Source organism: Streptococcus sp. HMSC064H09, from assembly GCF_001812625.1.
GTDB lineage: Bacteria > Bacillota > Bacilli > Lactobacillales > Streptococcaceae > Streptococcus.
In genome coordinates this window covers 57141-114811 of sequence record NZ_KV809593.1, presented here as the reverse complement: position 1 = coordinate 114811, position 57671 = coordinate 57141, and the positions used below count along the sequence as shown (strand labels likewise).

At 41.7% G+C, this 57671-nt stretch carries 49 protein-coding genes and 2 tRNA genes (1 of these 51 only partly in view); 10 read left to right on the top strand and 41 right to left on the bottom strand.

The window, feature by feature from the left end; translation table 11 throughout:
- Positions 1–140: 140 nt before the first annotated feature.
- Positions 141–2405: a bifunctional glutamate--cysteine ligase GshA/glutathione synthetase GshB gene (gshAB, locus tag HMPREF2867_RS07710; protein WP_070576900.1), complete on the top strand. Its 2265-nt coding sequence runs from the start codon at positions 141–143 to the stop codon at positions 2403–2405.
- Positions 2406–2466: 61 nt separating this feature from the next.
- On the opposite strand, the gene HMPREF2867_RS07705 is transcribed toward gshAB, so the two are convergent.
- From HMPREF2867_RS07705 to HMPREF2867_RS07565, 29 genes are all read right to left on the bottom strand, one after another.
- Positions 2467–3105: a hypothetical protein gene (locus HMPREF2867_RS07705; protein WP_002884472.1), complete on the bottom strand. Its 639-nt coding sequence runs from the start codon at positions 3103–3105 to the stop codon at positions 2467–2469.
- Positions 3059–4573, bottom strand: coding sequence for a DUF1310 family protein (locus HMPREF2867_RS07700; protein WP_038676475.1), 1515 nt, complete (start codon positions 4571–4573; stop codon positions 3059–3061). The genes HMPREF2867_RS07705 and HMPREF2867_RS07700 overlap by 47 nt, the downstream gene beginning before the upstream one ends.
- A 107-nt stretch (positions 4574–4680) precedes the next feature.
- Positions 4681–5241, bottom strand: coding sequence for a GNAT family N-acetyltransferase (locus HMPREF2867_RS07695; RefSeq protein WP_070576898.1), 561 nt, complete (start codon positions 5239–5241; stop codon positions 4681–4683).
- A 211-nt stretch (positions 5242–5452) separates the two neighbouring features.
- Positions 5453–7858: a glycogen/starch/alpha-glucan phosphorylase gene (locus HMPREF2867_RS07690; RefSeq protein WP_070576888.1), complete on the bottom strand. Its 2406-nt coding sequence runs from the start codon at positions 7856–7858 to the stop codon at positions 5453–5455.
- Between the two features lie 339 nt (positions 7859–8197).
- Complete coding sequence (glgA, locus tag HMPREF2867_RS07685) at positions 8198–9628, bottom strand: glycogen synthase GlgA (protein ID WP_070576885.1); 1431 nt, start codon at positions 9626–9628, stop codon at positions 8198–8200.
- Positions 9625–10761 carry a glucose-1-phosphate adenylyltransferase subunit GlgD gene (gene glgD / locus HMPREF2867_RS07680; RefSeq protein WP_070576883.1) on the bottom strand — a complete coding sequence of 379 codons (1137 nt, stop codon included), beginning with the start codon at positions 10759–10761 and terminating at the stop codon, positions 9625–9627. The genes glgA and glgD overlap by 4 nt, the downstream gene beginning before the upstream one ends.
- A complete protein-coding gene (locus tag HMPREF2867_RS07675; RefSeq protein WP_060971508.1) occupies positions 10751–11893 on the bottom strand; it encodes a glucose-1-phosphate adenylyltransferase in 1143 nt (380 codons plus the stop codon). The genes glgD and HMPREF2867_RS07675 overlap by 11 nt, the downstream gene beginning before the upstream one ends.
- 190 nt (positions 11894–12083) lie before the next feature.
- On the bottom strand, positions 12084–13964 hold the full coding sequence (glgB, locus tag HMPREF2867_RS07670) for a 1,4-alpha-glucan branching protein GlgB (protein WP_070576879.1): 1881 nt from the start codon (positions 13962–13964) through the stop codon (positions 12084–12086).
- Between the two features lie 169 nt (positions 13965–14133).
- Positions 14134–16329, bottom strand: coding sequence for a type I pullulanase (gene pulA / locus HMPREF2867_RS07665; RefSeq protein ID WP_070576877.1), 2196 nt, complete (start codon positions 16327–16329; stop codon positions 14134–14136).
- Positions 16330–16542: 213 nt separating this feature from the next.
- Entirely contained in the window at positions 16543–18957 is a 2415-nt protein-coding gene (locus tag HMPREF2867_RS07660; protein WP_070576875.1) for a DNA translocase FtsK, read from the bottom strand.
- 82 nt (positions 18958–19039) lie between these two features.
- A complete protein-coding gene (locus tag HMPREF2867_RS07655; RefSeq protein WP_060971505.1) occupies positions 19040–20038 on the bottom strand; it encodes an NAD(P)/FAD-dependent oxidoreductase in 999 nt (332 codons plus the stop codon).
- 1 nt (position 20039) lies between these two features.
- Positions 20040–20759, bottom strand: a complete 720-nt coding sequence (gene trmD, locus HMPREF2867_RS07650; protein ID WP_002886864.1) for a tRNA (guanosine(37)-N1)-methyltransferase TrmD — start codon at positions 20757–20759, stop codon at positions 20040–20042.
- Positions 20749–21267: a ribosome maturation factor RimM gene (rimM, locus tag HMPREF2867_RS07645; RefSeq protein WP_060971504.1), complete on the bottom strand. Its 519-nt coding sequence runs from the start codon at positions 21265–21267 to the stop codon at positions 20749–20751. The genes trmD and rimM overlap by 11 nt, the downstream gene beginning before the upstream one ends.
- A gap of 220 nt (positions 21268–21487) precedes the next feature.
- Positions 21488–21559 (bottom strand) — tRNA-Glu (locus tag HMPREF2867_RS07640).
- 29 nt (positions 21560–21588) lie between these two features.
- Positions 21589–21660: transfer RNA gene (locus tag HMPREF2867_RS07635), tRNA-Gln, on the bottom strand.
- A 301-nt stretch (positions 21661–21961) separates the two neighbouring features.
- The gene (locus HMPREF2867_RS07630) at positions 21962–22606 is read right to left on the bottom strand and encodes a response regulator transcription factor (RefSeq protein ID WP_002891417.1); all 645 of its coding nucleotides are present in this window, start codon (positions 22604–22606) and stop codon (positions 21962–21964) included.
- Positions 22596–23606, bottom strand: coding sequence for an envelope stress sensor histidine kinase LiaS (locus HMPREF2867_RS07625; RefSeq protein WP_070576872.1), 1011 nt, complete (start codon positions 23604–23606; stop codon positions 22596–22598). Before HMPREF2867_RS07625 ends, HMPREF2867_RS07630 begins: the two co-directional genes overlap by 11 nt.
- A complete protein-coding gene (gene liaF, locus HMPREF2867_RS07620; protein ID WP_070576869.1) occupies positions 23603–24301 on the bottom strand; it encodes a cell wall-active antibiotics response protein LiaF in 699 nt (232 codons plus the stop codon). The genes HMPREF2867_RS07625 and liaF overlap by 4 nt, the downstream gene beginning before the upstream one ends.
- 162 nt (positions 24302–24463) lie before the next feature.
- Positions 24464–24982, bottom strand: a complete 519-nt coding sequence (locus HMPREF2867_RS07615) for a potassium channel family protein (protein WP_256263072.1) — start codon at positions 24980–24982, stop codon at positions 24464–24466.
- A gap of 246 nt (positions 24983–25228) precedes the next feature.
- The gene (gene pknB / locus HMPREF2867_RS07610; RefSeq protein WP_070576866.1) at positions 25229–27103 is read right to left on the bottom strand and encodes a Stk1 family PASTA domain-containing Ser/Thr kinase; all 1875 of its coding nucleotides are present in this window, start codon (positions 27101–27103) and stop codon (positions 25229–25231) included.
- Positions 27103–27840 carry a Stp1/IreP family PP2C-type Ser/Thr phosphatase gene (locus HMPREF2867_RS07605; RefSeq protein WP_070576910.1) on the bottom strand — a complete coding sequence of 246 codons (738 nt, stop codon included), beginning with the start codon at positions 27838–27840 and terminating at the stop codon, positions 27103–27105. The genes pknB and HMPREF2867_RS07605 overlap by 1 nt, the downstream gene beginning before the upstream one ends.
- Before the next feature lie 43 nt (positions 27841–27883).
- Complete coding sequence (gene rsmB / locus HMPREF2867_RS07600) at positions 27884–29206, bottom strand: 16S rRNA (cytosine(967)-C(5))-methyltransferase RsmB (protein ID WP_070576913.1); 1323 nt, start codon at positions 29204–29206, stop codon at positions 27884–27886.
- A complete protein-coding gene (gene fmt / locus HMPREF2867_RS07595) occupies positions 29196–30131 on the bottom strand; it encodes a methionyl-tRNA formyltransferase (protein WP_070576864.1) in 936 nt (311 codons plus the stop codon). The genes rsmB and fmt overlap by 11 nt, the downstream gene beginning before the upstream one ends.
- Before the next feature lie 17 nt (positions 30132–30148).
- Positions 30149–32545 (bottom strand): primosomal protein N', encoded by a 2397-nt coding sequence (locus HMPREF2867_RS07590; protein WP_070576862.1) that lies wholly within the window; start codon positions 32543–32545, stop codon positions 30149–30151.
- A gap of 142 nt (positions 32546–32687) precedes the next feature.
- The gene (gene rpoZ / locus HMPREF2867_RS07585; protein WP_002886855.1) at positions 32688–33002 is read right to left on the bottom strand and encodes a DNA-directed RNA polymerase subunit omega; all 315 of its coding nucleotides are present in this window, start codon (positions 33000–33002) and stop codon (positions 32688–32690) included.
- Positions 33003–33023: 21 nt separating this feature from the next.
- Positions 33024–33653, bottom strand: coding sequence for a guanylate kinase (gene gmk / locus HMPREF2867_RS07580; protein ID WP_070576859.1), 630 nt, complete (start codon positions 33651–33653; stop codon positions 33024–33026).
- Between the two features lie 234 nt (positions 33654–33887).
- Positions 33888–35285, bottom strand: a complete 1398-nt coding sequence (gene ftsY / locus HMPREF2867_RS07575; protein WP_021143818.1) for a signal recognition particle-docking protein FtsY — start codon at positions 35283–35285, stop codon at positions 33888–33890.
- A gap of 10 nt (positions 35286–35295) precedes the next feature.
- A complete protein-coding gene (locus HMPREF2867_RS07570) occupies positions 35296–36114 on the bottom strand; it encodes a Cof-type HAD-IIB family hydrolase (RefSeq protein ID WP_014634817.1) in 819 nt (272 codons plus the stop codon).
- On the bottom strand, positions 36107–36901 hold the full coding sequence (locus HMPREF2867_RS07565) for an HAD-IIB family hydrolase (protein ID WP_021143816.1): 795 nt from the start codon (positions 36899–36901) through the stop codon (positions 36107–36109). The genes HMPREF2867_RS07570 and HMPREF2867_RS07565 overlap by 8 nt, the downstream gene beginning before the upstream one ends.
- A gap of 181 nt (positions 36902–37082) precedes the next feature.
- Here HMPREF2867_RS07565 and HMPREF2867_RS07560 point away from each other — a divergent pair, with 181 nt between their 5' ends.
- Genes HMPREF2867_RS07560 through HMPREF2867_RS07550 form a run of 3 tightly spaced genes read left to right on the top strand, consistent with a single transcriptional unit; the run spans position 37083 to position 38960 of the window.
- Entirely contained in the window at positions 37083–37460 is a 378-nt protein-coding gene (locus tag HMPREF2867_RS07560; protein WP_021143815.1) for a GntR family transcriptional regulator, read from the top strand.
- 4 nt (positions 37461–37464) lie between these two features.
- On the top strand, positions 37465–38163 hold the full coding sequence (locus HMPREF2867_RS07555) for an ABC transporter ATP-binding protein (RefSeq protein ID WP_002886849.1): 699 nt from the start codon (positions 37465–37467) through the stop codon (positions 38161–38163).
- Positions 38164–38174: 11 nt separating this feature from the next.
- Complete coding sequence (locus HMPREF2867_RS07550) at positions 38175–38960, top strand: ABC transporter permease (protein ID WP_070576856.1); 786 nt, start codon at positions 38175–38177, stop codon at positions 38958–38960.
- Positions 38961–39010: 50 nt separating this feature from the next.
- Here the strand turns inward: HMPREF2867_RS07550 and HMPREF2867_RS07545 are convergent, their stop codons facing one another.
- From HMPREF2867_RS07545 to HMPREF2867_RS07500, 10 genes are all read right to left on the bottom strand, one after another.
- Positions 39011–39940 (bottom strand): ATP-binding cassette domain-containing protein, encoded by a 930-nt coding sequence (locus HMPREF2867_RS07545; RefSeq protein ID WP_021143812.1) that lies wholly within the window; start codon positions 39938–39940, stop codon positions 39011–39013.
- The gene (locus HMPREF2867_RS07540) at positions 39933–41018 is read right to left on the bottom strand and encodes an ABC transporter ATP-binding protein (protein ID WP_021143811.1); all 1086 of its coding nucleotides are present in this window, start codon (positions 41016–41018) and stop codon (positions 39933–39935) included. The genes HMPREF2867_RS07545 and HMPREF2867_RS07540 overlap by 8 nt, the downstream gene beginning before the upstream one ends.
- 9 nt (positions 41019–41027) lie before the next feature.
- Positions 41028–41954: an oligopeptide ABC transporter permease OppC gene (gene oppC, locus HMPREF2867_RS07535; RefSeq protein WP_002886846.1), complete on the bottom strand. Its 927-nt coding sequence runs from the start codon at positions 41952–41954 to the stop codon at positions 41028–41030.
- Positions 41954–43447: an ABC transporter permease gene (locus HMPREF2867_RS07530; protein WP_070576846.1), complete on the bottom strand. Its 1494-nt coding sequence runs from the start codon at positions 43445–43447 to the stop codon at positions 41954–41956. Before HMPREF2867_RS07530 ends, oppC begins: the two co-directional genes overlap by 1 nt.
- 60 nt (positions 43448–43507) lie before the next feature.
- Positions 43508–45478, bottom strand: coding sequence for a peptide ABC transporter substrate-binding protein (locus HMPREF2867_RS07525; protein ID WP_070576843.1), 1971 nt, complete (start codon positions 45476–45478; stop codon positions 43508–43510).
- A 181-nt stretch (positions 45479–45659) separates the two neighbouring features.
- The gene (locus tag HMPREF2867_RS07520) at positions 45660–47630 is read right to left on the bottom strand and encodes a peptide ABC transporter substrate-binding protein (protein ID WP_070576840.1); all 1971 of its coding nucleotides are present in this window, start codon (positions 47628–47630) and stop codon (positions 45660–45662) included.
- Between the two features lie 235 nt (positions 47631–47865).
- A complete protein-coding gene (gene pta, locus HMPREF2867_RS07515) occupies positions 47866–48849 on the bottom strand; it encodes a phosphate acetyltransferase (protein WP_070576836.1) in 984 nt (327 codons plus the stop codon).
- Positions 48850–48862: 13 nt separating this feature from the next.
- Complete coding sequence (locus tag HMPREF2867_RS07510) at positions 48863–49759, bottom strand: RluA family pseudouridine synthase (protein WP_070576833.1); 897 nt, start codon at positions 49757–49759, stop codon at positions 48863–48865.
- A complete protein-coding gene (locus tag HMPREF2867_RS07505) occupies positions 49756–50592 on the bottom strand; it encodes an NAD kinase (protein WP_064521038.1) in 837 nt (278 codons plus the stop codon). Before HMPREF2867_RS07505 ends, HMPREF2867_RS07510 begins: the two co-directional genes overlap by 4 nt.
- A complete protein-coding gene (locus HMPREF2867_RS07500; RefSeq protein ID WP_070576830.1) occupies positions 50564–51238 on the bottom strand; it encodes a GTP diphosphokinase in 675 nt (224 codons plus the stop codon). Before HMPREF2867_RS07500 ends, HMPREF2867_RS07505 begins: the two co-directional genes overlap by 29 nt.
- Before the next feature lie 95 nt (positions 51239–51333).
- Here HMPREF2867_RS07500 and HMPREF2867_RS07495 point away from each other — a divergent pair, with 95 nt between their 5' ends.
- The 6 genes from HMPREF2867_RS07495 (at position 51334) to HMPREF2867_RS07470 (ending at position 56108) form a co-directional block, all read left to right on the top strand.
- The gene (locus HMPREF2867_RS07495) at positions 51334–51909 is read left to right on the top strand and encodes a CYTH domain-containing protein (RefSeq protein WP_002886838.1); all 576 of its coding nucleotides are present in this window, start codon (positions 51334–51336) and stop codon (positions 51907–51909) included.
- A 273-nt stretch (positions 51910–52182) separates the two neighbouring features.
- On the top strand, positions 52183–53154 hold the full coding sequence (locus tag HMPREF2867_RS07490; RefSeq protein WP_002884482.1) for a ribose-phosphate diphosphokinase: 972 nt from the start codon (positions 52183–52185) through the stop codon (positions 53152–53154).
- Between the two features lie 3 nt (positions 53155–53157).
- On the top strand, positions 53158–54270 hold the full coding sequence (locus tag HMPREF2867_RS07485; protein ID WP_070576827.1) for a cysteine desulfurase family protein: 1113 nt from the start codon (positions 53158–53160) through the stop codon (positions 54268–54270).
- Between the two features lies 1 nt (position 54271).
- Positions 54272–54619, top strand: coding sequence for a DUF1831 domain-containing protein (locus tag HMPREF2867_RS07480; RefSeq protein WP_070576824.1), 348 nt, complete (start codon positions 54272–54274; stop codon positions 54617–54619).
- A 141-nt stretch (positions 54620–54760) separates the two neighbouring features.
- Complete coding sequence (locus tag HMPREF2867_RS07475; protein ID WP_037611833.1) at positions 54761–55420, top strand: redox-sensing transcriptional repressor Rex; 660 nt, start codon at positions 54761–54763, stop codon at positions 55418–55420.
- Positions 55413–56108: a gamma-glutamyl-gamma-aminobutyrate hydrolase family protein gene (locus HMPREF2867_RS07470; protein WP_014634832.1), complete on the top strand. Its 696-nt coding sequence runs from the start codon at positions 55413–55415 to the stop codon at positions 56106–56108. Before HMPREF2867_RS07475 ends, HMPREF2867_RS07470 begins: the two co-directional genes overlap by 8 nt.
- A 57-nt stretch (positions 56109–56165) precedes the next feature.
- Here the strand turns inward: HMPREF2867_RS07470 and radC are convergent, their stop codons facing one another.
- Both radC and HMPREF2867_RS07460 read right to left on the bottom strand, forming a co-directional pair.
- Positions 56166–56852: a RadC family protein gene (gene radC / locus HMPREF2867_RS07465; protein ID WP_070576821.1), complete on the bottom strand. Its 687-nt coding sequence runs from the start codon at positions 56850–56852 to the stop codon at positions 56166–56168.
- Between the two features lie 46 nt (positions 56853–56898).
- Positions 56899–57671 carry the 3' portion of a DUF7657 domain-containing protein gene (locus HMPREF2867_RS07460; protein WP_070576819.1) on the bottom strand. 1222 nt of this gene lie beyond the right edge of the window, so only the last 773 of its 1995 coding nucleotides appear in the window; the start codon falls outside the window, past its right edge; the stop codon is at positions 56899–56901.

Here is a 57671-nt window from a genome sequence, read left to right as displayed (position 1 = left end):
ATATAATAGAGCTAAAAAGCAACTGGTTTTAAGAATTCTTATCTAAAACATTCGGAAATTCCCCTTAACCGTAGCGGAAAGTTGTTTTCTTCTCCTATTTATAATAGACTATCACTAACATTAGATGAAAAGGTGACTCTATGACTATAAATCAACTGCTTCAAAAGCTGGATCCTACTAGCCCTATCCTTCAAGCTAACTTTGGAATTGAACGCGAAAGTCTTCGTGTCGATAGACAGGGAAAATTAGCACATACGCCTCACCCTTCCTGCCTAGGAGCTCGAAGTTTCCACCCTTATATTCAAACAGATTTTTGTGAGTTTCAGATGGAACTCATCACACCAGTTGCTAAATCTACGACTGAGGCTCGTCGATTTCTTGGAGCCATTACCGATGTAGCTGGACGTTCCATCAGTAAAGATGAACTTCTCTGGCCCTTGTCCATGCCTCCTCGTATCAAGGCCCAAGAAATCCAAGTTGCCCAACTGGAAAATGAATTTGAACGCCATTATCGTAACTACTTGGCCGAAAAATACGGAACTAAACTACAAGCCATCTCAGGTATCCACTATAATATGGAACTAGGGAAAGATTTGGTTGAGGCCCTATTCCAAGAAAGTGACCAGATTGATATAATTACTTTCAAAAACGCCCTCTATCTCAAGCTGGCTCAGAACTATTTGCGCTACCGTTGGGTGATTACCTATCTCTTTGGTGCTGCACCTATTGCTGAGCAAGGTTTCTTCGACCAAGAAGTGCCAGAACCCGTTCGTTCCTTCCGTAACAGTGACCATGGTTATGTCAATAAGGAAGAAATCCAAGTATCTTTTGCAAGCCTAGAAGATTATGTCTCTGCCATCGAAAACTATATCGAACAAGGAGATTTGATTGCGGAGAAGGAATTTTACTCAGCTGTTCGTTTCCGTGGACAAAAAGTTAATCGCTCCTTCCTTGACAAGGGAATCACCTATCTGGAATTCCGTAACTTCGACCTCAACCCCTTTGAGCGTATCGGTATTAGCCAAACTACCATGGATACCGTACACCTGCTTCTCCTAGCCTTCCTCTGGATGGATGCCCCTGAAAATGTCGATCAGGCTCTGGCTCAAGGTCACGCGTTGAATGAAAAAATCGCCCTCTCTCATCCTTTAGAGCCTCTACCTTCTGAAGCTGAAACTCAGAACATTACGACGGCTCTGGACCAACTGGTGCAACATTTTGGACTAGGTGACTATCATCAAGGTTTGGTCAAACAAGTTAAAGATGCCTTTGCTGATCCTAGTCATACACTAGCAGCCCAACTCTTATCTTATATCAAAGACAAGTCTCTTGCTGACTTTGCCCTTGACAAGGCTCTTGCCTATCATGATTATGACTGGACTGCCCACTATGCTCTTAAGGGTTATGAGGAGATGGAACTTTCTACTCAGATGCTACTCTTTGATGCCATTCAAAAAGGAATCCATTTTGAAATCCTAGATGAGCAGGATCAATTCCTTAAACTCTGGCATAAAGATCATGTTGAGTACGTCAAAAATGGTAACATGACCTCAAAAGACAACTATGTAGTACCTCTTGCCATGGCTAATAAAACCGTGACCAAAAAAATCCTGGCTGACGCTGGTTTCCCTGTTCCTGCTGGCGACGAATTTACCAGTCTGGAGCAAGGTCTAGCCTACTATCCTCTTATCAAGGACAAGCAAATTGTAGTTAAACCAAAATCAACCAACTTTGGTCTGGGCATTTCCATTTTCCAAGAGCCTGCCAGCCTTGATAACTATAAGAAAGCCCTCGAGATTGCCTTTGCAGAAGATACAGCTGTTCTTGTTGAAGAATTTATCCCAGGAACCGAATACCGTTTCTTTATCTTGGATGGACGTTGTGAGGCTGTACTCCTTCGTGTCGCTGCCAATGTTGTCGGTGATGGCAAACACACCATTCGTGAATTGGTCGCTCAGAAAAATGCCAATCCATTGCGAGGACGTGATCACCGCTCACCACTTGAAATCATTGCGCTTGGAGACATTGAACAACTGATGTTAACGCAACAGGGTTATACCCCTGATGATATTCTCCCAGAAGGGAAAAAGGTCAATCTACGTCGTAACTCAAACATTTCTACGGGTGGTGACTCTATTGATGTCACTGAGACCATGGATTCCTCTTACCAAGAACTAGCTGCAGCTATGGCAACTAGTATGGGAGCTTGGGCTTGTGGGGTTGACCTCATTATTCCAGATGAAACCCAACCTGCTAGCAAAGAAAACCCTCATTGCACCTGCATCGAGCTCAACTTTAACCCTTCTATGTATATGCACACCTACTGTGCTGAAGGACCTGGACAGGCTATCACTTCAAAAATCTTAGACAAGCTTTTTCCAGAAGTTGCCACAAATCAAAACTAAAACTTAAATCTTAGGCGCAAACAAATCACCTTTATCTCGAGATAAAGGTGATTTTGCTTTATTAACCAAACTCTCCTGCTTCTTCCTCAGGATGAGTTTCCATGTACTGGATGTGTTGTATATAGGCATCTTGAGCCTGATTGAAGGCTTCCTGATCACTGTAAGGATAATCTATGTAAAAGAGGTCCCGCCAGCCATTCAAGGTTTGGCTATTGTAGAAACCTTGAATCTTTGTGGGAAGAAACTCTTTGTTGTAGCTGATCCGCAGCTTGAGTAGGGTCTTATCCTGAAACTGAGTGATGATACTGTTGGAGGTTTCTTGGCCTTCCAGACTAGTCCAAACTTTATTCAGAACAATGTCCTGACTATAGTGATTAGCCTTGATGCGATTTTTGTCCACTGGGAGCTTCTGGGTAGCCTCTAAAAGGTAGGACACCTCTCCTTGAAAATAAGCCTCAATGGTTAAATCCCCAAGACTGGAGCCATATAATAGGCCATCCTTAATAGCAATGTTTGATCCAAAAAGTCTTTGGCCAGCTACATCAAAGGACATCCCCTCATCCTGCCCGTAGAGCTTGATGGCATAGGCATCCCTTACACGATAGAAATTTTTAGCGACAAGAACACTATCAAGGGTTTCAGTCTTTTTTATCTCAACCTTGGGGCTTGTAGGTTTCTTGGTAAAAGCTGTCAAACCCATTAAGCACAAGATGAGAGCGAATATAATCAAGGTAAGCATTGTAGACCTGGAGCCGGTCTTCAGCTTTAACTTGTCTCCATGTTTCAAGGTCTTTCAAGCCTCCTTTTTTAACAATATCAGCATAGCGCCCACCGTTTAAGACATTCTTGGCATTTTTCCACTTCTTGACCATCTTGCGTCTAATCGCATTGTCAGCAGGATGACGAACGTCAAGATAGGTATGGCTATTATTGAGATAGGCTGGTAGGTCAGCATTCAAGCCCTTAGACAGCCCATAGTTAGCAGAATCAGTATCGGCAATGTCAGCACCGTCTTCAATCTTATAATGCTTAGGATTAGAGTCGATGCTACCGTCTTTCCTTTTCTTGTAGACATTCCACTCAGAGACAAATCTCCCCGTATCCATATTGACAATAAACTCAATAAAACGGGAATTGCTAACTCCGTATGGGCCCATGACACTGGTCTGAGGTAGCTGAATTTTCATGTTCTGCGGATAGGTAAAGTCTCCCAAGCTTCGATTATGGTAGGAAGCACCCGTAGTGTAATCCAAATGAATCTTCTTGTCCTTGCTGTAGGCCAGAAGTTTGTCTAAATCTGTCTTGCCCTTGTAGTTGGTCCTAATATAGTCCATGGACTGCTTATCAATCCAAGACCTAAAAAGATGGAGCTTGATACCTAAGTCATCCACCCCAAGCCCTAGATCCGTCTGATAGGTCTCCATAATAGCCTCACGGAAGTAACTATAAAAAGGACTGGTTGGCTCTAGCTTCTTGGAAAATTTATAACCTGACTTCCCTAACTGGAGGAACTGGTACTTGTCCACATAAACCTGCATGTGCTCCATAACCAAATTGAGCTTGTCATGATTAGGTAGTTGAGAAGCTTGGAAAAAGGCCGTATAGGTATCTGAGCCCACTTCCTTACTTTCTTGGTCAATATCCCGTAGAACCTTGTCTAGCTGGGTCAGAGAAGTCTTCTTCATCTTACTTCTCACCTGAGCCACATAAGCCGGCTTAATGCCCTGATCCCAGTGGTCACGAGCCATAATAGCATCTGCCTTTTGTGAAATCAAGGTCAAGCGTTTCTGATAAGACGCGTCCTCCAAGGCCAGCTTTAAAGCCTTTGATGGCGTCGCTTGAACCACAGATAAATCACCGTAGATATCAGACTTTATGACAAGATTTACCTGCATATCATAGGAATGATTGATATGGAGAACGAGGTAAATCTTCCCGTCTTCCTTCCTAACAGACAAAGCATCGAGTTGATAAGATTGGATAACCCCAGCCTGACTAAGTGCCAGTCTATCTATATTTTCCAAAGAATCCTGATAAATATAGGAAATCTCAGGGTCTTTGACCTTCTTTACCAAAGAGTGATTGCGCTGTCGATTGAAAACCACAAGACCAAGTATGAGGATTACAGCCAGGGCACTTGCCAGATACTGTAAAATTACTTTCTTCATAGTACTTCCATTATAGCATAGGAGGACAAAATATTCTGAAAAGGATTGGCAAACGTTGAAAACAAATGAAAAAAACAGGCCGACTAAGACCTGTTTGAATGAATTGTTTATAAATCGCTCAAGCGACGATGTTTGATACTAAAATCAAAATAAGCATTTTCCTGAAGTTTGTGGAATATTTCTCTGTAGGCTTTTTCGTCAAAGTGATCGCCACGATAGAGAATCTCAAAGCTCAAACCTTCGTATTCCAAGAAGGCATTAGAAGTCTTAAAACCATTACGCTTGTAGAAATCCCAACGCGCCACACGTTGCTCAGGATTGTCATTGGGTTCATCCAAGCGCTCTACTTCCAAGACCATAGAACGAGATGGTCCATAAAAGTCCACCAGTTTATCAATAATCTCACTTCCGTAGCCATGACTCCGCATTTGAGGTACGATGGCGAAGAAGCTCACATAAAAAACTTTGGCATTGTAGAGAACTGAGGCAAATCCAACAAAATCATCCTCGTCATAAAAGGCAAAGAAATGATAATCATCACGACCATCCAATTTTAAGAAGTCACTTAATGGAATACGTTCTTCTTCTGGAAAGGCCTCGTTGTTTAAGCGCTCTACCCTATCTAATTCTGGAAACTCTTTGGTAATCAATTGGCTGCGTAAAGCCATAAATTTCCCCCCTTTTTGATGCTTATACCTATAGGTCATTATAACATCTTGATAAGCAAGTGCAAGTTTCAAGGGCTAAGATAAGTCTACTGGTAAACTCCTACTGCCGTGTATAAATGCTGCTTGGCTGTCTACGACTCCTCTCTTCTTAAAAATAAAAGACAACGACCTTTTCTAGTCGTTATCTTTTTTGTGATTCATAAGCTATTGCCTATTTTTTCAATTCCCAAATTTCTTTAGCATACTCTGTGATCGTATCATCTGAAGTGAATTTGTGAGATTTAGCAATATTAGCTAAGCTCATACGTGCCCACTTGTCATGATCACGATAAAGCGCATCGATTTTCTCTTGAGCTTCTACATAAGCAGCGAAGTCTTCCAAGAGGAAGTACTCATCGTTGTGGGTGATGAGGGCTTCGTAAATTTCAGTACCTTCAGATTGAGCATTTGGAATCGTACCATTAACAAAGGTATCAACGACACGACGAATGACTGGGTTATTTTCATAAACTGCACGAGAGTAGTAATCGTGACGTGCATAGTGTTCATAAACTTCGTCCTTGTCCATACCGAAGATGACAACATTCTCATCGCCAACTTCATCCTTGATTTCAATGTTGGCACCATCAAGTGTTGCCAAGGTAATAGCACCAGTCATCATGAATTTCATGTTTGATGTACCAGATGCTTCTTTAGAAGCCAATGAGATTTGCTCAGAGACATCTGCTGCTGGGATGATAAGTTCCGCAAGGCTGACACGATAGTTTTCAAGGAAGACCACTTTAAGTTTTCCTTGAAGGCTTTCGTCATTGTTAACAAGATTGGCAACTTCGTTGATGAGTTTGATAACAGATTTAGCGAAGTGATAACCAGGGGCAGCTTTGGCACCAAAGATGAATACACGAGGTACCATGTCTTTATCTGGATTATCTTTCAGATCCCAATAAAGTTTGATGATGTGAAGAAGGTTAAGCAATTGACGTTTGTAAGCGTGAAGACGTTTCACTTGAACATCAAAGATAGCATCTATTGACACTTCTACGCCTGTTGTTTCTTTGATGTAGTCTGCCAAACGTTGTTTAGCAGTCTTCTTAACTTGATAGAACTGGTTCAAGACTTCCTTGTCATCCAAGTAAGTTGTAAGATTTTCAAGCTCATGGATATCGTTACGCCAACCGTCACCAATCACGTCATCAATTGCTGCTGAAAGTTCAGGAGCTGCAATTTGTGTCCAACGACGTTGAACGATACCATTTGTCTTGTTATTGAATTTTTCAGGATAAATTGTATAGAAATCGTGGAGGGTATCTTCTTTAAGAAGTTCTGTATGAAGCTTGGCAACCCCGTTGACTGAGTGACCACCAATGATAGCTAAGTTAGCCATGTGGACTTGGTTATCCTTAACAATACGTGTGCGTTCGATAACATCTGCAGCAATACCACGTCCAGCCATTTCAGCGATGTAACGGTTGTCGATTTCCAAGATGATTTGGTAAACACGTGGAAGGACACGTTTGAAGAGCTGTTGATCCCATTTTTCAAGGGCTTCTTGAAGAATAGTGTGGTTAGTGTAGCTCATAGTTTTAACAGTCGCATTCCAAGCATCTTCCCATGAAAGACCATATTCATCAAGGAGGAGACGCATGAATTCAGCTGGTGCAACCGCAGGGTGAGTATCATTGATGTGAACTGATATTTTTTCGTGGATATCTTTCAATGGCAAGCCCATCTTGAGGTAAGATTTAATGATGGTTTGGAGACCGGCACTTGTCATGAAGTACTCTTGAACCAAACGCAATTCTTTACCTTCAATTGTTGAATCATCTGGATAAAGAATAGCAGTAATATCTTTCACACGACGACGTGCATCAAGCGTAGGATAATCCAATTCGTATTCTTCAGGAATTTCTACATCCCAAAGACGAAGGTTGTTAATCACACCATTCTTATAACCAATTTGCGGCACATCATAAGGTACGGCACGAAGGACTTGAGCATTCTTATAAGTTGGGACAAAGCGACCATCTTCGTCACTTTCAAGGACAACATCACCAAAGAGTTTTACATAGACAATATCATGGTCTTTACGCGTTTCCCAAACATTTCCTGTTGAACCAAACCAACCATCTGGTAGTTCTACTTGGTAACCATCAACAATACGTTGTTTGAAAAGTCCGTAACGGTAACGAAGACCATTACCAAAACCTGGATAACCAGTAGTTGCAAGCGAATCCATGAAGGCAGCAGCCAAACGACCAAGACCACCGTTACCAAGTGCCATATCATGCTCAGCTTCTACCACTTCGCGGAAATCGATATCAAGTTCTGCGAAACCTTCTTTAACAAGGTCAAGAATACCAAGGTTGAGGAGGTTAGTTTCCAACATACGACCTGGGAGGAATTCGATTGAGAAGTAGTAAGCAATCTTTTCTTGATTGTCTGAAAGTGCATGGTTACGTGTAATCCATGTGTCAGTGTAATATTTACGGACCAAACCAGCCAGGGCTGCAAAAATTTCCGTTGGTGTGGCCTTAGCAACTTTAATCAACTGCTCTTGATGGAGCGTGTCTTTAAAGTCACGGATGAATTGTTCTTTTGTTAAATTTTCGAGTTGCATAGAAATCCTTTCTTACTACTTCCTTATCTTCAATACACTTCTTACAGAGGGATCTATTCAGATAAGAGGGAATTGTTTCCTCAAACTTCCAAACCTTGCCAATCAAGATTCGAAACAGATATTTCAAAATCTTTATTTACAAAACTATCAAAACAGTCAGGTTTATTAAACACGATTAGAGTTAGTCTTCTATTCAGATTTTTAGATATCTTCTCTTTCATTGCTTTATCAGCAAGATTGGGAGATGCTATCCTGACTTTTGTCAAGATTATATAGAAGCGTTTTCAAACGCTTTACACGAAGATAACTTTTCCCTTGCGAGAAAAGTTATCTTTGCAATTATACTAATTGTTTGTACAAATCAACATATGCCAAACTTGCTGTATCCCATGAGAAGTCACGTGTCATAGCATTGTGCTGGAGTTGTTTCCAAGCATCAGCATTGTTTTCGTAAACATCGAGAGCTTTTTCAAGGGTTTGAACCATCCAGTAACCTGAGAAGTTACCAAATGAGAATCCTGTACCTGAGCCTGTCACAGGGTTGTATGGTTCAACAGTATCACGAAGACCACCAACCTCGCTAACCACTGGCAAGGTACCGTAGCGCATAGACATCATTTGAGAGAGGCCACATGGTTCAAAGGCTGAAGGCATAAGGAAAATGTCACAACCAGCATAAATTTGTTGAGCTAACTCTAGGTTGAAAGTAATGTTGGCAGACATTTTTTCTGGGTAAGCGTGACCGAACCAAGAGAAAGAATTCTCATAGTCGCTGTAACCAGTACCCAAAAGAACAATCTGAACATCATGTTGCAAGATGTTGTGAAGTTCGTTGACAACCAAATCGAAACCTTTTTGGTCAGTCAAACGTGACACAATACCAATCAATGGGACATCTTCACGAACTGGGAGACCAACACGTTCTTGAAGAGCTGCCTTGTCTTTGGCCTTACCTGACAAATCATCCACTGAGAAATGATAAGGAATGTGAGCATCTGTTTCTGGATCAAGGAGGTCCGTATCGATACCATTAACAATACCAGACAACTTACCAGATTCCATGCGCATAATTTGATCTAGGCCTTTACCAAATTCAGGTGTTTGAATTTCACCAGCGTATGATGGAGAAACTGTTGTTACACGATCTGCGTAAAGAACAGCTGCTTTCATCCAGTTGAGGCAGTCATTCCAACGGAGAGTACCATCAGCATAACGCTCGTAACCAACACCAAAGATTTCCCAAAGCATACCACTGTCAAATTGACCTTGGAACTCAATATTATGGATAGTGAAGACTGTCTTAATACCTTGGTAAGCTTGAATCCAATGGTATTTTTCCTTAAGAAGGAATGGAATCATGGCTGTGTGGTAGTCATGAACATGGAGAATATCTGGAATAAAGTCCACTTTTTCCATCAACTCAAGGGCAGCCATTTGGAAGAAGCCAAAACGCTCACCATCATCCCACTCACCGTATACCGTACCACGGTTGAAATACTGTTCATTATCAATGAAGAAGAAGGTCACACCATCACGGACAATTTTCTTGATGCCGACATATTGACGACGCCAACCAACATTTGTATAGAAGAAGCCAAGGTCTTCAACCTGATCGCCAAATTTAGCCGAAACCACATCATAATATGGGAGAATTACGGCAACCTCGTGACCATTTTTGACTAGAGATTTAGGAAGAGCACCGATAACGTCACCCAAACCACCAGTTTTAGCGAAAGGTGCACCCTCTGCTGCTACAAATAAAATTTTCATCGTACAATATCCTCTGTTACAACGCTACCTTTTTTGATGATAACTGGGTTGTTTTCTGTACCGCGAACCGTAACACCTTCAGCGATTTCAACACCTTTATCCACAATAGCATATTCAACTGTTGCGCCTTTAGCAACTTTAACACGTGGGAAGATAATTGAATGGCTAACACTAGAACCTTCAGAAAAGTCAACATTACGTGAAATCATTGAGTTCTCAACTTTACCTCGAACAATCGAACCAGATGCAAATTGTGAAAGCTTAACTTCAGAAGAGTCTGCATAGTATGTTGGCTCTTCATTTTTAACTTTTGTATAAACTTTTTGGTTTGGTGCAAAAAGTTTATAGAATTTTTGTGATTCCAGCATATCCAAGTTAGCATCAAAGTACGCTTTTACTGAGTGGATATTTGAAAGGTAACCAGTGTACTCGTAAGCAAAAGCATTTTCAGCAACTGCCAAATCACGAAGTACATAACGAAGCTTACGAGGTTCTTCTTTAGCTGCTTCTTCTTCCAATTTTTCAATCAAGAATGGTGTATCCACAACAAAGATGTCTGTAGACATATTGTAAACTTCTTTATCGCCACCCTGGAAGAGCTCATGGCCAAGCACTTTGTCAGAGTCATCAATTTCTAAAACGCTGTTTACATCTGAAATGAGTTCTTTAGGAAGTTTTTTGTAGACCACAGTAACTTTTGGTTTTGTTGTACTGTGAAGGTGGAAAACTTGGTTAAGATCAATGTTGACCAAAACATCACTGTTAAGAGCTACAGTCTGATCTGAGCCTGAACGTTTAAGGTAAGTCAAAATTTGACGATAGTATTCCTCATCAACAGTTGAGCTTTCAACAGGAGTATTGTAAATACCAAGGTAGTAGTGACTGAGAAGAGTAGACAAGCCCCACTCACGACCTGAACGAATATGGTCGAAGACAGAACTGATGTTTTCGTTTTGGAAGATTCCGAAGACGCTACGGATACCAGCATTAGCCAAGTTAGACAACGGGAAGTCGATGAGGCGATATTTTCCGCCAAATGGTAGGCTGGCAATAGGACGGTGCTCAGTCAAACCACCCATGTCATGGAATCCTACGGTATTTCCTAGAATTGCAGAATATTTATCAATCTTCATCTTTTGGTACCCCCACTACTTCATTGTATCCTACGACTTGCACTTCTTCTGTACCGTCAATTTCCACACCATCGGAAATGTGTGCACCTTCACCGATAATAGCTCGTTTAATTTTTGCACCTTTACCAATAATTGCACCACTCATAATCACTGAATCTTCAACGACTGCCCCTTCACGAATTTGTGCACTTGTTGAAAGCACAGAATGTTTAACAGTTCCATCAACCAAACATCCATCAACAACGAGTGAATCTTCAACATGAGCATTCTCACCAAAGAAGTTTGGTGGAGCAATCACGTTACGTGAGTAAATTTTCCATTGACGGTTACGACTATCCAAGGCATTTTCAGGAGAAATGTACTCCATATTTGCTTCCCAAAGGGATTCGATAGTACCTACGTCTTTCCAATAGCCTTCAAATTCATAAGCAAAGACGCTTTCACCTGTTTCAAGATAAGCTGGGATAACGTTCTTACCAAAGTCTGACATATCAACTGAACTCTTTTCAGCTGATACTAACATATTGCGAAGACGTTTCCAATCAAAGATGTAAATACCCATTGATGCTTTCGTAGATTTAGGGTTTTCAGGTTTTTCTTCGAACTCAACAATACGGTTATTAGCATCAGTGTTCATGATACCGAAACGGCTAGCTTCTTTAAGTGGCACATCAAGAACGGCGACAGTAAGACTTGCGTTGTTATCTTTGTGAGATTGGAGCATATCATCATAGTCCATCTTGTAAATATGGTCACCAGACAAAATCAAAACATATTCAGGATTGATGCTATCGATATACTCAATGTTTTGATAAATAGCGTGGCTGGTACCTTCAAACCAACGATTACCTTCGCTAGCTGAGTAAGGTTGAAGAATTGATACACCAGAGTTAACACCATCCAATCCCCAACTTGAACCATTACCGATATGATTGTTCAAAGCAAGTGGTTGATACTGTGTAATGACACCTACATTGTTAATTCCTGAATTGGCACAGTTTGACAAACCAAAGTCAATGATACGGTAGCGTCCACCAAACTGAACAGCTGGTTTGGCAATACTTTGGGTCAATTTTCCAAGACGAGTTCCTTGCCCACCAGCAAGGATCAAAGCCAACATTTCATTTTTCATGAATAGTCCCCCTCATGATTTTTAGTTCCATCCTCAAAAGGATGTGAGACAATCAGTCGAAACTGATTATGACAATTAAAGTAAGTTCCTCAGTGTGGCAATAGTTTGGGCATCAAACAGCTTCTTTCAACCGTAACTTCCTTGCTATCACCTCTGAAAAACAAATCGTGTACACGTTTAAGTCTACCCTTTATTTCAAGCGACGTTTAACACGCCAGATACTTGCTCCAAGAGCTGGCAATGTGAAGCTAAGGGTATTTTCATAATCCTTCCACTTCGCTTTTTGGGTACGGGTTTCAGGATTCCCTTCTTTCCAGACACCACCAAATTCTTCCATCTCAGTGTTAAGCACTTCTTGATAAATACCAGCGACTGGCAATCCAATAGTGAAGTCTTGACGTTCCACTGGAGCTAGGTTGAAGACACAGACGAGAAAGTCACCCTTATCGCCTTTGTCATCCTTACGAATGAAGGAAAGCACACTTTCAGCACGGTTATCCGCATCGATAATTTCAATACCATCGTAAGAATCATCAATCTGCCAGAGAGATTTATGGTCCTTGTAGAAACCATTCATATGGCTAGTGAAGGCCTGCATCTTCTGGTTCATCTCATCTTCAAGATTTCCCCATTCCAGTTGGTAATCATATTTCCACTCTAAGAACTGACCAAATTCAGATCCCATGAAGAGCAATTTCTTACCTGGGTGACAGAGTTGATAAGCATAGAGGTTACGTAGGCCAGCAAACTGATTGTAGCGGTCCCCCCACATCTTATGCATCATACTCTTCTTACCATGAACTACTTCATCATGTGAGAAAGGTAGAACATAGTTTTCATTGAAGCAATACATGAAACTAAAGGTCATCAGATTGAAATCGTACTGACGGTAAACTGGATCTTCTTCGTAGAATTTGAGGATATCGTTCATCCAACCCATATTCCATTTGAAGTCGAAACCTAGACCACCCTCTTCAATCGGTTGTGTAATTGGTGTTGCTGCAGTTGATTCTTCCGCAACCATCATGACATCTGGATAGCGTTTTTTAATCTCACGATTGAGTTTTTGAAGGAAGCCATAGCCTTCCAAGTTACGGTTACCACCGTCCTTGTTTGGCATCCATGGACCCTCATCATAGTCCAAATAGAGCATGTTTGAAACTGCATCCACTCGGATACCATCGATATGATAATTTTCAATCCAGTAAAGAGCACTTGAAATAAGGAAAGACTGTACTTGATTTTTTCCTAAGTCAAAGTTCAACGCTCCCCAACGATAGTTATGAGCTCGATCGTGATCCTGATATTCGAAAGTTGGTGTACCATCAAAGTAGGCTAAAGCATCGTCATTCTGTGTATAGTGACCTGGGACCCAGTCTACCAAGACACCGATATTATTCTGGTGACATGCTTCAACAAAATCTTGAAAATCTTCTGGTGTACCATAGGTATGCTCAAAAGCAAAGTAACCCATGAGCTGGTAACCCCAACTCATCCCAAGAGGGTGAGCCATGAGTGGCATGAATTCCACGTGGGTATAGTTCATCTCAACCAAATATGGAATCAACTCTTCTTTCAATTCTTTGAAAGTATAAGGTTGACCATCCTCTTTTAGTTTCCAAGATGATGCATGAGCTTCATAGATATTAACCGGACGTTTTTGGAAACCAAAGCGTTTACGACGACCCATCCAAAGGCCATCCTTCCACTTCTTAGTTTTCTTCTTACGAATCACAGCTCCTGTTCCTGGACGTGGTTCCAAATAAGTAGCGAAAGGATCCATCTTTTCGACTACTTGACCTCCCTTACGTTTCACCAAGAACTTATAGAGTTGTCCTTCTTGAGGGAGGGCTGAACTTACCTCCCAAACACCGATATGGTTTTTGGTCATATCCAGAGGTTCATCAAACCAACCTGTGAAATCTCCAATTACCTGAATCTGCTCAGCATGAGGGGCCCACACACGGAAGACAAATCCTTCTTCTCCCTCCAATTCATGCACACCCAGATAATTCTGAAGGTGGAAGTTCTCACCTGTCCCAAACGTGTACATGGCTTCATCGAGATTCATACCATCACTCCTTTCTAAAACTAGCCTTGATAGTTCTAACTATCAAGAAATTAAAACATTGAAATATATGTAAATACACTAGAAAACCCTTCAGACCGATAGGGCTTACAAGTAAACAAAACCACTTATGTAAGCGTTTACTGTATTATAACATTTTTTGACATTCTTGTCAGTAAATCTCCAAATCTTTTTTCATATTATCGAACACAAAAGTCTTACGTAATTTTCCAGAAATATGTAATTCAACAATACCTGAATCGTACTCAGCTTTTGCGACATAGAGATTATCGTAAATATCTGCATATGAACGATATGAAAATTCTTGTACGGTTTGCTTACGCTCAATTAATTTGGCAACTTTAGCAACCAAGTCTTTCTTAAGAGTCACTTGATTCCAATCCACCTGATTAACAGCATCAGGGGCATTGTAGCTATTCATGGCACGCTTAACATCCGCTTCCGTGTAATTTCCATCTTCACCTGTTGCAACCATCTTACTACGCTGGAATTCTTGTCCCAACTGCATGAAACACATCCCTTGCATACTTAGATTAAGAGCATTTGCCAAGTAAATACGTTTTTCAATATCTTCTGGCGAATCATGTGGATGCAAATGATGCATAAGGTCATTCAAATTGTAGTTGTCGTGCGCTTCGATATAGTTGAGGACCTGACCTGGCATGAGGTAGTTTACAAAACCACGGCTACCAAGCAGACTCTTGGCAATCTGGTCTTCCAATGGGGCTCCAGACACATAGCCGTTATTGATGTACCCATAGACCTCTGCCCCCTTGACCGCGTCACGCGCATTGTCATTGAAAAATCCGATTCTAGGCATCAAGGCTGCATTATCCTTCTTGCCCTTTTGGTCTACAGGAAGTCCAATTCCCATATCCCATCCTTCACCATAAAGAAGGATCCTAGGATCAATATCATCCATGGCCGAACGAATGGCATTCATCGTAGCAACATCATGTAAGCCCATAAGGTCAAAACGAAAACCATCCACTCCAAATTCTTCTGCCCAATAGGTTAAGGAATCAATCATATACTTACGGTACATTTCCTTTTCACTGGCTGTCTCATTTCCACAGCCTGATCCATCTTGGAAAGACCCGTTGTCATGCATACGGTAGTAATAAGCCGGCACAGATAGTTGGAAAGGAGAGCTGTAAGATGAGTAAGTATGGTTATAAACCACATCCATGATGACCCCAATTCCTGCCTCATGGTAGGTCTGAATCATTTTCTTAAGCTCTAAAATTGGTGCCACGGGATTCTTTTGATCAGCAGCAAACTGACGGTCTGGAACATTGTAATTCTCAGGATCATAGCCCCAGTTGTAGAGCAACTTACCATCTTTATCATAGGTTTTATGGTGATCAAAGACCGGTTGCAGTTGGACATAGTTGTAGCCCATACGTTTGAGGTAATCAAAGCCAGTCACATCTCCATGGGCATTTTTAGTCCCTTTCTGACAGGCACCTAGATAGGTTCCTCTATAGGACTGCTTAACACCAGATGTCTCTGAAATTGAGAAGTCACGGAGGTGCATTTCACAGATAACGGATGAGCAAGCATTTGCCTTACGCCAGCTCGCTTTTTGTTTGGTAACCTTTTCATACCCTCTTGGGACAAGTCTCTGTGGATTGACCACCAAACTTTTTTTATTATCTAAGCTAAGAGCGATACTGTAAGGGTCTCTCGTATCCTGATAGAAGCTTTCCTCATGATACACACGAAATTGGTAGGCTACCCCATCTAAGTCCTTTTTGACAGTGGCACTCCAAACACCGTGAGTATTCATCTCATGACGGTCCTTATTGATACTGGTTCCTCGGCTCATCTTAATGATCTTAGGGTTTTTACTGCCCTTTTTAAAAAGCAAGAGCTGCACACGACGAGCTATAGGTGACCAAAGGCGAAACTCTGTAGCCCCTTTTTCATACTTATGACCTAACCATCCTTGAAAGCCCCACTTCTGGTCAAATTCCTGTCTTCGGAGAGCCATATCAAAGGCATGCTGGTCGCGACCTTCGAAACTATGGCTAGTCAAGGCTGCCTGTTTAGAATAATAAACAGTTGGATTACCTTCAACTATCCAAATAGCATTGGGAGCATCCCCTAGGAAGCGTCGGACACGGTAATCATGTGTTTGCCTCGACCAGTCTTCCGTTTTGACCAAAAGATTGACAGAATCAATAAAACGATTGGAGGGAGAAGTAACCTGACCAACAAGGCCAAAATCATCTTCACGTGAAAAATGGGCTTCTTCGCCCCAATAACCATCTAGCCACTTCCACATACTGTATCTGGAATAGTCGCCATGCATACTATGAAAATGAACGGTTAATAAATTGTCCATTTTTTACTCCTTAGTTTTTATTACTCACTTTTTCTCCTATTATAGCAGAAAATGTTCGTTTTGTAAGCGTTCTTATGGAATATTTTGCAATTTTTTGGTCTATTTTGAACATAAAAAAAGAATGAGAAAATAAATGGCAAAACACTCATTTTTCTCATTTCTTTTGTCGATTTTAATTCCTTTAGAACTAGGCTTGAGACTCTTTCCAGTCCATTATTCTTGAGTCATCAAAACCTTACGTGGTTTGGTACCTTCAGCTGGTCCGATAACGCCTGCTTCTTCCAACTCTTCCATCAAACGAGTGGCACGGTTGAAACCAACTGACAGACGACGTTGAATCATGGAAGCACTTGCTTTTTGTGTTTCAAGGACCAAAGCCTTGGCCTCTTCAAAGAGTGGGTCACCTTCTGAGCTACCACCATTGGCAGAGGAACCCCCACCAAAATCATTTTCAGAAACTTCACCAGGATCAAAGCTCTCATCGTAGTCAGCTGAAGCCTGATCCTTGATAAAGGTCACAATACGTTCTACGTCATCGTCAGAGATGAAGGAACCTTGCAGACGAACAGGGTGGTTTTCATCAATCGGTTTGAAAAGCATATCCCCACGTCCGAGTAGCTTTTCTGCCCCATTTTCATCTAAAATGGTACGACTATCTGTTCCCGAAGACACCGCAAAGGCCACACGAGATGGCACATTGGCCTTAATCAAACCGGAGATAACATCAACCGACGGACGTTGAGTGGCGAGAATCATGTGAATTCCCGCAGCACGCGCTTTTTGTCCCAAACGAATGATAGCATCTTCCACTTCCTTACTGGCTACCATCATCAAGTCAGCCAACTCATCAACGATAACCACAATTAAAGGCAAGGGAATCTGTTTTTCTTGCGACTGGGCATTCCAGTCTTCAACCTTGGCATTATAGCCAGCAATGTTACGCACGCCAAACTTACTAAAGAGTTCGTAACGATTTTCCATTTCATCTACCACTTTTTGAAGAGCCTTGGCGGCCTTACGTGGGTTAGTCACTACAGGGATAAGGAGATGAGGAATATCATTGTAAACCGAAAGTTCAACCATCTTAGGATCGACCATGAGAAACTTCACCTGGTCTGGACGAGCCTTCATAAGAATACTAGAGATAATACCGTTAACCGCCACCGATTTACCAGAACCTGTTGATCCCGCGACCAGCAAGTGAGGCATCCGTCCCAAATCAAAGCTACGAGCCGAACCATCAACCGCCTTACCGAGGGGAACTTCCAAGAGCTTATTAGGGTCTGTCTTGGACTGTTCCCAAAGTTCACGGAAAGAAACCGTTGCAATCTCTGAATTAGGTACTTCGATACCAACCAAAGATTTTCCAGGAATAGGGGCCTCAATACGGACATCTTTCGCAGCTAGAGCCAGAGCCAAGTCATCCGCTAGATTTGAAATGCGATTGACACGGACCCCAACAGCAGGCTTGACCTCATACTTGGTCACTGACGGTCCAATTTCAGCCCGCTCAACCTTGACATCAATATTGAAACTCTTGAAGGTATCTTCTAAGATTCGAATATTCTTACGAACGATGTTTTTCTCTTTAGATTGACTCTTAGGCTTATCAGGTGCAAAGAGATCTATCTGAGGTAATTTATACTGTAAGAGCTCCTTCGGTGTGAAATCAACCTCGACAGGTGCATCATCTCCCTCAACAACCATAGATGGCGGAAACTCCTCGGTTGGCACATCGTCTGGATAAGGTGCATAATCTTCTTGGAAATCCTCATAATCCTCTGGAGGGAGATTATCATAGTAGTCCTCAGAGGCATAATCACTGATTTCAGGTTCAGGTACAAAAATCTCAGTTTCTTGTGGTAACTCCTCTGCGGCATCATCTAAGATTTCTCCCGTCTCCTCGTCAACAGTTAAATCAGCCAGACGCTCGGCTTCGGCACGTTCTTCCGCCTCACGTTCTTTCTGAGCCTGACGTTCTGCCTTCTTTTCCTGACGTTGGGCCGTTCGTTCCAAACGCTTCTCAGCCCCTTTCTGCCAAGCTTCCTTAGCATACTCCATGATATCCAAGACATCCCAAGGGCTAAGAATGAAGGCACCCAAGAGAATGATCAATACCCCAATCATGAAGCTACCGATATTTGAAAAGAGGAAGGAAATCGGTTGGTACAGGAGAGCCCCCAACATACCACCACCCGCAAAACGAGCTACTTGCACACTGACCAGTTCCCCAAAAAGCAAGTCCTTGGTACCAGGGAAAATATCCAGACCACTCATGCGTTCTAGACTAAAGAGATAGGCGTGAAACTCCAACAAGAGACCCGCGAAGATCATCCAAAATCCTGTTACATAGTTACTATGTTTACGTAACCATTTAAAGCCAAAGAGATAAACATAGATAGCAAAAATTAAAGGATAAGCCATACTCCCCACAAATACTCGAAAGAGATTATAGAGGGTAACCCCAAAGAAACCCAATCGAAAGACTGGGAAAATTAAAACAAAGGCAAAAAAGAAGGTCCATAGCATTCGCTTAATCGCCTTCTGTCTGTCTAATTCTGCTTTTGTAAGCCGCTTCTTACTGTTCTTAGAAGTCGACCCTTTTTTCGTTTTTTTCGTTGTAGCCATAGGTGTATTATACCACGTTTTTAGACATGAAAAAAGAGAGACAAGTCTCTCCTTAGATTGAAGACAAAGTCTTTTTTTGACATTATTCTTCAATTAACGATGTTGAGTGAACCGGACGATTCTTACCATCTGGATCAATATATTGAATAGCTTGGTTGATAGCGATAGGAGCTTCACCCATTCCCACAGCAATCAAGTCAATCTTGCCTTCATATTCTGCTGCATCACCGATAGCGTAAACACCTTCTTGTGAAGTTTCAAACTGGGCATTGACAGTAATGCTAGAGCGTTTAAAGTCAACATTCCAGTTACGAAGGTTTTTATTGTTGGTTGAGAAGCCAAAGCTAACAATAAGGGTATCAAGCGGCAATTCCACAACTTCATCTGACTTCACTTTTTGAACAGTCAAACTTTTGGCAAGACCACTTTCACCCTTGATTTCAAGGGGTACATAAGGTGTCATCACATTAACTGATGATTGATGAAGAAGCTCTACACTATGCTCATGGGCACGAAAAGCATCACGTCGGTGAATCAAAGTCACGCTCTCAGCAATCCCATCTAGGTGATTGGCCCAGTCAACAGCTGAATCCCCACCACCAGCAATCACAACCTTCTTGCCAGCAAATTGGTCCAAGCTATGCACATTATAGAACAAGTTATTATCCGCATAATCTTCTTCATTGTCCACACCCAAAGGACGGGGAGCGAAGGCACCATTCCCACAAGCAATGACGATAGCCTTAGACAAGTGTTGACCCTTGCTAGTAGCAATCGTGAAGATACCTTCTGTTTTTTCAAAGGTTTGAACTTCCTCTTTCAAATGAATGCTGACACGATTTTCAAAACGCTTAAGCTGGGTCAAGAGATTTTCTGTCAATTCGGCACCTGTCGTTTGAGGAAAGGCTGGGATATCGTAGATTTTCTTCTCAGGGTAGAGAATGGCAGGCTGACCACCAAGCTCTGACAAACTTTCGATAATATTCACAGTCATGCCACGTAGGCCGGCATAAAAAGCAGCCCAAAGGCCGACTGGTCCACCACCGATAATAGTAATATCGTATATCTTTTCTTCTGACATTTTATTTTCCTTCTGCTTTTATCTCTTCTAAAATCTGACGTTCTTCATCCGTAAAGTCATAGTTTTCCAAGAGGTCAGGTCGACGCTCCCAAGTCTTTCGCAAACTCTGCTCCATACGCCAACGTCGAATATTAACATGGTGACCCGACAAGAGTACATCTGGCACCTTCATGCCACGAAACTCAGCTGGGCGCGTGTACTGTGGAAATTCCAAAAGCCCTGATGAGAAACTATCATCCTTATGACTAGCTTCCTTACCTAAAACTTCAGGAATCAAGCGGACAGTCGCATCTACAATAGTCATTGCAGCCAACTCTCCCCCAGTTAAGACAAAATCTCCCAAGGAAATCTCATCTGTCACTAAGGTTTTGATGCGCTCATCATAGCCCTCATAGTGACCACAGATAAAGACCAATTCCTCTTCTTGCGCCAATTCTTCTGCATAGGCCTGATCAAAGGTACGACCCGCAGGATCTAGGAGAATAACGCGAGGCTTAGTGACATTTAACTTGTCAAAGGTATCAAAAATTGGCTGGGCACGTAGCAACATACCTTGACCGCCACCGTAAGGTTCATCATCTACGTGACGAGCCTTCTCCGCATTTTCACGAAAATTGTGATAGTTGATTTCTAGAAGGCCCTTATCCTTTGCCTTACCAACAATGGAATGCTCTAAGGGAGCAAACATATCTGGAAATAGGGTCAAGATATCAATCTTCATCGTCTAATCCTTCCATGAGCTCAACCTCAACACGTCCAGCTGCAACATCAACATCGAGAACTACAGGTGGAATGTATGGCAAGAGCAAATCTTTTTTGCCTTTACGTTTTACTACCCAAACATCATTAGCACCCGGTTGGAGAATCTCTTTGACCTGACCAATCAAAGTATCACCTTCGTAAACATCAAGGCCAATGATTTCATGGTAGTAAAATTCCCCATCATCAAGGTCTGTTAAATTTTCCTCAGCAATCTTGAGGCTGCAGCCCTTATACTTCTCCACATCATTGATATGGTAAAGCCCCTTAAACTTAACGATATCAAAGTTTTTATGTTTACGGTGACTCGCAATCTCAACATCCATGATGTAATTGTCTTTGTCATCAAAAAGGGCTAGGACACTCTTCTTCTTAAAACGCTCATCCGCAAAATCTGTTACAGACAAAACACGAAGTTCCCCCTGCAAGCCCTGTGTATTCACAATCTTTCCAACGTTATAGTATGTCATTGCATTTCCTTATTATATGTTTTCTTATTCAAATGAAACCACGACTCGACCAACTGCTTGGCATCATCTGATAACCATCACAAAACAAACATTTTACATCAGGTCAAGGTCTTGTCATTTATGATTTTAAAGTGGTATAAAATGTCTGGCCTAGGCCAGTCAACCCCTCTATTTTATCAAAAAGGACACAAAAAAACCAGCTTTCTCTAGCTGGCACTTATAGTCCGTACGGGATTCGAACCCGTGTTACCGCCGTGAAAAGGCGGTGTCTTAACCCCTTGACCAACGGACCATAATCTGTGTCTCTACCCTCAAGTAGAACTGGGGTAGCTGGATTCGAACCAACGCATGAGGGAGTCAAAGTCCCTTGCCTTACCGCTTGGCTATACCCCAAAAGACTCTTATTATTCTACAGAAAAACTAGTTGGCTGTCAACACTTTTTTTAACTTTTTTCAAAAAAAGCAACCGGAAATACCGATTGCTAGGAGTTAGGAGATTTCATCATCTAAGCGAACTTAGATAGATGATATGAGGTCGCTTCAACCTCATATGAAAAAAGAAAAGTTTTAGGATGATTTCATTATATGTTTTGCTAGAAATAAAGTCAAAAGATTTGACTTGCAAAATCCGAGTTAGGGGTAAGAATTATGATAATCCTCCCTAGCCTCTAAATAACAAGGTTAGTTGATAACTTTATTCATCATCCTGTGAAACCAAATGATGTCTAAAGGCATAAACGACAGCCTGAGTACGGTCATCAACATTGAGTTTTCCTAGGATATTAGACACGTGCGTTTTAACGGTTTTCAATGAAATGAATAGCTCGTTAGCAATGGTCTGATTGTCATAACCCTTAGCCAAAAGCGCCAGGATATCACGTTCACGTGCCGTCAAGTCGTCGTGTAGGTCCGGATGGCTATCGTGGTATTTAATCTTATTGTCCACCTCAGTTTCGATAGCTTCTTCACCACGGTAAACCTTACGGATACTATTAAGAATCTCTGCCGCACTGCTAGTTTTAAGCATATAACCTTTAGCACCAGCTTCAATGACTGGATAAATTTTTTCATTGTCCAAATAGCTAGTCAAAACTAAAATCTTGGCCTCTGGCCATTCTTTGAGCAATTCCAAAGTCGCTTGAACACCATCTAATTCAGGCATGACAAGGTCCATTACGACGACATCTGGACGAAGTTCCAGGGCAAGGTCAACACCTTCTCGGCCATTGCTCGCTTCTCCAACCACTTCGACATCTCCTTGGAGATTCAGGAAACTCTTAAGGCCCAAACGGACCATCTCATGGTCATCGACCAAAATCACATTTATCTTATTCGACATTGTCTTCTCCTCTTAATATCGGCACACGAACATCAATAGATGTTCCTTTACCTGTAGCAGATAGGAACTGCACAGTTCCCGCCATTTCATCGACACGCTCCTGGATATTTTTCAGTCCATAACTCATCTCGTCAGTCGACGCATTTAAATCATAACCAACACCATTATCCAACATTTTCAATTGAATTTCCTGACTATTTTGATAGAGATAAACCTCTATCTGGCTAGCCTTGGCGTGTTTAAGAGTATTAGAGATAAACTCTTGGGCAATCCTAAAGAGATTATTTTCAATACGCTTAGGCACTTTCTTAACCATATCCTTGTAGACGACATGGATATTGGATTTATCGGTTAATTCCTTAAGAATCATCTGCAAGCCTTCTTGCAAGGTCTTGTTCTCAAGCTCTGTCGGACGAAGATGCAAAAGCAAGACACGCATATCATTTTGAGCATCCGTCAGCATGGCCTCAACCGCCTGAATTTGATTATGCAAATCTTCTTTACTTAGCTGGTCCGCCATCTGAGAGACACCAGAAAGAATCATACTAGCCGCAAAAAGTTCCTGACTAACGGTATCGTGAAGGTCACGAGCAATACGTCCTCGCTCCTTCTTAATAATATCACGGCTTTGAAGAGCCTGGGCATTCTCAGTTTTCTGCAAGTCCTTAGTCAATTTACGCATCTTATGAGACAAGCGCATCATATTCTTGTCTAACTCAATATCTCCCTGACGTTTGACAGGTTGATTATTGATAATGCGGCGCAAATCCTGATTGACTGAACGCATACTGTTATCATTGGCAATGGCCCAAAGAATATAAAGCAAAATGAGCAAACTCAGAACCACAAAAACCATGTTAAAAAGGAAGTGGAAGGCCTGAGACAGATTGCCGAAAACTAGTGAAAAGTTGAGGTTAAAGCTATCCATCACTACAAGGGTAACGCCAACCAAAACAACAACCGAGTAAATCAGAATTAAAAATAGGTACTGTTTCTTCATTTGCGACGTACCTCCACTGGTCCAGCCCCCACATTGAGAATCAATTTAACCGTCCGATGAGCATGCTCATACTCCGCCCCTTGCAAGGTCAAGCTTTCATAACGGAGGTCGTATTCATCTTCATTAAAGAAGGTGACAGAGCTATAGATTGCTGATATGTTGAGTTTTACGGAAACATCAATTGGTACCAAGATAGTCGTCGGTCCATAGAGTTTCTGCAAGATCACGACATTATCTCTCCCTGAGACAATAACCTGAGTCAAATCAATCACATCTGTCCCAAAGAAACGGATGATATTGATATCATCAAAGTCATAGCGATCACTGACAGGTTCCATCCGAGTTCCAATCCACTGATTTCGCATAGCCTGAGGATCCAAGTCGTCTTCCTTGAATTGAATGAGAGCGTAGCGATTCTTTTTCTTGACCTGTGAAAAATGGTTAATCATGACATAGGCCACACCCACCAAAATCGCAAGCACTACATAGATATTCCACATGGAAACCAGAAAAAGTGAGATCAAACAGATGGTCAAGACAAAGTCACTTTTGGATTCCTTATTAAAAAAGCGAACCGCTAACAAGGTCAAAACCAGAATGAAAATAAAACTGGTAATATCATTATTAAAAATGGTAATCAGGCCCAGAGTCAAAAGGAGGGCTTCCACCACTAAGAAAAAATTAAATTTGGTCATAAGGACCTCTCAAATAAAAGTATACGGGCTTCATTCTATCAAATTTTAAGGCAATTGACAAAAAGACCCAGTTTGAGCACTGACTAACCGAGATAGAAAAGGGGCAGAAGAAACCAAAAAAGTGCCTCCATTACAGGAAACACAGTCTTTCATTCAAAAATCTTAATCGTCAGTATCGTCTATTTTGCTTTTTATCATTAGCACTGTACTTCTGATTTCCTCCAGTATGACACGCTGCTCTGCTAATTCTTTCTCAAGATTGGCTAATTTTCGTTCAGTCTGACGACCTGACCGCACAAAAATATTATTAAGAGAGCTAGTTAACAACCCTAGAGTGGCAATCCCACTAAACATGAGAATAACCGCGACTGCCTTACCTACAAGCGTTTTAGGGACGATATCTCCATAGCCAACGGTAGTCACCGTTGCTACAGACCACCAAATAGCATCTATAAAATTATGGTGTTCTACTCGGGCAATAATAGCACTACTGATAAGAATGATAACACTATTAACCGAAAGTAGAAAATAAAAGCCATTTCTGCGATTAATACGATTGGAAATATGCTTGAGCTTGCTACTCAAACCAATTAAACGTGAGAGTTTGGCCAACCTGGCAAAGCGTCCCACTCTTGAAAAACGGAGGAAGGTAAAGACTTCATTATAGGGAATAATAGCCAACTAAATCAAAGATAACTAAGCCAATGGAAATAAGGGCCAAGACCGTCATGACAATATCGTAGGTAATGATGTACCTTCTCAGTTTTCTACGGTTTCTCATAGCGTCTCTCCTATATGTGATGTTTTCATTATAAAAGAATCTCTGACCTCTGGCAAGCAGGTTTTTTAGGCTATCGACAAGATCTCTAGGTATCAAAAAAGAGAGATTAAATAACCTCTCTTCATTATGTCTAAGTTTTTTTTAATCTATTGTAGCTCTGTGTGAGTAGCCTCTGTCGAGGTTTCAGTGCTTGAAGTTGTACTGTCAGTACTTGAGCTCGTTGATGACGAATGTGTCGTACTGCTTGAGCTTGACTGGAGACTTGAACTTGCTGTTGCAACCGAAACATAGAGAATCACTGTACCATCAACACTTGTACCAGCTTGTGGATCTTGATAAAGGACCTCCGTACTGCTAGGAACCTTATCCTTATCTAATTTGGCACCAGTATTATAGTCGTGGTACTCGATGCTACTACTTGAGATATTCTTACGATTCAAGGTTTGAACTGCTGTTGAAACCGTCAAACCAGTCACATCAGGCATGGTAACTGTCTTAGGAGTTGCCACACGGAACTTAATCTTAGCCTTACTATCCTTAGGATTGAAGGACTTGTTTTTCCCTGGACTTTGAGATAGGATTTCTCCCTCTTCAGCACTGTCGTCTTCGACATGCTGAATATCAATTTGGTCCTCAGAAACACCATAATTCGAAGTTAAGTCCTCAATGGCATCCTTATAGTTTTTACCCTTGTAGTCTTTCAAAGCGAAACCTTTACTACCAGAAGAAACATAAACATCAATGCTTGATCCTTCTTTTCGTGTGGTTCCAGCTGTAGGATCGGTCTTGATGACCTTACCCGTATCGACAGAGTCATCTTCCACTTCTTTGACTTCTCCTACCTTAAATCCAGCACCCTCAATTTTAGTCTGAGCTGTGGACAACTCTTGACCGACCACATTAGGCACCTGAACATTATCAGGATTGGTAAATACCAAATAGGCAAAGATGATAATACCAATAAAGACCAGTCCTAGGAAAACCTTGAGCAAGGTTGAGAAGAAGTTTTTCTTCTTTTTCTTCTTAGCTGGTGTCGTTTTTTTCCTTGGTTGTTTACTTGGAGCAGGTGTAGGCTCTGATGGCTCAGCAGCAACGGCTTTTTTCTCAAGACTTGCTGATGGAACTGGATCAACCTTCGGCAAGGTCTTGGTATCCGTCATATCATCAAAGACTACCTTGGCATCGCGTCGATGACTAGGATGCAAACTCGTTACCAAGTCACGGCTCATTTCCAAAGTACTATTGTAACGATTTTCTAGTTTTTTGGCTGTTGCTCGAATAACCACGTTTTCCAAAGCTTGGGGAACGTTACGGTTCTCTGCCAAAATCGATGGTAGTGGTTTTTGGAAATGTTGGAGTGCAATGGTTACTGCACTATCGCCATCATAAGGAATATGACCTGTCAACATTTCAAAAAGCATAATACCCATAGCATAGATGTCACTTTGGATAGTCGCTTTAGATCCACGAGCCTGCTCTGGTGACAGGTAGTGGACAGAACCCAACATAGAGTTCGTTTGAGTTAGACTAGTCTCTGCAAAGGCAACCGCAATTCCGAAGTCTGTGACCTTGGCTGTACCGTCCTTAGTTAAAAGAACGTTTTGTGGCTTAAGGTCACGGTGGATAATGCCCTTTTGATGGGCAAGAGTCATGGCGGAAAGGACCTCCCCCATGATACGCACAACATCTTGGTTAGAAAGTGGCGCATGGTCTTGAATGTATTTCTTCAAGTCCGAACCGTCCACATACTCCATCACCAAGAACTGCTGGCCGTCTTCTTCGCCAATATCTCGGATAGCAACGATATTAGGATGACTGAGTTCTGCCATGGCACGCGCTTCACGTTGGAAACGGGCCACAGCCACCTGATCAGTTTGGTAATTGGTACGAAGTACCTTAATAGCCACTTTTTCATTATCCAGAATCAGGTCATTAGCCAGATAAACATCCGCCATACCACCACGTCCGATAGATTTAAGGATTCGATAACGTCCAGCAAACAATTTGCCAACTTGGATCATTATCCTTCCTCACTTTCTACCTTAATGAGAGCAACGGTAATATTATCAAAACCACCTGCCTCATTGGCTGCAGCTACCAAACGACTCGTTTTTTCTTCGACGAAACCAGGGCTGTTGACAATATGAACAATCTGTTCGACTGAAATCATGTTGGTCAAACCATCTGAATTGGCCAAAATATAGTCCCCTGGTTCCAATTGTTGAACACCAAGGTCAGCCTCAATCGGAGCAACTTGCCCAATAGATTGCGTAATGATATTACGTTGTGGGTGAACTGCTGCTTCTTCTTCGGTCAACTGACCAGCCTTGATAAGAGCATTGACCAAAGAATGGTCATTCGTCAATTGCTTATACTCACCATTACGGATAAGGGCAATACGTGAATCTCCAACATGGGCAAAAATCACAGCATTATCAACAAAGGCAAGAACCTCGATAGTTGTTCCCATTCCCTTATATTCTTCGTTTTGGCCAAGTTCATAAATTTTACGATTTTCTGCATCAATGGCAGCAATCATCCAATCACGAATCTGACTCAACTCACGAAAATCAGTGTTAATCCAGTCACGACCAAGATCAGTCACTGACATCTCACTGGCAATATTTCCAGCACGGTGTCCGCCCATTCCGTCTGCAACAACGACAAGGGTAACACCAGCTTGGTTGACAAATTTATTAACAAAATCTTGGTTATTTGACCGTTTTTGGCCAATGTCCGTTAATAATGATATTTCCATAGTTTTCTTTCTGACTTGCGTCAGCATTTCCTCCTCTGTAACTCTAAGCTTTTTTACGCAACTGTGCGATGAAAAAACCATCAGTTAGATACTGTTCGGGGGTAATTGCCAAACAGCCATTGACCACGATGTCTTTACATGGATGGTCTAAGGCAACTTGCTCAAAATCAGGATGACTCTCAAGAAAGGCTTGAATCACCTCTTGATTTTCTTCTGCTATGATGGTGCAAGTACTATATGTTATTATACCACCTTTTCGTAGGGTTTGACAAACGCTGGATAGGATATCCAACTGCACAGCCTTGAGGGACTCAAAGTCTTGGAAATCCTTGTTATATTTGATATCGGGTTTCCGACGAATGAGCCCAATTCCAGAACAAGGTGCATCCACTAAAATCTTGTCAAAACTATCAGCTGGAAAGACTTGATGTACCTGACTAGCATCCAGTTTCTGAGTCTTAACCTTATCAGCTAATCCAAGACGTTGTGCATTTTCTTCGATAAGAGCAAGCTTATGATCATAGAGGTCAAGCGCCGTCACATGTCCACTCGTCAAATAAGAGGCCATATGGACAGTCTTACCTCCAGGTGCCGCACAGGCATCCAGGATTTCTTCTTCACCTTGAATCCCTAAAGTTGGTGCAACCAGTTGACTGGTCTCATCCTGAATGGTCAACAAGCCCTCTTTAAAATAATCTGTCCCAGCAAAGTAACCTGAAGACTTAACAAGCCCGACTGGGGATAATACTGAACACTCAGCCCCAGTGGCCTCCGCAATCTCTTCCAAACGTGACGCATCCGTTACACGCACACTAGCCTTGTTTCTCACAAAAAGGCTTTGGAAAATAGCAAGGGCACGATCCTCTCCATACTGGTCGATAAGTTTTTTAACCAACCATACAGGTAGAGAATACTGAACGGAATAGCGTTTATTGACACGTTTGATTGTGCTTGGATCTGGCAAAGGCTGGCTAGATAGTTTACGAAGAACCGCATTGACCAGCTTCTCAGCCCCCTTTTTATTGCCACGATTTTTGGCAATAGAAACGGCATCATTAACCACCGCATGGGCTGGAATCTTATCTAAATAGGCCAACTGATAGAGGCTCAAAAGCAATAAGTCATAGACCCAAGATTCAAGCTTGTCACGGTCCTCGATGACATGGGCTAGGACCCACTCCAACGTAATCTTACGAGCCACGGTCCCATAGACAATTTCCGTCACCAAGGCCTTGTCTTTATCTGTCAGATGCGACTTGCTCAGATGGGCATTGAGAGCAATATTTGAGTAAGCTCCTTCCTGGAAGACTTCTTCTAAGACTTCAAGTGCCTGTCCACGGGCTGTTTTTTTCCAATCATTGGCCAAATGCATCACCTACTTCAAGATTGCGTCCGACCCCATTAAGAAAATCAGCAATAGCCATACGGGGCTTTCCTGCAGGCTGAACTGTCTTAAGTGAAATGGCTCCTTTACCAGTCGCAACTACCAAACTCTTCTTGGTCTTTTCAATGATACAACCAGCCTGTCCTTGACCTTCTGCCAAGTCCGCCTCATAAATTTTGAAACGTTTGCCATCAAGCAAGGTATGTGCCACAGGCCATGGGTACATGCCACGGATTTGATTGAAGATGTCACGAGCCGATTTATTCCAATCAAGACGCTCCTCTTCTGGACTAATATTTGGCGAAAACGTTACCTGACTGGCATCTTGAGGAACAGGTTTGATTTCTCCAGCAATGTAGGCAGGCAAGGTCTCGAGCAAAAGGTCACGACCCAAGACTGACAATTTTTCAAACATGGTACCAACATTATCCTCGTCAAGAATTGGCAAGGCCTTTTGGCTAACCATGTCACCAGCGTCCATCTCCTTGACCATTTCCATAATTGTCACACCTGCTTCTGCATCCCCATTGATAATGGCATAATGAATAGGTGCCCCACCACGGTATTTTGGCAAGAGAGAAGCGTGGACATTCACCGCAAAATCCATGCTATTAAGTAACTTGCTTGGTAAAAATTGTCCATAAGCTGCAGTAACAATCCCATCAGCACCAAGCGCCATCAATTGCGCCATTTCTTCTGACCCTGACAATTTTTCCGGTTGATAAATTGGCAAGTCATGCGCCAAGGCTACTTCTTTGACCGGTGTCATGCGGATTTCTTTTTTACGGCCGACAGCACGGTCTGGTTGCGTCACCACAGCGACAATATCATAACGCTCATCGGTCAAAAGTCCTTCCAGCACTGTCGCTGAAAAGGCAGGCGTTCCCATAAATACTAATTTTGTCATATTCTTCCTTTTCTAGATTAGGTAAAATTCTGAGGTTCGTGATCGATAATCAAACGCAGGTCCTTGTTCTCAGGCTCCTGAGTCATGTCAAGGACCCTATTAAGCGTTTCTTCCAAGTTATCCTCAAAACGGTATTTGATAATAATCTGATAATGATAAAGGTTATGTGTTCGGGCAATAGGCTTAGGCGTTGGCCCTAGGAAAGTCACCTTGTCTGACAAGTGCTCTCTTAAATAAGCCATAACCTCATAGCTTTTGCGGACGACAAACTCTTCATCCTTGTGAGAAAGCGTGATGCCTACCGTATAAAAATATGGCGGATAGGCCAACTGACGTCGAATCCCCATCTCATAGGCATAGAAAGCTTCATAATCCTGTTGTTGCGCAAACCGAATGGCATAATGACTAGGATTATAGGTTTGAATAATAACTTCCCCTTCCTTGTCAGCACGACCAGCACGACCAGCCACCTGTGTCAAAAGCTGGAAGGTACGCTCAGCCGAACGAAAATCTGGTAAATTAAGCGACGTATCTGCATTCAAGACCCCTACCAAGGTGACATTGGGAAAATCCAAGCCCTTGGCAATCATCTGAGTCCCAAGCAAAATGTCAGCCTTGCCACTTCCAAAAGTCTCTAAGAGTTTCTCGTGAGCACCTTTCTTACGTGTCGTATCAACATCCATACGAATCACTCTGGCTTCTGGCAAGAGTTCCGTCAATTGATCATAGGCCTTTTGTGTCCCAGTCCCATAATAACGAATCTGACGACTCTGACAGTTGGGACAGACATGTGGTATTGCTTTTTGAAAATCACAATAGTGACAATTCATGGTCTTAGTATCCATGTGCAAGGTCAGTGAAATATCACAATTCGGACAATCATCCACATAGCCACAGTCACGACACATGACAAAAGAGGAATACCCACGACGGTTCAACATCAATACGACTTGTTCCTTACGTGCCAAACGTTCCCTGATTTTTTCCAAAAGAGGTGGCGTAAAATCACTCGCCTCTTGACGGCCCACAAAATCCTTGAAGTCCACCACTTCCACCTGCGGAATTTTAGCATGAGGATTAGCCCTTTGTGTCAACTCAAGAAAATGGTAAACCCCTTTCTGAGCTCTCGCCCGTGTCTCAATAGAGGGTGTTGCTGACCCAAGGACAAGCACAGCTCCATGACTCTTAGCCCTAAGCAAGGCAACATCTCTTGCATGATAGCGAGGATTGGACTCTTGTTTATAAGTAGCCTCATGTTCCTCATCGATAATGATTGCCCCGATATTGTCCAAAGGAGCAAAGATAGCCGAACGCGCTCCTACCACAACCTTGGCCTGACCAGATTTAACCTTACGCCACTCGTCAAATTTCTCACCGTCTGACAAGCCTGAATGCATAATCGCCACCAAGTCACCAAAACGTGAAATGAAACGATTGGTCATTTGGGGTGTTAGGGAAATCTCTGGCACTAAGACAATGGCGGTTTTTCCCATAGCCAGGGTCCTCTCGATAAGATGCAGGTAAACCTCTGTCTTACCTGATCCCGTCACTCCTTCCAATAAGAAAGGTTTGCCACCTTGTCCAATTTGGCACGTCATTTCTTCAACCGCATGCGCCTGTTGGGTATTAAGCTCAAGAAAATCTGTCTTTTCTACCTTTTCAAAGTAGCTATCGGCACGATTGACCTCAACTTCGGTGATGACCAAGGCACCAGCTTCAATGAAAAACTTAACCACATCTCGTGAAAAAAGCTTGTGGAGATCCGTCAACTTGCCAGACTCACTCTTTTCTAGCAAGAAGTCTCGCAACTCCAATCGTTTCTTAGCCCTTTGCGAAATTGCCAAAGTCTCGAGAATCCCCTTTTGAACACTATAGTGCTTCTCAGTCTTAATATTCTGCTTATCTTTAGCAAGGTAATCAACCGTTACACGCCCAGACTGGACCAGACGAGGAATGGCTTGACGTTGTACCTCTGACAACTGCGAGAAAAGAATATGATTCTGCCCTTGAAGGAGAGTCGCTTTTTCCTCTTCACCCAGTTTATCAGTTGCCATGATAACCTTATCGTACTGCGAATTAAGGAGACCGGGTAGCATTGACTTCAAGATGGAAATCTTATAAGAAAAGACCGTATGTCGCATCTGATCAGCCAAATCCAGCTGTTCCTGATTAAGCACTGGCTCATAATCTAAAAGCTCAGCGATGGTTTTTAGTTCAGGAAAATCTCTTAAATTTTCCTGCTCTTCCAAGCCAATAATAAAACCTTGAAGTAGACGATTTCCTTTACCAAAAGGCACATGAACCCGCATACCGATGGCGATTTGTTCTTGCATGGCTTCAGGGATAAGGTAACTATAAGGCCTATCCGTCTGCATCAGAGGAACGTCTACAATAATTTGTGCTACTAAAACCATAAATTTCCTCCTGTCACTTCCTTAAGACCAGTATCTTCCAAGCTCAAGAAAATGTGAGCTGCCTATTTTCGTCATAAAGAAGGAAGCTGAGACACTATGCCTCAGCTCCCCTCTCCTCATAAACCAAAGCAAGACTTTGATTTTAGATTTTATCGCCTTCTTCTTTTTCTTTAGCGATTTGTTCTTTGATTTTACGTTCTTCTTCCTCAGCAGCAAGACGTGCTTGAATCACTTTCAAACGTGCCAATTCACGTTTAGATTCTGGATCTGGGTGGATAGTCACATTACCAGATTCAATCTCTTCAAGGGCTTGAAGGGTTGGTTTTACTGACGTAAACTCTTGAGTTGGTTCAGCACCAGCGGCTAATTCATGGGCACGTTTGGCTTGCAAAATAACCAATGAATATTTTGAAGGCACTTTATCCAAAAGTTTGTCAATAGAGGGTTTCAACATCATAATTCTATACCTATTTCTAATTTATTTATCTGATAATTTCTTTTCTGAAATCATATTACGATAGCGACCAATCACACGGTCAACTCGGAAGTGTTCTGCTTCAATAACACGTTTGACACGCTCAGCAGCCAAAGGCACTTCGTCATTAACAATGGCATAATCGTATTCGCTCATGAGAGCAATTTCTTCACGCGCACGCTCGATACGTTGAGCAATAACTTCCTCAGAATCTGTCCCACGACCAACCAAACGTTCTTGAAGCTCGTTCAAGTCTGGTGGTGTCAAAAAGATGAAGACAGCATCTGGGACCTTTTTCTTAACCTGAAGGGCCCCTTGAACCTCGATTTCAAGGAAAACATCAACACCTTTATCCAAGGTTTCATTAACATAAGTCAAAGGTGTTCCGTAGTAGTTACCCACATACTCAGCATATTCCAACATTTGACCATTACGAATAAGCTCTTCAAATTCCTCACGCGAACGGAAGAAATAATCCTTCCCATCAACTTCACCAGGACGTTGAGCACGTGTGGTCATTGATACTGAGTATTCAAATTTGTGGTCAGGTGTTGAAAAAATCTCCTGACGAACAGTTCCTTTTCCGACACCAGAAGGCCCTGAAAAAACAATCAAAAGTCCACGTTCAGACATGTCTTCTCCTTAAACTAAGATTAAAAATCTTCTTATGACTCACCTTAAAAAAGAGAAAACAATCATCTCTTTTTTTGGCTTAGGGGTTGTTCAGTGATTAAGTTACAGCTCACTTTTCAGAGCATGCGTTTTTCCTTACTATTTTACCAATAAAAGCGACTTTTTTCAAGGTGAGGACACCATTAAAAAGAGTGAATTCCTTTTCCCAGTACTCACTCTTTTTTAAATACTCTTTTAAACCAAACCAGTCAAGAGACCTTGCATGAATTCTTCTGAATGGAACTCACCAATGTCATCAATTTTCTCACCAAAACCAATTAACTTAACTGGAATATCCAACTCTTGGCGAATGGCTAGAACCACACCACCCTTGGCACTACCGTCCAACTTAGTCAAGACAAGGCCTGTAAGAGGTGTGATTTTTGAAAATTCCTTAGCCTGACTAAGGGCATTTTGACCTGTTGAGGCATCCAAGGCCAAGAGGGTTTCATGAGGTGCTTCTGGAACCACACGTTTGATAATACGACCAATCTTTTCAAGCTCTGCCATAAGATTGTCTTTATTTTGCAAACGACCCGCAGTATCAATCATAAGGACGTCAACTCCCTCAGCAAGGGCCTTTTCCATACCGTCAAAGACCACTGAAGCTGGGTCAGCCTTCTCAGCACCAGTCACTACTGGCACATCAACACGACGTCCCCACTCAACCAACTGAGCAACAGCTCCCGCACGGAAGGTATCAGCAGCTACCAACATAACTTTTTTGCCTTCTTGTTTGTATTTATGCGCCAACTTACCGATAGACGTTGTCTTACCAACCCCGTTGACACCAACGAAAAGCATGACTGTCAAACCATCTTGGAAATTAATCTGCTCCTTGTAGACATCATCCTTCTCGTAGATATCCACAAGTTTTTCAATAATCAAGCGTTGCAAATCCTCAGTCTTTTTGACATTTTCAAGGCGGGCTTCATAGCGCAAATCTTCCGTTAATTGCGTTGCAACATTAACTCCAACATCAGAAAGAATTAGCATTTCTTCCAATTCTTCGAAGAACTCCTCATCAACACGACGGAAATTCGCAAAGAATTCATTCAAGCGGGCAGCAAAACCAGTACGCGTCTTCTTGAGGGTACGGTTATATTTCTCTTGTTCTGTTTCAGTTTTTGAATCCTGAACTTCTTCAGGTTTTTCCTCAACTTTACGGGTTTGAACGGCTTCAAAAGTGACAGTTTCACCTTTTTCTGCAGCAGCAGCTACTTGAGCCTTCTTAGCATAGTAATCAGCCATGACATCCGCAAAGTGGTTATCCACAGCAACTTGACTTTCTTCTGACTCGGAAACGCCTTCTGCTTCGCTTGAAGCCTGATTATCAACAGAAAGGTCTTCGTCAGACACTGCTTCACTTTCTTCTGTCACAGTAGAATCACTAGATTCAACAGATTCTGTGGATGAAATCTCTTCTACTTGAGTCTCCGACTCACTGAGCTGTTCTGTTTGACTCTCGCTTATCCCTTCACTTGTTGATAAGTCTTGATTATCAAGAGCCTCAGTTTCTGAAATTTCATGATTTGCTACAGTTTCCTGTGACTGGTTTTCCTCTTGTCCAAATAATCGATCAAATAGACCCATTTGGTTCTCCTTATTTCTCTAGAATATATTTGTGGATGGCCTCAGCCACTCCAGATTCCTCATTAGTTTTTGTCGTTACTGCCTTGGCAACAGCCTTGACCTTGGGAACAGCATTCGCCATAGCCACACCAAGACTAGCCCACTCCAGCATTGTCAAGTCGTTTTCCTCGTCTCCCATAGCCATGACCTGACTTTTATCCAGAGCAAGGTAATCAGTCAAGAGTCTCAAACCTACAGCCTTATGAACACCTTTAGGCATGACCTCTAGGATAATTTCACGAGACTTAAAGACCTCAAACGCTTGGTATAAATGGTCAGGTATTTTTTGAATTTGAGCATCCAAAAACGCTTCCTCACAGACCGTAACTACCTTATTATAGACGATATTTTCAGGAATGTCATCAATACTCTCCACATCAACGAAGGTCAGGGTAGGATTAGCCTGACGATAGAGAGAATGATTGCCTTTACTTGGCACACCATAGACAATGCCATCACTGATAACATCCATAGGAAGCCCTAGAGGTTCGAAGACAGCATAAATCTGCTTTAAATCTTCTCGACTCATCTCTTTCTTTATGAGGATATCCCCATTATTACGCTGAACCAAGCCACCATTGAAGGTCACACTATAGTGCTTATCATCCAACAAGCCCAAATCTTCCAAGATATGAGTAATAGCTGGCAGAGGGCGACCAGTCGTAATGACCACATGAACCCCCTTAGCTTCTGCCGCTTTCAGAGCAGCTCTATTTTCAGCTGTTACTTGCTTATCCTTAGTGAAGAGTGTCCCATCTAGGTCCAAGGCCAATAATTTAATCTCAGACATCTGAGTCCACCAATCCTTCCATGTAGTCAAAGACTGCACCGTCTTTATGGTGACCAATCACTTCGTCAGCTACTGCCTTAATCTCATCGCGGGCATTTTCCGTAGCAACCGCATGCCCAGCAAAGGTCAGCATCTCCATATCATTGAGATTATCACCAAAGGCTACAACATCTGAAGCTTGACGCCCCAACTCTTGACAAAGATGGTAAAGACCAAAGCCCTTATCCACACCTTTAAGGATAATATCCATAGAATCAAAGCCAGTTGTCACAGCTGTCATATCCTCAAAAATCGTGTTGAGGTAGTCACCACGTTCCATAATGGTATCCCCTTGGAACTTAGCAGTTACCTTGAAAATATCATCTGTAACCGCTTCAAGGTCCGTTGTCATAACATTTTCATAGTAGCGTTCCATGGCCTTAAGATAGGCTGGATCTGCATCGTTTGGAGCATAGGCACCACGACGTCCCGACAAGAGAATTCCCTCGCAAGTTGGCAAGGCTAAAGTCGTATCTGCAATTTCCAAATAATCTTTAGGTTCTAGCTTGGACTCAAACAGGACTTCACCCTTGTACTGAACCAAGGCCCCATTCTCCGCAATAATAGCTATGCGGTCCACAAAACCATCAAAAAGCTCCTCCAAGGCCAAGAGAGCTCGGCCAGAAGCTACGGTAAAAACGTAATCTTTAGCTTCACAAGCATCCAAAAGGTTATCCAAACGTGCTTTGTCATAGGCACCAAGATGGTCTAGAAAGGTACCATCCATATCTGTTGCTAAAATTTTCAAAATAATCTCCCTTCAGGTCGAATATACTTGCCCCTATTGTACCAAAAATAGGAATATAAGTTTGGGAAAAGCCAGAGAAATTAGAGAAAATATGGAATTTTACTTGCAAATTCAGTATTTTAGTTGTATCATTATGGTAGTACAAAAATAATACTATTATACTTTTAGAAAGGAGTCTCTTATGGCTTGGACATTTGATGAAAAATCGCCAATCTATCTCCAAATCGCCTATCGCGTCAAACTGAAGATAGCTTCCAAGGAATTGAGTATGGGACAACAACTCCTACCTGTTAGGGAATTTGCTCAGGAAGCCGGGGTCAATCCCAACACCGTACAAAGAGCCTTCCAAGAACTTGAAAAAGAGGGGCTGGTCTATTCTGCCCGTACCTCTGGTCGCTTTGTTACCGAAGATGAAAAACTAATTGATCAAAAACGACACGAGATTGCCCAAAGTCTCATGAAGAACTTTGTCTCTGAGATGACAGCCATTGGTTTTAGCTCACCTGAAATCAAATCTATCATCACTGACTACATCGAACAAACAGGAAAGGACTTGTAGACCGATGACTGATATTGTAACTCTAACAAATCTCACCAAGACCTATAATGGTATTCCAGCCCTTAGAGATGTGACCATGTCCATCCCTTCTGGTAAAATCATTGGTCTCTTAGGACCAAACGGTAGTGGTAAAACAACCCTAATCAAAATTTTGAACGGCCTCCTTCAACCAACTTCTGGTTTAGCAACTATTAATGGATTTCAGCCATCACCTATCACCAAAGCTCAAGTGGCATATCTACCTGATACAACTTATTTGGATGAAAGTAAGACTATCCAATACTACTTGGACTTCTTCCAAGATTTTTACGCTGACTTCCGCTATCCTCTTGCCTTGCAACTCTTGCAGGATTTAAAGCTCCAGCCTGATTTGCGCCTTAAGGACCTCTCAAAAGGTAACAAAGAAAAAGTTCAGTTGATTTTGGTTATGAGTCGTGAAGCTAAACTCTATCTCCTCGATGAACCTATCGGTGGAGTCGATCCTGCGTCACGTGACTACATTCTTAAAACCATCATCAACCAATACTCTGAAGATGCTTCTGTTATCATTTCAACCCATTTGATTGCAGATATTGAATCCGTCCTAGATGAAGTTGTCTTCTTAAAATACGGTCAGATTGAACTTCAGGGTGATGCTGATAATATCCGTCAAGCCCATGGCAAATCTATCGACAAACTCTTTAGAGAGATGTTCCACAACTAGGAGGTATGAGCATGTTTTGGAAATTAGTTAAATATGAATTACAATCGGTCCGTAAATGGTATCTTGGCATCTATGGTATTGCCATCCTACTCTCTATCCCCTTGGGTTTAATGCTTCGAAAATCTATTTTTGTAACTGAACAGAGCCACCAAGAACCTAGTCTACTCTTCTTTGCTTTCTTCACACTGATGGTTTTTGCTACCATTATCGTATGGGGAACTATTTATATAGCAACAATAGTTCTCATTGTCAGACGCTTTGCAAAGACTGTCTTTGGGAGAGAAGGTTATCTAACCAATACGCTCCCAGTTTCTGCTCACCAATTAATCTTGTCTAAACTCTTGGTAGCCTTTATTTTAGATATCATTTCATCACTCGTTATACTCCTTTCGATTGGAATTATAGCTGCTTTCTGCCTTGATATGAAAGATATCCTCCTAGCTACCAGCTACTTTGGCCAGATCCTAAAAGAAATAGGCGCTTTCTACCTCTTCATCCCTTCTACAATTTTAGGAACAATTAGCGGTATCCTTTTCTATTACCTCTGTATTAGTATCGGAAACCTCTTCAATACTAACAAAGTTCTTATGGGATTTGTCGCCTATTTCGCCATTCAGGCTATCCTATTCTTTATTGGTTTCTTCTTTGGACTCGGTGCAGCCTTGACCGGAAATGCAACAAATACTGCAATTAATAACTCGTCATATATATTTAGTCTAGCTCAGTCTCTCATTCTCATCGCAGCAAGTTACTTTGGTACCTACTATATCATGACCAAACGCTTAAATTTAGACTAAAGAAAAACCGTGTTCCTTCTGGAACACGATTTTTTTTGCATTGAAAAGACTTATTTACTTTGTTCTTTACGATAAGTCTCGATTTCAGCCTTGTTACCCCAAACGAAGTGTCCTGGACGTACTTCAACCATTTCTGGTTTATCGACAGAATAGTCGTGTTGGTTTGGATCATAAACCTTCAAGACTTTCTTACGTTCCAAGATTGGGTCTGGAATAGGAACAGCAGACAAGAGTGACTTGGTGTAAGGGTGGATAGGATTGTTGTAGAGTTCTTCTGTCTCAGCAACTTCCACGATTGTCCCCTTGTAAATAACAGCGATACGGTCAGAAATGAAACGGACCACTGACAAGTCGTGAGCGATAAAGAGATAGGTCAATCCCAACTCTTTTTGGAATTTCTTAAGCAAGTTCAAAACTTGGGCACGAACTGACACGTCAAGGGCTGAGATGGGTTCGTCAGCGATAACCAAGTCCGGTTGCATGACCAAGGAACGTGCAATCCCAATACGTTGACGTTGTCCCCCAGAAAATTCGTGAGGATAACGTGTCAAGTGCTCCTCAAGAAGTCCCACTTCTTTGATGATTTTCTTGATTTTTGCTTTACGATCTTCCTCATCCTTATAGAGATGGAAGTTATGCAAGCCCTCAGACAAGATATAATCGACTGTTGCACGTTCATTCAAACTAGCCGCAGGGTCTTGGAAAATCATCTGGATACGACGTATAAGGTCGTTTTTCTCAGAGTGAGATAAGTGTCCATTGATTTTCTTACCGTCAAAAATAATCTCACCATTACTTGTATCATTTAGACCAATAATGGCACGCCCGATAGTGGTTTTACCACTACCAGACTCACCAACGAGGGAAAAGGTTTCACCCTTGTTGATGAAAAAATTAGCATTGTGGACAGCAACGAATTTCTTGCTTCCTTCACCGAAGGAAATCTCCACATCTTTTACTTCAACTAACTTCTCAGGCATTGCCTTCCTCCTCATCTCCTAAATGTGCAAATCCCATATTAGCACGGATTTTTTCATGTAGATTTTGGATAACCGCAGGTTTTTCAACTTTTGGTGCATCCTCATGTAAGAGCCAGGTCTTAGCCCAGTGAGTATCTGAAACTTGGAATTGTGGAGCTTTTTCCTCAAAGTCAATCTGCATGGCATAGTCTGAACGCAAGGCAAAGGCATCTCCAACAACTGGTGTATAAAGTGATGGTGGTGTCCCTGGAATTGAGAAAAGCTCACCCTTATCGTCAGCCAACTGTGGCAAGCTTGAAAGCAAGCTCCACGTGTATGGGTGACAAGGCTCATAGAAAATTTCCTCAACAGTTGCATACTCGATGATTTCACCAGCATACATAACAGCAACCTTGTCAGCGATACTTGCTACCACACCAAGGTCATGGGTAATGAAAATCACTGAGAAACCATACTCCTCTTTGAGTGATTTCAAGAGGTCAATGATTTGAGCTTGAATGGTCACGTCAAGGGCAGTTGTTGGCTCGTCACAGATAAGAACATCAGGACGACAAGCCAAGGCAATGGCAATGACGATACGTTGACGCATCCCACCAGAGTATTGGAAAGGATATTCGTTGAAACGTTTTTCAGCATCAGGAATACCAACCTTGTCCATGTAGTCAATGGCCATTTTTTTAGCTTCTTTGGCTGATTTTCCTTGGTGTTTGACAATGACTTCAACAATTTGGCTACCGATAGTCTTAATTGGGTCAAGACTGGTCATAGGATCTTGGAAGATAGTCGCAATCTTAGCCCCACGAATATGTGCCCAATCTTGGTGACTCTTAAGTTTGGTCAAATCTTGGCCACGATAATCAATAGAACCGCTAGCTACACGACCATTTTCTTCAAGCATCCCTGTGAAAGTCTTAGTCAATACTGATTTACCTGAACCAGACTCACCAACCAAGGCTAAAACTTCACCTTCAACCAAATCAAGGGAAACTCCTCGAATAGCTGTCAAAACACGGTCACGAACGTCAAATTCCACGACGATATCGCGAGCCGATAATATTACATTTTTATTTTCTGTCATATTGGACTCCTATCTATGCGTACGTGGGTCGCTGGCATCCGCCAAGTTTTGACCGACAATAAAGAGAGCAAGGGAAACGAGAATCAAGGTAGTCAATGGAATCCAGAAGAGATAAGCATTGACTGTAACGTTCTGTGCGTAGTCTGAAATCAAACGACCAAGACTAGGCGTCGTAACGGGAAGCCCCAAACCAAAGTATGAAAGGAAGGCTTCATAAGAGATAAATCCTGGCAAGAGTTGACTAGCCATAGTTACGATAACTGACACAAGTTGCGGCATGATGTTTTTAACCACAATCTTAGCAGTTGGCGTTCCCAGTGTACGAGAAGCCAAGTTATACTCCAAATCACGGTAACGCATGATTTGAATACGAATGGTATAGGCAATACCAATCCAACCTGTGACAGTCATGGCAAAGATCATATTCCAGAAACCAGCACCCAATGAGTAAGTCAAGACGATAACTACAAGGAGGGCAGGAATATTTGAGATGATGTTGTAGATTTCCATCATAATCATATCGAAGGTCTTAGAAATCCCCCAAACAGCACCTACAAGCAAACCAATGACAACGTTAAGGAAGGTAGCGATAACAGCAATAAGGATAGAATTACGAGCTCCAAACCAAACACTATCAAAGAGGGACTTACCATTACTGTCAGTACCGAACCAGTATTGAGCGTTTGGATGTACATAACGCAAACTGAAATCATTTACTTTTGAGACATCATTGAAGTCAAATTTAGAGAACATTGGATAGATGAAACTCATCAAAACGATGGCAATCAAGATACCCAACATTACTACTGTTGATTTCTTTTTAAAGAATTGACGCATCACTGATTTCCAGTAAGAATAAGCTGGTGCATCAATTGTTTCAGAGGCAAAATCATCGCGCTTTACAAATTGGAACTTACTTTTATCAATTGAAGCCATTATTTACCTCCTTTAGATGTCAATTTGATACGTGGGTCAATTATAGTCATAAGGATATCACCCACAAGCAATGAGAAGATGGTGAGGGCTGTGAAAATAAATACAAGACCCACAACCATAGCGTTATTTGAAGCACGGACAGAGTCAATCAACATTTTACCCATACCAGGGAAGGCGAAGATCGTTTCTGTCAAGGTTGCCCCTGTGATAACACTAACGATAGATGCTGGGATCCCTGAAACCAAGGAAACCATAGCATTTTTGAAAATGTGCTTATTCGAAATTTCTTGTTCTGACAACCCTTTGGCACGTGCAAAACGAACGAAGTCTTGTGATTGCAAGTCGATCATGTAACGACGAATCCAAATAGCAAGACCTGGTGTTGACAAGAGACCGAGAATAACAGATGGCAAGACGTATGAACGCCAGTCACCTGCACCCAAGATAGGGAAAGAATCTGGAAGACCAATCTCAGAACCAATCAAACGAATGATATAAACCAAGGCGATGGTTGGTAGTGAAAGCAAGAAAGTCAAGACACCTGTTGATACACTATCAAAGAGTGTGTTTTTAAAGCGTGCCATGTATGATCCCAATGGAATTGCCAAAGCATAAGACAAGACCAAACCAATCAAACCTGCAATAGCAGAACTTGTCACCATTGATGGGTATTGGTAGCGACTCTTGGTAGCTGTGTATGGGTCATTTCCATAGTAAGAACGGTCTCTCGCATCAGCCTGACTTGGTGATTTATAAGTACGAGAGTAGATATCTACTGAAGATATCTTCTTACCAGTAGGGAAGTTGACCTCAGAGCTTTGTGTTTGCCCTTGGCCTTGTGTAATAACATCAAGAACACCCTGCTCAGCATAGGTTGGGTAAGATGTACCAAGGTTCATCTTCACAAAGTTTTGGTGAACAAATGGGAACTGACTGTTAAAGTAAAGCAAGTATTTATGCTTAGTTCCTGAACCGACAACTGACCAACCGATAGCTGGATCATTTTCAATACGGATGTAACGCTTCAAGTTTGGATTTGTTTTATCTTTAACCCATCCAGTATTGTCAAATTCAAAGAGGTGCGTATAGAAGCCAAACACACGTTCAAGCACTGGCACATCACGTGTTGCATAGAATTGTTTACTTTGCTTGAATTGATGCAAACGCCAGCCATGTCCTAAACTATCCACATATTTTTGGTAAATAGCTTTATTTTCTTTTGTTGGCTTAGTGGTTACCGACTTATCAAGGGAGCTAGCTTTCTCCTGCAACTCCTTGGTGTCATAGTAATCAATGTAACCCATACGTTCATAGATTGTATTTTCATAGTTAGCCTTAGAATCAGCTGTCTTAGCAATCTTGTTGTAGTTAGGGTCCTGTCTGAAAATCAGACGCCTCGGCACCATGGTATAGATAATCGTGTAGGTCAAGGCCGTCACGACAAATATTGACAATAGAGAACGGAGGGTTCTCAATAAAATATATTTTTTCATGTCTCTTCCTTTAATTCCAAAAGAACTTTCCCAATCTAATGAGAAAGTTCCATCGTCCTTTTATTTAACGTGTTTCTCAAGGTCTTTTTGAGCTTTTTCGTTGGACTTAGACTTTTCTTTAAGCCAGCTTTCACGGGCTTTATCATAGTTTTTCTTAGTGACAACATCTTTTTGAGGCTCAAGGTACTTGAAGTATCTGTCAGAACCCTTAGGTCCTACTTGAGAGTAAGCACCTGAGAATGGTGTCAAACGAGCTACCATTGGAGCAGCACCCTTGTTAACCATAAGTGGCATGAAGAGTGAGCTATCTTCCAACCAAGCTTGTGCCTCTGCATAACGTTCATAACGTACGTTGAGATCGCTTGTTTCTTTAGCTGCATTATCAACCAAAGCATCAAAGTCTTTAAGACCTACTTGAGCTGCTGCTGCATTGTTAGGATCGTCGAATCCCATGTAAGTTTTTGTGTTCTCACTAGCTGTTGTCTTGAAGATATCAAGGAATGTTGATGGGTCTTCGTAGTCAGGCGCCCAAGCAACTGAAATATTGATATCCCAGTCTTCTGCTGCTGCGTTAGCTGCATACAAAGTACTGTTAAGAAGATCATCTTGAGACATTTGATGAACGTCTACAACCACATTTTCTTTACCGAGTGTCTTTTCAACAGATTGTTTCAAAGATTGTGCACGTGCTACAGTTGGTTTTGCAGCTTGGTCAACTGGAAGGTCCAAGTGAATTGGGAATTGAACACCTTGTGCTTGGAGAGCTTCCTTAGCTTTATTAAATTCAGTCTTAGCCTTATCAGCGTTGAAGAGACCATCTTGACTGTCTTTAAGGTTAACACCTGACCACTCGTCACCATATGAAGGCATCTTTTCAGTTACCAAATCACCGAATGACTTGTCACCAGCATAAACAAAATCAGGTTTCACAAGAAGGTTACGAACAGCAAGTGCTGCACCTTTTTCACCATTAAGTTGTGCTGAATAAGCTGTACGGTCAATAGCAAAGTTAACTGATTGACGGAAGTCCTTGTTAAGAAGAGCTTTCTTAGTTGAATCTTTTTCAGCATCAGTCTTCTTAGATGTATGGTTGTAAGACTGACGGTCAATATTAACACCAACCCCACCAATATCTGCAGATGGTTGTGTATAGAAGATATTATCTTTATATTGTTTTTCTACAGAATTAAAGTTTGAGCTTGTTGGATATAGACGTGCTTGGCTATAAGCGCCATCAGTGAAATTACGAACAAGCGATTCTTGGTCTGAAGCATCGTAGAAAGAAAGTTTAATGCCATCGAAGTGGACATTTTTCTTATCCCAGTAGTTTTCATTTTTAGCCAACTCAATAGATGATTTAGCTGTCAATGACTTAAGGATGTATGGACCATTATAAAGGATAGATGATGGATCTGTTGATTTACCAAAGCTATCCCCTTTTGACTTAAGGAACTCTTCATTTACAGGCCAGAAGAGAGAATAAGTCATCTTAGAATTCCAGTAAGGTTCTGGTTGTTTAAGCGTGTACTGAAGAGTGTAATCATCAAGTGCTTTAACGCCAACTTTAGAGAAGTCTTTATCAGTACCATTGAAATAATCAGCAAGACCTACTACAGAATCTTTTGCCAAATAAATTGACTCTGTCTTCTTGTCAGCAGCATGTTTAAGACCTGTTACGAAGTCTTTAGCTGTTACTTCCGCATACTCTTCACCATCTGAAGTATACCATTTAACTCCCTTACGAAGTTTGTAAGTATAAGTCAAACCATCAGCTGAAACAGTCCAATCCTTGGCAATAGCAGGCACCAAGTTACCATATTTATCATTTTCCAAAAGGCCATCGACACCATTTGTCACAGCATCAGTTGTTGAACCTTTATTGGAAATAAGGTAATCCAATGTCTCAGGGTCAGCAGTATAAACATAGTTGTATGTATTGCTTGAAGTGTTTGATTTTGATGAGCAAGCCACTAAAACCCCAACACTAAGGAGGGAAACACCCGCAAGGGCCAACCATTTACTTTTTTTCATAAGCATTCTCCAAAAATTCTTTTTTAATATGCCTACATTATACCATAAAAAATAAGATGAGTACAATTTTCAGAATATTTTGTCTTATACTGACTTTCTCACAATTATACCCCTTATAAACACTAGGAATTAGCCCTTTTGGGAGAAAAGAAAAAGGCTAACTGCCTTTTTCTCAAGAATACTATTTAACGTGTTTCTCAAGATCTTTTTGAGCTTTTTCGTTAGATGCTTTCTTTTCTTTAAGCCATTTTTCACGACTTTGTTCATATTCTTTCTTAGTAACTACTTTTTCTTGTGGTTTCACATATTTGAAGTAGTCTGATGAGTTCTTATCACCCACTTGCATGCTAGCACCCGTAAATGGTGTCAAACGTGAGATAACTGGTGCTGCACCGTTACCAACAGTCAATGGAATGACAAGTGAGCTATCTTCCAACCAAGCTTGAGCTTGAGCATAACGGTCGTAACGAGCGTTGAGGTCTGTTGTTTCTGAAGCTGCTGAATCAAGCAAGGCATCATAATCTTTAAGACCTACTTGGGCTGCGGCCGCATTGTTTGGATCATCATAACCCATGAAAGTCTTGGTATTTTCACTTGAAGTTGTCTTAAAGATATCAAGGTAAGTTGATGGATCTTGATAGTCTGGACCCCAAACCACACCGTTTGAAATATCCCAGTCTTCTGCTGCCGCATTAGCCGCATTAAGAGTAGCATTTTGCATATCATCAGATGACAACTGGTTGATATCGATAACGACATTTTCACTGCCCAATGATTTTTCAATCGTTTGTTTCAATGATTGAGCTTGAGCAACATTAAGTTTAGAACTTTGATCAACTGGAAGGTCCAAGTGAATTGGGAATTGAACACCTTCACCTTGAAGAGCTTCTTTGGCTTTGGCAAACTCAGTCTTAGCTTTTTCCGCATTGTAGAGACCATCTTGACCATCCGCAAAATTGACACCAGACCATTCATCACCGTAAGTGCTCATTTTCTCTGTCACAAGGTCACCGAAGGTCTTATCACCTGCACTGACAAAATCAGAAGGAACAAAGAGGTTACGTAGAGCAAGAGCTGCCCCATCTTTACCATTAACTTGAGATTGATAAGCTGTACGATCAATAGCGAAGTTGATTGATTGACGGAAGTCTTTGTTTAGAAGAGCCTTCTTAGTTGATGTCTTTTCAGCATCTGTCTTCTTAGCTGAGAATTTATAGCTTTGACGATCAATATTCACACCAATAGCTGCTGTAGACGCACCTGGTGCTGTGTAATAAATATTATCTTTATATTTCTTTTCTACTGACGCATAGTTAGAGCTCATAGGGAATACACGTGCAATGCTGAGAGCACCATCTGAGAAGCTACGCTCTTGAGCCTCCTGGTCAGAACCATCATAATATGACAATTTGATAGCGTCGAAATGCACGTTCTTCTTATCCCAATAATTCTCATTCTTAGTCAACTCGATAGATGATTTAGCTGTCAAAGATTTAAGAAGGAAAGGACCGTTATAAAGGATAGATGTTGGGTCTGTTGACTTACCAAAATCTTTTCCTTTATTCTTAAGAAAGTCTTCGTTAACCGGGAAGAGCAAACCATAGGTTGTCTTAGAATTCCAGTATGGTTCTGGTTTTTTAAGGGTATATTGCAATGTGTGATCGTCGATTGCTTTGACACCTACATTTGAGAAATCTTTATTGGCACCAGAGAGGTAGTCAGACAAGCCTGCAATAGAATCTTGTACCAAATAGAGGGCTCCAGCTTTGGAATCAGCCGCATGCTTAAGACCAGTCACAAAGTCCTTAGCAGTCACATCAGCATACTCTTCACCATCTGAAGTGTACCATTTAACACCCTTACGGATTTTATAGGTATAGGTAAGACCATCTTGAGAGACAGACCAATCTTCAGCTACTGAAGGAACAAGATTTCCATATTTATCTGCTTCCATAAGACCATCTACACCATTAGTTACAGCAGTCTTAGTAGGTCCAGTATTTGACGTGATATAGTCCAATGTTTCAGGATCTGAGTTATAAATATAACCATAAGTCGTTCCACTAGTGCTTGACTTAGATGAACAAGCCGCTAAGGCACCTACACTGAGGAGTGCCACACCCGCAAGGGCTAACCATTTGCTTTTTTTCATAAGATTTCTCCAAAAAATAAAATTTTACTCTTTCATTATAGCATAAATAATCAAGAAAAGGAGTCATTATCAGACTATTTTGCACAATTATTGCACCTGATAAAACACGAAAACTCAGCAATCCCTTGTATTTCCTGGACTTCTAGCTACTTCAATTGATTTATTTTTAATCACCAGTCATGCATAAAACAAAAAGGCCTAACACCTAGGTTAAACCTCTGTTTCTAAGTAAAAATTAGCCATTAAGAGCTTGAGCAGCTGTGATAATCGCCAAATTGTAAATATCTTCAGCACTAGCCCCACGAGAAAGGTCGTTAACAGGTTTATTAAGACCTTGCAAGATTGGACCGATAGCCTCGAACATTCCCAAACGTTGGGCAATCTTATATCCAATGTTACCTGCTTGCAAACCTGGGAAGACAAAGACATTAGCATGTCCCGCTACATTACTATCTGGAGCCTTAATGGCAGCTGTTGCTGGAACAAAGGCTGCATCGAACTGCAACTCCCCATCAATAGCCAAGTCAGGACGCATTTCTTTGGCAATATTTGTTGCTTGAACAACCCTGTCAACTTTTGGCGATTTAGCAGAACCCTTTGTTGAGAAGCTGAGCATGGCCACTTTAGGATCAATACCAAAAACTTTAGCTGTTTCAGCAGTATTAATTGCAATTTCTGCCAATTCTTGAGCATTTGGTTCAATGTTGATGGCACAGTCGGCAAATACCAAACGATGATCGGTATTTTCACGGTTCATAAGGAAAACACCTGATGTACGTGAAATGCCTGGTTTTGTTTTGATAATTTGAAGGGCAGGACGTACCGTATCCGCTGTTGAGTGAATGGCACCTGAAACCATTCCATCAGCAAGACCAAGTTTAACTAACATAACACCGAAATAGTTAACATCACGAAGCAACTTCTCTGCATCTTCGATCGTTGCTTTTCCTTTACGGATCTCAACAAATTTTTCCTTCATTTCCTCAAAACCTTCATAGGCTTCAGGATTAATAATCGTATAGTTAAAGTCTGCAAAGCCAAAATCGCTCAAGATTTTGTGAACCTCAACTGGGTCTCCCAAAATAATAGGATCCACCAATCCTTCAAATTTCAAACGGGCAGCAGCACGAACCACACGGTCGTCGTTCCCCTCAGGGAAAACAATCTTAATTCCTTTCCCTGCAATACGTTCACGAAGTTCACCAAATAGACTACGCATAAAAAATCCTCAATCAATCTTTTTTAGTTTGTAAACTCATGATAACGGTTTCAAAATCATCTGTCAAGGAAGATGCATGGACCATCTCTTTTTTGGTGAAAGGATCAATAAAGGCAAGACGGTGACAATGCAAGGCCTGGCGCTCAATACCATAGTCTAGAGAACCACCATAAAGATCATCTCCCAAAAGGGGAAGTCCTAAGTGGGCAAAGTGGACGCGAATCTGGTGCGTACGTCCGGTATGAAGATTGATATCAACCAGTTTAACCCTACCATAATCAGCTACCAAGCGATAGCTAGTGTGGGCATATTTCCCCGATTTATGAACCCGACGTGTAATAATAGAATCTACATCACGCGCAATCGGTGCAATGATTTCACCCTGCTCCTCAAGTTTTGTATCACCTTCAACCAAGGCATAGTAATGCTTCTTAATAGACTTCTGCTGCAACTGTTTATCCATACGCGCGTGGGCATAACCATGCTTAGCAAACAGCATGAGACCAGACGTGTCCTTATCCAGACGTGTCACAATATGCACACGCTGGTTAGGATAATTGTTGCTAACGAAGTGATGTTTAACGAAATTAGCCATGGTATTATCATGGTTAACACTTGGAATACTGGCATAGCCATAGGGTTTATTAATCACCAAGAAGTTATCATCCTCATAGACAATATCCAAGTCAAAAGGGATAGGCTTCAAGGTCTCGTGCGGTGCCTCATCAGGGATTTCAATGGCAACCACGTCTCCTTCATGAACAGGATACGTCGCAAACTGCTCCTCGCCATTGACCCAAATATGACCGCCCTCAAACTTAATCTTGGCCAGTAGTCCTTTAGAAATATCGTGCTCCTTCAAAAAGGTCTTGACACGACAAGAACGCCCTACTGTAAACTCATATCTCATTCTTCCATGTCTCCGATAAAGGAATCACGTACGCGTTCCCAGAAACTGGTGTGACTGGCACTAGCCACAAAGGAAATCTTACGTTGGTCAATTGAGAATTCTACCTTCTTCACATTACGGTTGGTATAGGTTTTATTATCAACGGATAGAGTGTAACTTCCCATTCGGGTAGGATAAACCGTAATCTTCTCATGCTTAGGCACAATGAGGGGACTACCCAAGGTACGATAAACACGATTATTAAGACTGGCAATCTCAGTCAGTTGCAAGGCTTCAATGGTAGGATGAAGGACCGCACCACCTAAAGATTTATTGTAGGCCGTTGATCCTGTAGGCGTTGACACCGACAGCCCGTCACCACGGAAGCTCTCAAACAAGACATCATTAAGGCAAACATCTGCTGCCATGGTTTTCTCATTACGCTTGATGGCTGCTTCATTGAGGGCAATCGACGTAAAAGAACGCCCATCAGCCAGGGTCAATTTGACATTCAAAAGAGGGTAAGAAATCTTAGCACCACTGTCTTTTCGAAGCGTCTCGATTAATTGATCTACTTCAGTGTCCAAATAATCCGTATAAAAGCCTAGGTGACCCGTGTGAATCCCTACAAAACGCACACGAGCAAGCTCTTTTTCATACATATGAAAGGCCGATAGTAACATGCCATCACCTCCAATTGAGATGACCACATCTGGATTTTTCTTGGTCAAATAAAAATCAGGATCATCTCGAAAGGCATTAAAAAGTTTCGAGGCAACACGCCTACTTTGGGGTTTGCCATTGGCAATAATAGCTACCTTCATCTCATCCGAAGAGGTCTTCATCTGTGTCATCACTATTTCCTACACTATCCTTCAAAGTTCTGTTAATTGGATCAAAGAGCAACTGGGCATCTCTAATATCATCACGTATCTTACGCATTTCTTCATCAAGTTCATAAACCATGCGGGCGGTATTTTCCAAGCGAAGCTTAATTTCCTCTGGAAAGTTCCCCTGATACTTGTAATTTAGGGAATGTTCAATGGTGGCCCAAAAGTTCATGGCCAAAGTCCTAATCTGAATCTCCGCAAGAATCTCCTTACGACCATCAATGGTATCAACAGGATAAGAGATAATAACATGATAAGAGCGATAACCCGAATGTTTACGGTTTCTGATGTAGTCACGCTCTGAAACAATGGTCATATCACTACGGCGACGAAGCAAAGCTAAAACCTCATCCACATCATCGACAAATTGGACCATGACTCGGAGACCAGCGATATCCTGCATATCTTGAGCCAAATTTTCAACCGAAAGGCCACGAAGGGCTATTTTCTCCTCAATGGAAGCCACTGACTTCACACGTCCCGTCACAAATTCAATAGGCGAGTGACGATTTTGCTTACGAAATTGTTTACGAATGCCTCGGAGCTTGATTTTGAGCTCACCTACGGCCTGAATATAGGGGTCTAGAAATTCTTCCCAATCCATGGTCAAGATAGGACTCCTCCTTGTCAAAAGCTTTAGTTTTTTATAAAATAAATACAATCTGTTATATTATACCACATTTGAAAGCACAAGGGAGGACACACATGAACCATTTAGAGATAGAGTACAAGACTCTACTCACCAAAGACGAATACAATCGTTTAGCGATGCTTTTCTCCCATGTGACACCTGTTACGCAAACAAACTACTACATCGATACTCCTCAGAGTGACATGAGAAATAAAAAGTTGTCTTTGCGTATTAGGACACTTCCCACTCATGGTGAGCTGACCTTGAAAATCCCTGAAAAAGTCGGGAACATGGAGTACAACGTTACCATGGATTGTGCGGATGCTAAGGCTTTGACCAAATCGCTGGACTTTCCTGATTGTCAAATCAAATCCATTCTTTTAGAACGCGGGGTTAAACTAGAGGACCTAACCATCCTCGGACATTTGACCACAACTCGTCGCGAGTACCAGACCAACATCGGCCTCATGGCTCTTGATGTCAATGTCTATGCTGATAAGAAAGACTACGAGCTTGAACTAGAAGTTTCGGATGCTGAGAAAGGTAAAGACGACTTTGATGCCTTTCTTAAAGAAAATAACATTGACTTTAAGTATGCCAAGAGTAAGGTCGCACGCTTTGTAGCTACCCTCAAACGAGACAAAGACTAAAATTTAGACAAGGAATTGGCTCCTTGTTTTTTTATTTTAAACACATGTAGCTTCAAATGCCACAAGTATTTAGAACTTCAGAGGGTAATAGATTTCTCTAAAAACGCATACAAAGGCGTTTTATCTAACAAAGGTTCGGTATTTTTCACTAATATCATACTTTGATGGCTGAAATTTCTGCTTCTTTTTGCTAAAATAGAACTATCTGTAGTTTTATTACAATAGCCCTAACTGGGCTTAGCATCTTATTTTTTTAAAGGAGTCACCATCGTCATGGTACATCAAAAAGCAAACCCACAATTGAAATTGTTCTCGCTCAGCTCAAACCCAGAAATTGCTGAAAAAATTGCTGAGGCTACTGGATTGCCACTTGGTAAAGTATCTTCACGTCAATTTTCTGACGGTGAAATCATGATCAACATTGAAGAGTCTGTTCGTGGGGACGATATCTATATCATCCAATCTACTAGCAACCCTGTTAACGACCACCTTTGGGAATTGCTCATCATGATTGATGCCTGCAAACGTGCCAGTGCTAACTCTGTCAACGTTGTTATGCCTTACTTTGGTTATGCACGTCAAGACCGTATCGCTGCGTCACGTGAACCAATCACTGCTAAATTGATTGCCAATATGCTAGTTAAAGCTGGTGTCAATCGTGTCTTGACGCTTGACCTTCACGCTGTCCAAGTTCAAGGATTCTTCGATATCCCAGTAGATAACCTCTTCACAATGCCTTTGTTTGCTGAATACTACAACAAAAAAGGATTCACAGGAAGTGATGTTGTCGTTGTTAGCCCTAAAAACTCGGGTGTTAAACGTGCTCGTAGCTTGGCGGACTACCTTGATGCACCAATCGCTATCATTGACTACGCCCAAGATGATTCAGAACGTGAAGAAGGCTACATCATCGGTGAGGTTGAAGGAAAAACAGCAATCTTGGTTGATGATATCCTTAACACTGGTAAAACGTTTGCTGAAGCTGCTAAAATCCTTGAACGTGGTGGCGTTAAAGACATCTATGCAGTAGCTAGTCACGGTCTCTTTGCAGGAGGTGCTGCTGAAGTCCTCAACGCTGCCCCAATTAAAGAAATCTTGGTGACAGATTCAGTTGCAACTAAAGAAAAAGTTCCTACAAACGTTAAATACATTTCAGCAAGTAAGCTAATCGCTAACGCTACTACTCGTATTTTCGAACGTCAACCACTTAGCCCACTCTTTGCTTACACTGCAAACGAGGACTAAGCTATGGTTTATTTGGACAATGCGGCAACAACTCCTTTAAATACTGCTGCTATTTCAGCTATGACACATGTCATGACTGAAACCTTTGGGAATCCATCCAGCCTCCATGCTTACGGTCGACAGGCTTCTAAGGAACTTCGTGAAGCCCGTGAAGAAATGGCCAAACACTTTGAAGTCCCTGCTCGTAAGCTTATTTTCACTTCTGGTGGGACTGAAGGAAACAATACAGCTATCAAAGGTTACGCCCTAGCCAATCAATCTAAAGGTAAGCACCTGATTACAACTGCTATTGAACACCACTCTGTCCTTCACACCATGGCCTACTTGGAAGAGCGTTTTGATTTTGAAGTAACCTATATTCAACCAGAAAACCAAGTCATTACTGCCCAACAAATCGCTGATGCCTTACGTGACGATACCATTCTGGTTTCTGTTATGTATGCCAATAATGAGACTGGCCAATTGCTTCCTATTAAGGAAATTGGTGACTTGCTTGCCAATCACCAAGCTGCCTTCCACGTCGATGCCGTTCAGGTAGCAGGAAAACTTCCTATTCACCCAGAGGAACTTGGAGCCGATTTTCTCTCTATTAGTGCCCATAAATTCCACGGACCTAAAGGTGTCGGCTTGCTCTATCATAACGATTTGCATTTTGACAACCTACTCCACGGTGGTGAGCAAGAAGAAAAACGCCGTGCCAGCACTGAAAATCTGGTCGGGATTGCAGGTATGACTGCTGCTTACAAGCATGCTAGTGACCACTACCAAGACAATTACCAGCATGTTGAAACGATTCGTCAGGCCTTTCTATACACCCTTACCATTCCTTATGAAATCAATGGTGGAGGACCTGGCCTACCTCACGTCATCAACATCAGTTTTCCTGGTAAGGAAAATGGACCTCTCTTAACCTTGTTAGACCTAGCAGGCTTTGCTGTCTCAACGGGTTCTGCTTGTACTGCTGGAACTGTTGATCCAAGTCATGTCATCCAGGCCCTCTATGGCAAGGATTCTGACAAGCTAAAAACAGCCATTCGCATTAGTTTATCAGAGGAAAATACCGCTGAAGAACTCCAGGCCATAGCAGAAAAACTTAATCAAATCATAGGAGACTAACATGGCATTTGAAAAAAGCATTCATTTGACTGACTGTAAGTACCGTTACACCATCAGTCCTAATGTCAAAAAATTCACTCTACGTGATACGACTTTTGTGCAAAATAAAATCGGAAACTACGAGTTGCACCGCCTTCTCGAAAAAGTGCCTAACTCAGGCGAAGGTTTCCCACTCAAAATCACTATTAACAAAGACTTGACAGGCTTCAAATTGTCTATCACAGACAAATCTGGCCTTCGTAACGTTAATATCTTTAAAAATGAAGATCATCACATCTTGCAAGAAAAATTCTACTTCTTGATGCAGAGTTTGGTTGATCGTAACGTTTTCGATCAAGAAGAAGTCTAAATTTTTTCTTACTACATAGAAATAGCCTATCCATGTGATAGGTTTTTTATATCGCCTCATCTACACTATTTTGTTGCATTCTTCACAAACTTTTCTTAAAATATAAGAGAATCATACTAATTAAAGAAAGGAAAGCGATCAATGACATTTGAGAAAAACATCCCAAACGCCACTGCCAAACGTCTCTCTCTCTACTATCGTATTTTCAAACGATTCCATCGTGAAAATATCGACAAAGCAAGCTCTAAACAAATTGCTGAAGCGATTGGGATTGATCCTGCTACTGTTCGTCGTGACTTCTCCTATTTTGGTGAGCTAGGTCGCCGTGGTTTTGGTTATGACGTAAACAAGCTGATGACATTTTTCGCTGAACTCCTAAATGACAATGCGACTACCAAGGTACTCCTCGTAGGTGTTGGTAATGTCGGGCGTGCCCTCCTCCACTACCGTTTTCAAGAGCGTAACCGCATGCAGCTGGTCATGGCTTTTGATACAGATGATAACGAATTGGTTGGAACTCAAACCGAGGACAAGATTCCTATCTATGGTATTTCCCAGATTAAGGACAAGATTGCCCAAGAAGATATCAAAACAGCCATCCTGACAGTGCCATCAGTTAAGGCTCAGGAGGTGGCTGATCTTTTGGTTGAGGCTGGAATTGAAGGCATTCTCTGCTTCTCTCCGGTCAACCTCAATCTTCCACGCCATGTGGTGGTCCAATATGTAGACTTGACTAGCGAACTACAAACCCTACTCTATTTCATGAAAGAAGAAGAAAAATCAAGGAGAAACAATGACTAAACCAATTATCGGAATCACTGCCAATGTAAGGCCTAATCCAGCCCATGAAGACATCAACTGGTCCTATGCCCCATCTGGCTTTGTAGAAGGAGTTCAAAGAGCCGGTGGCCTAGCAATCCTACTACCAGTATCCGATCCTTCGGAAGCCAAGACCTACATCTCCATGATTGATAAGCTTATCCTGATTGGTGGGCAAAACGTTGACCCTAAATTCTACAACGAAGAGAACCATGCCAGTGAAGATGACTTCTTCCTCGAACGGGATATCTTTGAAATGGCACTCATCGAGGAAGCCACTAAGCAGAAGAAACCCATCTTTTCAATCTGTCGTGGAACCCAACTCATGAACGTCGCACTAGGTGGTAGCCTCCATCAAGATATTGAGCATCACTGGCAGGACAAGCCGTCTGATTACCTCTACCATGAGATGATTGTTGATGAGAACAGTAAGTTGGCAGAAATCTACGGAAGTGAAACCTCTATCAACTCCTTCCACCATCAAAGTATCAAACACTTGGCCTCTGACCTTCGTGTCATTGCGCGTGATCCTGAGGACAACACAGTCGAAGCTGTTGAGTCAAATAGTCCAGACCTTCGCTTTCTTGGTGTACAGTGGCACCCAGAGCTTCTCCTAGACAAACGTGAAGAAGACCTCAAACTCTTTGAATACGTCGTTAACGAACTTTAAAAGCAACTGAGACTGCACTCAGTTGCTTTTCTCTTGTCTTTTTTCCATCGGCTCAATCTAAAGCTCAAAATCCTCCCTCTCCTCACGAAAAGAATAATAGGTCGATTTGCCAACAATCAGATGATCAAGCAGACAAATCCCTAAGTCGTCACAGGACCGCTTAATCTTTTGCGTAAAATCAATATCATTACGACTAGGATAGGCCTCACCTGACGGATGATTGTGAACCACAATCAAAGACGTTGCCATCAGATGACAGGCATAATGCAAAATCTCACGTGGCTCAGCAATCGAACGGCGAACCCCACCAATAAAGACCGTCTTTTGCTGAATAATACGGTTCTGCGTATCCAAATAGATAGCCACCAAATGCTCCTGAGGCTTGTCCCCAATATCCAACATCATACGACGAGCCACCTGCTGACTGGACATAATCTGCTCAGAACGAGACAACTCAGCCTTCTCAATCCGCTTAGCCAACTCCACCATAGCCTTCAGTTCAATGGATTTCACACGCCCAATACCAGGAATTTTCTGAAGCTCATTCAAGGACAAACAAGACAAATCCGCCAAACTCGTCATCCCTTTTAAAATACGGTTAGCCATAGATAGGACCGACTCAGACCTAGTCCCCGTTCGTAGCACTATCGCCAACAGTTCCTGGTCAGACAACACCTCTGCTCCCTTCTGTAAGAGACGCTCACGAGGCAAAAGCCCCGACTCCTCAGCTACAATACTATACATAAGAAAAAAACCTCCTACTTACCTATTCGTAAGTGGGAGGGGGAAGTTAATTCAAATATTCAAAGATTCTATTATTATCATTATCCTGATAAATCTCTGTAAATGACGAACCAAATTCTTTATTTAAGTCTCTAGTTGTCAAAATATATTTTACATTTAAGTCTTTTAACTCATTTATATTTAAGTTAATATTTACATTATCGGGAACTGGTGTAGTCATAGATGTGTTCTCGTTCGTTAATGAATATTTTAAGTGTGCATATCTATTCCATACATCTTCATATCGATTTTGCTTATCAATTTTAGACATAAGTTGTCTATCGGGATAAAATCTAACACCATCTATACTTTTAGCACCAAACATTTGAACAAAGTGATAGAGATTTGTAGAATCAGACATCCAAATCGCATTAGGATTTTTTCCTACAATGCTTTCAACTTCATGAGATAGTAATTTATTTTCAATAGCACCTATGCCATGTGTGAGTGGATTAACAGTCAATCCACTCACAGTTATAATGACTAACATAATAGGATAGAATACACGTTTTTTTCTATAAAGAATACAAATAAAAGCAATTAACATAATCACAATTAAAATAACGGATGTAAACCTTCCTAAATAATTCTTATAGATATCATCTGTTAGTCCTCTGTATAAGTAGAGTATAGTGACAATGAATAAAGATGGTAAAATTTTAGTTAACTTTACTCTCTCTAATTTATCCCATATAAAAGATATAAACCATATCGAAGCAAAAACTGCAATTACTGACATCGATTGCCACGACCTAGAAAATGGTACATAGCTAAACAATG

What these genes read in the sequence shown, in the direction of transcription:
- gshAB (WP_070576900.1), top strand. Translation starts at nt 141, where the DNA reads ATGACTATAAATCAACTGCTTCAAAAGCTGGATCCTACTAGCCCTATC.
- HMPREF2867_RS07705 (WP_002884472.1), bottom strand. Translation starts at nt 3,105, where the DNA reads ATGGGTTTGACAGCTTTTACCAAGAAACCTACAAGCCCCAAGGTTGAG.
- HMPREF2867_RS07700 (WP_038676475.1), bottom strand. Translation starts at nt 4,573, where the DNA reads ATGAAGAAAGTAATTTTACAGTATCTGGCAAGTGCCCTGGCTGTAATC.
- HMPREF2867_RS07695 (WP_070576898.1), bottom strand. Translation starts at nt 5,241, where the DNA reads ATGGCTTTACGCAGCCAATTGATTACCAAAGAGTTTCCAGAATTAGAT.
- HMPREF2867_RS07690 (WP_070576888.1), bottom strand. Translation starts at nt 7,858, where the DNA reads ATGCAACTCGAAAATTTAACAAAAGAACAATTCATCCGTGACTTTAAA.
- glgA (WP_070576885.1), bottom strand. Translation starts at nt 9,628, where the DNA reads ATGAAAATTTTATTTGTAGCAGCAGAGGGTGCACCTTTCGCTAAAACT.
- glgD (WP_070576883.1), bottom strand. Translation starts at nt 10,761, where the DNA reads ATGAAGATTGATAAATATTCTGCAATTCTAGGAAATACCGTAGGATTC.
- HMPREF2867_RS07675 (WP_060971508.1), bottom strand. Translation starts at nt 11,893, where the DNA reads ATGAAAAATGAAATGTTGGCTTTGATCCTTGCTGGTGGGCAAGGAACT.
- glgB (WP_070576879.1), bottom strand. Translation starts at nt 13,964, where the DNA reads ATGAATCTCGATGAAGCCATGTACACGTTTGGGACAGGTGAGAACTTC.
- pulA (WP_070576877.1), bottom strand. Translation starts at nt 16,329, where the DNA reads ATGGACAATTTATTAACCGTTCATTTTCATAGTATGCATGGCGACTAT.
- HMPREF2867_RS07660 (WP_070576875.1), bottom strand. Translation starts at nt 18,957, where the DNA reads ATGGCTACAACGAAAAAAACGAAAAAAGGGTCGACTTCTAAGAACAGT.
- HMPREF2867_RS07655 (WP_060971505.1), bottom strand. Translation starts at nt 20,038, where the DNA reads ATGTCAGAAGAAAAGATATACGATATTACTATTATCGGTGGTGGACCA.
- trmD (WP_002886864.1), bottom strand. Translation starts at nt 20,759, where the DNA reads ATGAAGATTGATATCTTGACCCTATTTCCAGATATGTTTGCTCCCTTA.
- rimM (WP_060971504.1), bottom strand. Translation starts at nt 21,267, where the DNA reads ATGACATACTATAACGTTGGAAAGATTGTGAATACACAGGGCTTGCAG.
- HMPREF2867_RS07630 (WP_002891417.1), bottom strand. Translation starts at nt 22,606, where the DNA reads ATGTCGAATAAGATAAATGTGATTTTGGTCGATGACCATGAGATGGTC.
- HMPREF2867_RS07625 (WP_070576872.1), bottom strand. Translation starts at nt 23,606, where the DNA reads ATGAAGAAACAGTACCTATTTTTAATTCTGATTTACTCGGTTGTTGTT.
- liaF (WP_070576869.1), bottom strand. Translation starts at nt 24,301, where the DNA reads ATGACCAAATTTAATTTTTTCTTAGTGGTGGAAGCCCTCCTTTTGACT.
- pknB (WP_070576866.1), bottom strand. Translation starts at nt 27,103, where the DNA reads ATGATCCAAGTTGGCAAATTGTTTGCTGGACGTTATCGAATCCTTAAA.
- HMPREF2867_RS07605 (WP_070576910.1), bottom strand. Translation starts at nt 27,840, where the DNA reads ATGGAAATATCATTATTAACGGACATTGGCCAAAAACGGTCAAATAAC.
- fmt (WP_070576864.1), bottom strand. Translation starts at nt 30,131, where the DNA reads ATGACAAAATTAGTATTTATGGGAACGCCTGCCTTTTCAGCGACAGTG.
- HMPREF2867_RS07590 (WP_070576862.1), bottom strand. Translation starts at nt 32,545, where the DNA reads ATGGTTTTAGTAGCACAAATTATTGTAGACGTTCCTCTGATGCAGACG.
- rpoZ (WP_002886855.1), bottom strand. Translation starts at nt 33,002, where the DNA reads ATGATGTTGAAACCCTCTATTGACAAACTTTTGGATAAAGTGCCTTCA.
- gmk (WP_070576859.1), bottom strand. Translation starts at nt 33,653, where the DNA reads ATGTCTGAACGTGGACTTTTGATTGTTTTTTCAGGGCCTTCTGGTGTC.
- ftsY (WP_021143818.1), bottom strand. Translation starts at nt 35,285, where the DNA reads ATGGGTCTATTTGATCGATTATTTGGACAAGAGGAAAACCAGTCACAG.
- HMPREF2867_RS07570 (WP_014634817.1), bottom strand. Translation starts at nt 36,114, where the DNA reads ATGTCTGAGATTAAATTATTGGCCTTGGACCTAGATGGGACACTCTTC.
- HMPREF2867_RS07560 (WP_021143815.1), top strand. Translation starts at nt 37,083, where the DNA reads ATGGCTTGGACATTTGATGAAAAATCGCCAATCTATCTCCAAATCGCC.
- HMPREF2867_RS07555 (WP_002886849.1), top strand. Translation starts at nt 37,465, where the DNA reads ATGACTGATATTGTAACTCTAACAAATCTCACCAAGACCTATAATGGT.
- HMPREF2867_RS07550 (WP_070576856.1), top strand. Translation starts at nt 38,175, where the DNA reads ATGTTTTGGAAATTAGTTAAATATGAATTACAATCGGTCCGTAAATGG.
- HMPREF2867_RS07545 (WP_021143812.1), bottom strand. Translation starts at nt 39,940, where the DNA reads ATGCCTGAGAAGTTAGTTGAAGTAAAAGATGTGGAGATTTCCTTCGGT.
- HMPREF2867_RS07540 (WP_021143811.1), bottom strand. Translation starts at nt 41,018, where the DNA reads ATGACAGAAAATAAAAATGTAATATTATCGGCTCGCGATATCGTCGTG.
- oppC (WP_002886846.1), bottom strand. Translation starts at nt 41,954, where the DNA reads ATGGCTTCAATTGATAAAAGTAAGTTCCAATTTGTAAAGCGCGATGAT.
- HMPREF2867_RS07530 (WP_070576846.1), bottom strand. Translation starts at nt 43,447, where the DNA reads ATGAAAAAATATATTTTATTGAGAACCCTCCGTTCTCTATTGTCAATA.
- HMPREF2867_RS07525 (WP_070576843.1), bottom strand. Translation starts at nt 45,478, where the DNA reads ATGAAAAAAAGTAAATGGTTGGCCCTTGCGGGTGTTTCCCTCCTTAGT.
- HMPREF2867_RS07520 (WP_070576840.1), bottom strand. Translation starts at nt 47,630, where the DNA reads ATGAAAAAAAGCAAATGGTTAGCCCTTGCGGGTGTGGCACTCCTCAGT.
- pta (WP_070576836.1), bottom strand. Translation starts at nt 48,849, where the DNA reads ATGCGTAGTCTATTTGGTGAACTTCGTGAACGTATTGCAGGGAAAGGA.
- HMPREF2867_RS07510 (WP_070576833.1), bottom strand. Translation starts at nt 49,759, where the DNA reads ATGAGATATGAGTTTACAGTAGGGCGTTCTTGTCGTGTCAAGACCTTT.
- HMPREF2867_RS07505 (WP_064521038.1), bottom strand. Translation starts at nt 50,592, where the DNA reads ATGACACAGATGAAGACCTCTTCGGATGAGATGAAGGTAGCTATTATT.
- HMPREF2867_RS07495 (WP_002886838.1), top strand. Translation starts at nt 51,334, where the DNA reads ATGAACCATTTAGAGATAGAGTACAAGACTCTACTCACCAAAGACGAA.
- HMPREF2867_RS07490 (WP_002884482.1), top strand. Translation starts at nt 52,183, where the DNA reads ATGGTACATCAAAAAGCAAACCCACAATTGAAATTGTTCTCGCTCAGC.
- HMPREF2867_RS07485 (WP_070576827.1), top strand. Translation starts at nt 53,158, where the DNA reads ATGGTTTATTTGGACAATGCGGCAACAACTCCTTTAAATACTGCTGCT.
- HMPREF2867_RS07480 (WP_070576824.1), top strand. Translation starts at nt 54,272, where the DNA reads ATGGCATTTGAAAAAAGCATTCATTTGACTGACTGTAAGTACCGTTAC.
- HMPREF2867_RS07475 (WP_037611833.1), top strand. Translation starts at nt 54,761, where the DNA reads ATGACATTTGAGAAAAACATCCCAAACGCCACTGCCAAACGTCTCTCT.
- HMPREF2867_RS07470 (WP_014634832.1), top strand. Translation starts at nt 55,413, where the DNA reads ATGACTAAACCAATTATCGGAATCACTGCCAATGTAAGGCCTAATCCA.
- radC (WP_070576821.1), bottom strand. Translation starts at nt 56,852, where the DNA reads ATGTATAGTATTGTAGCTGAGGAGTCGGGGCTTTTGCCTCGTGAGCGT.